Origin of the sequence: Duganella aceris, from assembly GCF_011090165.1 — a bacterium.
In the GTDB taxonomy this organism is placed as follows: Bacteria; Pseudomonadota; Gammaproteobacteria; order Burkholderiales; family Burkholderiaceae_D; genus Rugamonas; species Rugamonas aceris.
Genome location: NZ_JAADJT010000007.1, coordinates 229876 through 286886, shown reverse-complemented (window position 1 = coordinate 286886; position 57011 = coordinate 229876). Strand labels below are relative to the sequence as shown.

General features: G+C 64.4%; 53 protein-coding genes, 1 tRNA gene and 2 pseudogenes (2 of these 56 only partly in view). 26 read left to right on the top strand and 30 right to left on the bottom strand.

The window, feature by feature from the left end; all coding sequences use genetic code 11:
* Both GW587_RS17195 and GW587_RS17190 read left to right on the top strand, forming a co-directional pair.
* Positions 1-1584 carry the 3' portion of a TonB-dependent receptor gene (locus tag GW587_RS17195; RefSeq protein WP_166105465.1) on the top strand. The gene continues 1179 nt to the left of window position 1, outside the view, so only the last 1584 of its 2763 coding nucleotides appear in the window; its start codon lies off the left edge, out of view; the stop codon is at positions 1582-1584.
* A gap of 331 nt (positions 1585-1915) precedes the next feature.
* Complete coding sequence (locus tag GW587_RS17190; RefSeq protein WP_166105464.1) at positions 1916-4612, top strand: TonB-dependent receptor; 2697 nt, start codon at positions 1916-1918, stop codon at positions 4610-4612.
* Positions 4613-4645: 33 nt separating this feature from the next.
* On the opposite strand, the gene GW587_RS17185 is transcribed toward GW587_RS17190, so the two are convergent.
* Positions 4646-5614, bottom strand: a complete 969-nt coding sequence (locus GW587_RS17185) for a magnesium and cobalt transport protein CorA (RefSeq protein WP_166105463.1) — start codon at positions 5612-5614, stop codon at positions 4646-4648.
* Between the two features lie 71 nt (positions 5615-5685).
* Positions 5686-6471, bottom strand: a complete 786-nt coding sequence (locus tag GW587_RS17180; RefSeq protein ID WP_166105462.1) for an SDR family NAD(P)-dependent oxidoreductase — start codon at positions 6469-6471, stop codon at positions 5686-5688.
* A gap of 91 nt (positions 6472-6562) precedes the next feature.
* Between GW587_RS17180 and GW587_RS17175 the strand changes: the two genes are divergently transcribed.
* Positions 6563-7507, top strand: a complete 945-nt coding sequence (locus GW587_RS17175) for a GlxA family transcriptional regulator (RefSeq protein WP_166105461.1) — start codon at positions 6563-6565, stop codon at positions 7505-7507.
* Here GW587_RS17175 and ntrC read toward each other — a convergent pair.
* The 4 genes from ntrC to glnA all read right to left on the bottom strand — a co-directional run bounded on the left by ntrC (position 7504) and on the right by glnA (position 12223).
* Positions 7504-9015: a nitrogen regulation protein NR(I) gene (gene ntrC / locus GW587_RS17170; RefSeq protein ID WP_166105460.1), complete on the bottom strand. Its 1512-nt coding sequence runs from the start codon at positions 9013-9015 to the stop codon at positions 7504-7506. The genes GW587_RS17175 and ntrC overlap by 4 nt on opposite strands.
* Positions 9016-9085: 70 nt before the next feature.
* Entirely contained in the window at positions 9086-10198 is a 1113-nt protein-coding gene (gene glnL / locus GW587_RS17165) for a nitrogen regulation protein NR(II) (protein WP_166105459.1), read from the bottom strand.
* Complete coding sequence (locus tag GW587_RS17160; protein ID WP_166105458.1) at positions 10195-10689, bottom strand: DUF4124 domain-containing protein; 495 nt, start codon at positions 10687-10689, stop codon at positions 10195-10197. Before GW587_RS17160 ends, glnL begins: the two co-directional genes overlap by 4 nt.
* 118 nt (positions 10690-10807) lie before the next feature.
* The gene (gene glnA / locus GW587_RS17155; RefSeq protein WP_166105457.1) at positions 10808-12223 is read right to left on the bottom strand and encodes a type I glutamate--ammonia ligase; all 1416 of its coding nucleotides are present in this window, start codon (positions 12221-12223) and stop codon (positions 10808-10810) included.
* Positions 12224-12535: 312 nt separating this feature from the next.
* Here glnA and GW587_RS17150 point away from each other — a divergent pair, with 312 nt between their 5' ends.
* Complete coding sequence (locus GW587_RS17150) at positions 12536-12994, top strand: rhodanese-like domain-containing protein (protein ID WP_166105456.1); 459 nt, start codon at positions 12536-12538, stop codon at positions 12992-12994.
* A gap of 7 nt (positions 12995-13001) precedes the next feature.
* On the opposite strand, the gene GW587_RS17145 is transcribed toward GW587_RS17150, so the two are convergent.
* From GW587_RS17145 to GW587_RS17115, 7 genes are all read right to left on the bottom strand, one after another.
* On the bottom strand, positions 13002-14360 hold the full coding sequence (locus GW587_RS17145; protein ID WP_166105455.1) for a TAXI family TRAP transporter solute-binding subunit: 1359 nt from the start codon (positions 14358-14360) through the stop codon (positions 13002-13004).
* Between the two features lie 97 nt (positions 14361-14457).
* Complete coding sequence (locus GW587_RS17140) at positions 14458-17571, bottom strand: transglycosylase domain-containing protein (protein WP_166105602.1); 3114 nt, start codon at positions 17569-17571, stop codon at positions 14458-14460.
* Positions 17572-17922: 351 nt separating this feature from the next.
* On the bottom strand, positions 17923-18711 hold the full coding sequence (locus tag GW587_RS17135) for a competence/damage-inducible protein A (protein ID WP_166105454.1): 789 nt from the start codon (positions 18709-18711) through the stop codon (positions 17923-17925).
* Positions 18712-18727: 16 nt separating this feature from the next.
* Positions 18728-19561, bottom strand: a complete 834-nt coding sequence (locus GW587_RS17130; protein WP_166105453.1) for an EI24 domain-containing protein — start codon at positions 19559-19561, stop codon at positions 18728-18730.
* Entirely contained in the window at positions 19561-20556 is a 996-nt protein-coding gene (locus GW587_RS17125) for a sterol desaturase family protein (RefSeq protein ID WP_166105452.1), read from the bottom strand. The genes GW587_RS17130 and GW587_RS17125 overlap by 1 nt, the downstream gene beginning before the upstream one ends.
* Positions 20553-21338, bottom strand: a complete 786-nt coding sequence (locus GW587_RS17120) for a polysaccharide deacetylase family protein (protein ID WP_166105451.1) — start codon at positions 21336-21338, stop codon at positions 20553-20555. The genes GW587_RS17125 and GW587_RS17120 overlap by 4 nt, the downstream gene beginning before the upstream one ends.
* Positions 21338-22303: a YVTN family beta-propeller repeat protein gene (locus tag GW587_RS17115; RefSeq protein ID WP_166105450.1), complete on the bottom strand. Its 966-nt coding sequence runs from the start codon at positions 22301-22303 to the stop codon at positions 21338-21340. Before GW587_RS17115 ends, GW587_RS17120 begins: the two co-directional genes overlap by 1 nt.
* Before the next feature lie 142 nt (positions 22304-22445).
* On the opposite strand from GW587_RS17115, the gene GW587_RS17110 reads away from it, so the two are divergent.
* Positions 22446-22802, top strand: coding sequence for an FKBP-type peptidyl-prolyl cis-trans isomerase (locus GW587_RS17110; protein ID WP_166105448.1), 357 nt, complete (start codon positions 22446-22448; stop codon positions 22800-22802).
* A 12-nt stretch (positions 22803-22814) separates the two neighbouring features.
* Here GW587_RS17110 and GW587_RS17105 read toward each other — a convergent pair whose 3' ends face one another.
* A complete protein-coding gene (locus GW587_RS17105; RefSeq protein WP_229259493.1) occupies positions 22815-23561 on the bottom strand; it encodes a hypothetical protein in 747 nt (248 codons plus the stop codon).
* Positions 23562-23770: 209 nt separating this feature from the next.
* On the opposite strand from GW587_RS17105, the gene GW587_RS17100 reads away from it, so the two are divergent.
* Both GW587_RS17100 and GW587_RS17095 read left to right on the top strand, forming a co-directional pair.
* On the top strand, positions 23771-24076 hold the full coding sequence (locus GW587_RS17100; protein ID WP_503826764.1) for an HU family DNA-binding protein: 306 nt from the start codon (positions 23771-23773) through the stop codon (positions 24074-24076).
* Positions 24077-24257: 181 nt separating this feature from the next.
* Complete coding sequence (locus tag GW587_RS17095; protein ID WP_166105442.1) at positions 24258-24509, top strand: acyl-CoA-binding protein; 252 nt, start codon at positions 24258-24260, stop codon at positions 24507-24509.
* Between the two features lie 43 nt (positions 24510-24552).
* Here GW587_RS17095 and GW587_RS31365 read toward each other — a convergent pair whose 3' ends face one another.
* Positions 24553-25323, bottom strand: a complete 771-nt coding sequence (locus GW587_RS31365) for a PEPxxWA-CTERM sorting domain-containing protein (RefSeq protein ID WP_229259491.1) — start codon at positions 25321-25323, stop codon at positions 24553-24555.
* A 117-nt stretch (positions 25324-25440) separates the two neighbouring features.
* Entirely contained in the window at positions 25441-25719 is a 279-nt protein-coding gene (locus GW587_RS17085; protein WP_166105441.1) for a polyhydroxyalkanoic acid system family protein, read from the bottom strand.
* Positions 25720-25963: 244 nt separating this feature from the next.
* Here GW587_RS17085 and fdxA point away from each other — a divergent pair, with 244 nt between their 5' ends.
* The 9 genes and pseudogenes from fdxA (at position 25964) to ampC (ending at position 33860) form a co-directional block, all read left to right on the top strand.
* On the top strand, positions 25964-26287 hold the full coding sequence (gene fdxA, locus GW587_RS17080; protein ID WP_166105439.1) for a ferredoxin FdxA: 324 nt from the start codon (positions 25964-25966) through the stop codon (positions 26285-26287).
* An 82-nt stretch (positions 26288-26369) separates the two neighbouring features.
* On the top strand, positions 26370-27437 hold the full coding sequence (locus tag GW587_RS17075) for an NAD(P)/FAD-dependent oxidoreductase (RefSeq protein WP_166105437.1): 1068 nt from the start codon (positions 26370-26372) through the stop codon (positions 27435-27437).
* Between the two features lie 220 nt (positions 27438-27657).
* A complete protein-coding gene (locus tag GW587_RS17070) occupies positions 27658-28893 on the top strand; it encodes a polyhydroxyalkanoate depolymerase (protein ID WP_166105435.1) in 1236 nt (411 codons plus the stop codon).
* Positions 28894-29025: 132 nt separating this feature from the next.
* Positions 29026-29730 (top strand): electron transport complex subunit RsxB, encoded by a 705-nt coding sequence (gene rsxB / locus GW587_RS17065; RefSeq protein WP_166105433.1) that lies wholly within the window; start codon positions 29026-29028, stop codon positions 29728-29730.
* Entirely contained in the window at positions 29730-30377 is a 648-nt protein-coding gene (nth, locus tag GW587_RS17060) for an endonuclease III (protein WP_166105431.1), read from the top strand. The genes rsxB and nth overlap by 1 nt, the downstream gene beginning before the upstream one ends.
* A gap of 62 nt (positions 30378-30439) precedes the next feature.
* The gene (locus tag GW587_RS17055) at positions 30440-30823 is read left to right on the top strand and encodes a BlaI/MecI/CopY family transcriptional regulator (protein ID WP_166105429.1); all 384 of its coding nucleotides are present in this window, start codon (positions 30440-30442) and stop codon (positions 30821-30823) included.
* A pseudogene (locus GW587_RS31855) lies at positions 30820-31722 on the top strand (M56 family metallopeptidase); the annotation flags it as partial. The gene GW587_RS17055 and the pseudogene GW587_RS31855, both read left to right, overlap by 4 nt.
* A 216-nt stretch (positions 31723-31938) precedes the next feature.
* On the top strand, positions 31939-32673 hold the full coding sequence (blaOXA, locus tag GW587_RS31850; protein WP_371875611.1) for a class D beta-lactamase: 735 nt from the start codon (positions 31939-31941) through the stop codon (positions 32671-32673).
* A 56-nt stretch (positions 32674-32729) separates the two neighbouring features.
* A complete protein-coding gene (ampC, locus tag GW587_RS17045; RefSeq protein ID WP_166105598.1) occupies positions 32730-33860 on the top strand; it encodes a class C beta-lactamase in 1131 nt (376 codons plus the stop codon).
* Here the strand turns inward: ampC and proB are convergent.
* From proB to rplU, 4 genes are all read right to left on the bottom strand, one after another.
* A complete protein-coding gene (gene proB / locus GW587_RS17040; RefSeq protein ID WP_166105426.1) occupies positions 33857-34975 on the bottom strand; it encodes a glutamate 5-kinase in 1119 nt (372 codons plus the stop codon). The genes ampC and proB overlap by 4 nt on opposite strands.
* Before the next feature lie 183 nt (positions 34976-35158).
* Positions 35159-36268: a GTPase ObgE gene (gene obgE, locus GW587_RS17035; protein WP_166105425.1), complete on the bottom strand. Its 1110-nt coding sequence runs from the start codon at positions 36266-36268 to the stop codon at positions 35159-35161.
* Between the two features lie 116 nt (positions 36269-36384).
* Positions 36385-36642 carry a 50S ribosomal protein L27 gene (rpmA, locus tag GW587_RS17030; RefSeq protein WP_008445659.1) on the bottom strand — a complete coding sequence of 86 codons (258 nt, stop codon included), beginning with the start codon at positions 36640-36642 and terminating at the stop codon, positions 36385-36387.
* A gap of 39 nt (positions 36643-36681) precedes the next feature.
* A complete protein-coding gene (gene rplU, locus GW587_RS17025; protein WP_008445658.1) occupies positions 36682-36993 on the bottom strand; it encodes a 50S ribosomal protein L21 in 312 nt (103 codons plus the stop codon).
* Positions 36994-37265: 272 nt separating this feature from the next.
* Here rplU and ispB point away from each other — a divergent pair, with 272 nt between their 5' ends.
* Together ispB and GW587_RS17015 are read left to right on the top strand one after the other, a co-directional pair.
* Positions 37266-38255 (top strand): octaprenyl diphosphate synthase, encoded by a 990-nt coding sequence (gene ispB / locus GW587_RS17020; protein ID WP_166105423.1) that lies wholly within the window; start codon positions 37266-37268, stop codon positions 38253-38255.
* 201 nt (positions 38256-38456) lie between these two features.
* Positions 38457-39383 (top strand): TIGR03571 family LLM class oxidoreductase, encoded by a 927-nt coding sequence (locus GW587_RS17015; RefSeq protein WP_166105421.1) that lies wholly within the window; start codon positions 38457-38459, stop codon positions 39381-39383.
* A gap of 92 nt (positions 39384-39475) precedes the next feature.
* Here the strand turns inward: GW587_RS17015 and GW587_RS17010 are convergent, their stop codons facing one another.
* The 4 genes from GW587_RS17010 to GW587_RS16995 form a co-directional block, all read right to left on the bottom strand.
* A complete protein-coding gene (locus GW587_RS17010) occupies positions 39476-40171 on the bottom strand; it encodes a DUF6445 family protein (protein WP_166105419.1) in 696 nt (231 codons plus the stop codon).
* Positions 40171-40518, bottom strand: coding sequence for an arsenate reductase (glutaredoxin) (gene arsC / locus GW587_RS17005; RefSeq protein WP_166105417.1), 348 nt, complete (start codon positions 40516-40518; stop codon positions 40171-40173). Before arsC ends, GW587_RS17010 begins: the two co-directional genes overlap by 1 nt.
* Positions 40519-40558: 40 nt before the next feature.
* A complete protein-coding gene (locus tag GW587_RS17000; RefSeq protein ID WP_229259489.1) occupies positions 40559-42877 on the bottom strand; it encodes a TonB-dependent receptor in 2319 nt (772 codons plus the stop codon).
* Between the two features lie 158 nt (positions 42878-43035).
* The gene (locus tag GW587_RS16995) at positions 43036-43773 is read right to left on the bottom strand and encodes a Fic family protein (protein ID WP_166105413.1); all 738 of its coding nucleotides are present in this window, start codon (positions 43771-43773) and stop codon (positions 43036-43038) included.
* 96 nt (positions 43774-43869) lie between these two features.
* On the opposite strand from GW587_RS16995, the gene GW587_RS16990 reads away from it, so the two are divergent.
* Entirely contained in the window at positions 43870-46116 is a 2247-nt protein-coding gene (locus tag GW587_RS16990) for a heme-degrading domain-containing protein (protein ID WP_371875606.1), read from the top strand.
* Between the two features lie 69 nt (positions 46117-46185).
* A tRNA-Pro gene (locus tag GW587_RS16985) sits at positions 46186-46262 on the top strand.
* Between the two features lie 24 nt (positions 46263-46286).
* On the opposite strand, the gene GW587_RS16980 is transcribed toward GW587_RS16985, so the two are convergent.
* Positions 46287-47204 (bottom strand): LysR family transcriptional regulator, encoded by a 918-nt coding sequence (locus GW587_RS16980; protein ID WP_166105411.1) that lies wholly within the window; start codon positions 47202-47204, stop codon positions 46287-46289.
* A 114-nt stretch (positions 47205-47318) separates the two neighbouring features.
* Between GW587_RS16980 and GW587_RS31360 the strand changes: the two are divergent.
* Positions 47319-47708, top strand: a pseudogene (locus GW587_RS31360) (RidA family protein); the annotation flags it as partial.
* Between the two features lie 42 nt (positions 47709-47750).
* Positions 47751-48110 (top strand): RidA family protein, encoded by a 360-nt coding sequence (locus GW587_RS31355; RefSeq protein ID WP_229259512.1) that lies wholly within the window; start codon positions 47751-47753, stop codon positions 48108-48110.
* 156 nt (positions 48111-48266) lie between these two features.
* Here the strand turns inward: GW587_RS31355 and GW587_RS16970 are convergent, their stop codons facing one another.
* Positions 48267-49673 (bottom strand): MFS transporter, encoded by a 1407-nt coding sequence (locus GW587_RS16970; protein WP_166105408.1) that lies wholly within the window; start codon positions 49671-49673, stop codon positions 48267-48269.
* A gap of 16 nt (positions 49674-49689) precedes the next feature.
* Entirely contained in the window at positions 49690-50439 is a 750-nt protein-coding gene (locus GW587_RS16965) for a glucose 1-dehydrogenase (protein WP_166105406.1), read from the bottom strand.
* A gap of 153 nt (positions 50440-50592) precedes the next feature.
* Here GW587_RS16965 and GW587_RS16960 point away from each other — a divergent pair, with 153 nt between their 5' ends.
* Both GW587_RS16960 and GW587_RS16955 read left to right on the top strand, forming a co-directional pair.
* A complete protein-coding gene (locus tag GW587_RS16960) occupies positions 50593-51477 on the top strand; it encodes an AraC family transcriptional regulator (RefSeq protein ID WP_166105404.1) in 885 nt (294 codons plus the stop codon).
* Between the two features lie 85 nt (positions 51478-51562).
* Complete coding sequence (locus GW587_RS16955) at positions 51563-52546, top strand: saccharopine dehydrogenase family protein (RefSeq protein WP_166105403.1); 984 nt, start codon at positions 51563-51565, stop codon at positions 52544-52546.
* 30 nt (positions 52547-52576) lie between these two features.
* Here the strand turns inward: GW587_RS16955 and GW587_RS16950 are convergent, their stop codons facing one another.
* Together GW587_RS16950 and GW587_RS16945 are read right to left on the bottom strand one after the other, a co-directional pair.
* A complete protein-coding gene (locus tag GW587_RS16950; protein WP_166105401.1) occupies positions 52577-53605 on the bottom strand; it encodes a glycoside hydrolase family 53 protein in 1029 nt (342 codons plus the stop codon).
* A gap of 51 nt (positions 53606-53656) precedes the next feature.
* Entirely contained in the window at positions 53657-54409 is a 753-nt protein-coding gene (locus GW587_RS16945) for an SDR family oxidoreductase (RefSeq protein WP_166105399.1), read from the bottom strand.
* Positions 54410-54560: 151 nt separating this feature from the next.
* Here GW587_RS16945 and GW587_RS16940 point away from each other — a divergent pair, with 151 nt between their 5' ends.
* Positions 54561-55472, top strand: a complete 912-nt coding sequence (locus GW587_RS16940; protein ID WP_166105397.1) for a LysR family transcriptional regulator — start codon at positions 54561-54563, stop codon at positions 55470-55472.
* A 7-nt stretch (positions 55473-55479) separates the two neighbouring features.
* Here the strand turns inward: GW587_RS16940 and GW587_RS16935 are convergent, their stop codons facing one another.
* Positions 55480-56475 (bottom strand): 2-hydroxyacid dehydrogenase, encoded by a 996-nt coding sequence (locus tag GW587_RS16935; protein ID WP_166105395.1) that lies wholly within the window; start codon positions 56473-56475, stop codon positions 55480-55482.
* A gap of 68 nt (positions 56476-56543) precedes the next feature.
* On the opposite strand from GW587_RS16935, the gene GW587_RS16930 reads away from it, so the two are divergent.
* Positions 56544-57011: the 5' end (the start) of an aspartate-alanine antiporter-like transporter gene (locus GW587_RS16930; RefSeq protein WP_166105393.1), read on the top strand. It continues 1122 nt past the right edge of the window; the window shows 468 of its 1590 coding nt (coding positions 1-468); it begins with the start codon at positions 56544-56546; the stop codon falls past the right edge of the window.

Sequence of the window (57011 nt, the reverse complement as noted above, 5' to 3'; positions counted from 1 at the left end):
AGCATGGGCTACACCTCGCTGATCGGCAAGCCGCTGTCGATCACCTCGCGCGTGTTCGACTACGGTCCGCGCCAGAACGTCGACACCGCCAAGCAGGGCCGCATCGTGGTCGGCGCCAAGGGCACCGTCGGCGCGGTCGACTACGAAGTGGCGCTGAGCCACAACGAATCCAAGCTGACCAGCGCGGTCACTACCGGCTACTTCTCGCAAGTGGCCTACGCCAAGATCATCAACAACAGCAACTGGAATCCGTGGGCCGCCGGCGGCGTGCAAACCGGCGCGCTGGCCGAACAGCTGAAAGGCGCGGCCTTCTCCGGCGACTTCCTGGACGCCAAGTCGACCAGCGATGCGCTGGACGCCAAGATCACCGGCGACTTCTGGACCCTGGGCGGCATCACCCCGCAATACGCGGTGGGCGTGCAGTCACGCAAGGAAAAGTACTCGACCTCGCCGAGCGCGGCCTACGAGTCCGGCGACATCTCCGGCCTCGGCGGCTCGGTGGTGCCGATCGACCGCGACCGCACCGTCAACTCGGCCTTCGGCGAACTGAGCATTCCGCTGATGAAGACCGTCGAAGTCAACCTGGCGGCGCGCGACGACCACTACGACGACGTCGGCAATTCGGCCAACTGGAAAGGCAACGTCCGCTGGCAGCCGACCAAGTCCTTCCTGCTGCGCGCCTCCTACGGCACCGGCTTCCGCGCGCCGTCGCTGGTCGACCTGTGGACCCCGCAGACGCTGGGCACGTCGGAACAGTTCAACGACACCGCGACCCACCAGACCGGCATCCAGGTCAACGCGCTGACCGGCGGCAACCCGAACCTGAAGCCTGAAAAGTCCAAGCAGTATTCGTTCGGCACCGTCTGGCAGCCGGTGTCGACCGCCAGCATCGGCGTCGACTTCTTCCGCATCAACATCCGCGACCTGCTGGCGACCCCGTCGGCGCAGGAAGTGGTGTCGCGCTTCCGCGCCGGCGATCCGGCCTACGCCGGCCTGGTGACGCTGAACGGCAACGACATCGTCAGCATCCGCCAGACGCTGTCGAACACCGGCGACGCCGTGGTGCGCGGCGTCGACCTGTTCGCCAACTGGAAGGACAACTTCAGCTTCGGCAAACTGGAAGCCAACCTGAACGGTACCTACATGGATACCTTCGACCAGACCAGCCCGGGCGGCGACATCTCGCACAAGGTCGGCACCATCGTCGACGGCGACGGCAACCCGGTGATCGGCGCGCAGAACGGCGGCGTGGTGCTGCGTTGGAAACACCAGCTGGCCGGCACCTGGAGCAAGGGTCCATGGTCGACCACGCTGATCCAGAACTACCGCAGCGGCTACCAGGTGGGCCACGACCTGAACGACAACAAAGTGTTCATTTCGGCCGACGCCACCTACGACGCCAACGTCACCTTCCGCGGCATCAAGAACCTGACCCTGGCGCTGGGCGTGAAAAACCTGTTCGACAAGCAGCCCGACCCGATCGGCACCGCGGTGACCAATCAGTTCCAGTCCGGCTACGACATCAACCAGTACGATCCTCGCGGCCGTCTGGTGTATGTGACGGCCGGCTACAAGTTCAAGTAATCCGCCGCACGTAAGCCAGCCCGCACCGCCGAAAGGCCGTGCGGGCTTTATTTTGTTTTGCAAAAAAGTATGAACGCTGTTTCACGTAAGTGAAACGCTTAGCACATCCTGCGGAACGCACGATTGGAATTTTGTATATACATGTAAAAATTGCGCTATTTCACGAAAAAACCGTCATAAATGTTGTTTATGTCAAACTTGTTACAGTGTGCCAATTGACCCTGTTGAGCTCGGATGTTTTCATAGCGGCACTGATTCGATCTATTAAAGATTGTTCATAGTGTAAGCCAAATCAAAAACATCGCTACGAAACACCCAAGGAGTTTGATCAATGATGATGGAAACTGTTATCTCGCGTTCGCTGCGCGTGATGTTCGCGGGCAGCGCCGCACTGATGCTGGCACAACCGGCATTCGCTCAAGACGCGCCTATCCAGCGCGTGGAAATTACCGGCTCGGCCATCAAGCGTATCGACGCTGAAACCGCCGTTCCGGTGACCGTGGTCCGCATGGCGGACCTGAAGAAAGAAGGCATCACCACCATCGAACAGGTGTTGTCCAACCTGAGCGTCTCGCAAGCCAGCCAGGGCACCAGCCAGGTGGTCGGTCTGGGTACCGGCGGCGCCTCGTTCGCCGACCTGCGCGGCGTCGGCGCCAACAAGACGCTGATCCTGCTGAACGGCCGCCGCCTGGCGAACAATGCCTTCGACAGCTCGGCGCCCGATCTGAACATGATTCCATTCGCCGCGCTGGAGCGCGTCGAAGTGCTGCGCGACGGCGCCTCGTCGTTGTACGGCTCCGACGCGGTCGGCGGCGTGATCAACTTCATCACCAAAAAAGACTGGCAAGGCGGCACCGTCACCATCGGCGGCGACACCCCGCAGCATCGCGGCGGCTTCTCCAAGAACGCCAACATCGGCTACGGCTGGGGCGATCTGGACACCAACGGTTTCAACATCTTTGCGATGGTCGACCATCAGTCGCAGAACCGCATCGGCGGTCTGGACCGTGACTTCAACACCCGTTACGCCGGCGGCCTGTCGCCATCGACCAGCCCGGCCAACTACTTCCAGGGCGGTAACAGCGCCAACCCGGCCGGTCCGGATTGCACCAGCAGCCCGAACCTGATCCCGGGCGCGACCGGCTCGTGCCAGATGACCACCTCGTCGTTCGTCGACTACGTTCCGAAGAGCGAGCGCACCACCGGCCTGGTCAAGGGTACCTTCAAGATCAGCAACGACCATGAACTGGGCGTCGAACTGCTGTCGACCCGCAGCAAGGTCGAGAGCGCGATCGCACCGGTGCCGTACGGCGGCCTGTACGTCAACCGCCTGCGTCCGGACGGTTCGCTCAATCCTTACTACCCGGGCAACGCCGGCGTGCCGAACGCACTGGCGCTGGACCCGACCTATATGGATCTGGGCGGCTCGATCACCCCGGGCGTCCAGCCAGGTTTCGTGCACGCGCGCTGGCGCGATCTGCCGAACGGCTCGCGCGCCGATGAAAACATCAACAAGCAGCGCCGCCTGGTGGTATCGCTGAAGGGCACCGTGGTCGGCTGGGATTACGAGACCGCCCTGTCCTACAACGAAAACAAGGTGCAGGAATTCCTGCACGGCTATAGCGATGGCGGCATCATCTCCAAAGGCGTACTGAACGGCGTGATCAACGTCTTCGGCGCGCAGGACGCCGCCGGCACCGCGCTGCTGAACAGCGCCGCGCTGGATGGCAACATCATGAACGCCAAGGGCACCAACAAAACCGCCGACATCAAGCTGAGCCGCGAAGTCGGCGACTGGCTCAACACCGGCCACCAGGCTGGCCTGGCGGTCGGCGCCCAGTACGAACACCAGGAATTCCGCAGCGCGGCCAATCCTGATTTCGCGGAAAAAGTGATCGCCTCCACCGGTATCGATCCGAACACGCTGAACGAAGGCAAGCGCAACGTGTCCGCCTTCTTCTCGGAACTGAACGTGCCGCTGCTGAAGAACCTGGACGTGACCGGCGCCTTCCGTTATGACCGTTACAGCGACTTCGGCCACACCACCAATCCGAAGTTCTCGTTCACCTACCGTCCGACCGACACCGTGCTGCTGCGCGGTTCGTACTCGAAGGGTTTCCGCGCGCCGTCGCTGTATGAAATCAACGCCGCGAACACCTACACCAACGCCGGCGACACCATGGACGATCCGATCAACTGCCCGGGCGGTACGCCGATCCCAGGCAAGTCGGCGGCGGCCAACTGCGGCCAGCAGTTCCAGGTGCTGAACGGTGGTAACACCAGCCTGAGCCCTGAGCGTTCGAAAAACGGCACCGTCGGTATCGTGCTGGAGCCGGCCAAGGATCTGTCGATCACGGCCGACTACTGGTCGATCCGTCTGACGCAACAGATCAGCAACCTGGGTTCGTTCGACGTGCTGAGCGATCCGGTCACCTTCGCGCCTTACTACCATCGCAATCCGTCGGGCGACCTGGCGGTGGACGGTTCGCAATGTCCTAACCCGATCACCTGCGGCTACCTCGATCTGCGCACGCAGAATCTGGGCGACATGAACACCAACGGTGTCGACCTGTCGGCCAGCTACAAGCTGCGCACCAAGGGTTACGGCCAGTTCAACTTCGCGTACAACGGCACCTGGGTGCACAAGTACGAGTACCAGAACTTCGTCGGCGACGAGATGCACCAGAACGTGGGCGTCTACTCCGGCACCGGTCCGATCTTCCGCTGGCAGAACACGCTCAACATGAACTGGAGCCAGAACAAGCTCAGCGCCGGCGTGACCGGTCACTTCAAGTCGGGCTACCTGGACCAGGATCCGGAAAACCATGTCGCTTCGTACACCACCTGGGATACGTATGCGTCGTGGGAAGCGCTCAAGGGCCTGAACCTGACCTTCGGCGTGCGCAATTTGTTCGACCGCGAACCGCCGCTGTCGTACCAGACCACGACCTTCCAGGCCGGCTACGATCCACGCTACACGGATCCGGCGGGACGCACGATGTACCTGCGCGCGACCTACAACTTCTAAGCAGCAACGAAAACCCGGCTCCGCCGGGTTTTTTTATAGCCAGCCGGCTTTCTTGAAGCGCCGGTGCAGGTACAGGCAGACGCCGACCATGATGGCGACCGCCATCGGATAGCCGTACTTCCAGTCCAGCTCCGGCATGTACTTGAAATTCATGCCCCATAGTCCGGCGAACGCGGTGACGATGGCGAAGATCGCCGCCCACGCCGCCAGCCGCTTGTTCACCTCGCTCTCATCGATCGCCACCATCGACAGGTTGACCTGGATCGCGGTGGCGATGGTGTCGCGGATGCCGTCCAGCGAGGCGGCGATGCGGTGCAGGTGATCGTGCACGTCGCGGAAATATTCCTGGGTCTCCATGCACATCGACGGCACACGGCCGCCGTGCAAGCGCCCCACCGCCTCCATCAGCGGCGCCACCACGTGGCGCACCAGCGTCACCTTGCCCTTCAGCTCGTACAGGCGCTGGATGTTGTCGCGCTGCCGGCCCTGGGTGAAGATCAGCTCCTCGATTTTTTCCAGCTCGGTCTCCAGCATGTCCAGCACCGGGAAGTAGCGGTCGACCACCGCGTCCATCAGCGCGTACAGCACGAAGGCCGGGCCCAGGCGCAGCATGTGCGGCTCCTTTTCGGCGCGGGTGCGCACATCCTGGAAGCCCTGCTTGCTGTTGCCGTCGCGCGCGGACAGGATGTAGTCGCGGCCGACGAAGATGTCCACTTCGCCGATCGCCACCTCGTGGTCGCGGCACTCGATGGTCTTGACCACCACGAACAGCGAATCGCCGTACTCCTCGATCTTCGGCCGTTGATGGCCGCGGCTGGCATCCTCCACCGCCAGTTCGTGCAGACCGAATTCCTCCTGCATCACCGCCAGCTCCTCCGGCTGGGCGTCGCGCAGCGCGACCCAGACGAAGGTGTCCGGCCGGGCGACATACTCGCTGATTTCCTCGACCGGGATGTCGTCCAGTTTTTGCCCGTCCTGATAGGCCACACAATTAATCAGCATACGCAATCCATAAAAAAAAAGCCCCTGGCTTCGTCAGCCAAGAGCTTACCTCAAACCGGCGTTGCCGCAGCTTACGCAGCGGTTAGATAGCGCGCGGCGGGCTTGGTATGCGACAGGTTCGGACCGAGCGCCTTGCGCGCCTCGTCCATGCGGGTGAACTCGGCCACGTCCGGCAGCGACGGCAGCGTCACCAGTTCGCGCTGGTCGAAGCCGGCCAGCGCCGCGTCGACCAGGTCTTCCGGCGTCATCACGATGGCGGCCGGCAGCTGGTCGATCGGTACGCCGAAACGGTCCCAGAACGGGGTGCCGATCGCGCCCGGCAGCACCGCCTGCACCTGCACGCCCTTGTCGGCCAGTTCGTGGTGCAGCGACTGGGTCAGCGCCAGTACGAAGGCCTTGCTGCCGCCGTAGGTGCCGTTCAGCAGCTCCGGCGCCAGCGCGACGATGGAGGCGATGTTGATGATGGCGCCGCCGCCGCGCGCGACCAGCCCGGGCGCCACGGCGCGGGTCAGGCGGGTCAAGGCGGTGACGTTCACGGCGATCATGTAGTCCAGTTCTTCCGGCGTCGAATCGACCAGCGTCTTGACCGCGCCCAGGCCGGCATTGTTGACCAGCAGGCTGATGCTGGCGTCGGTCGCCAGGCGCTGTTCGACCGCGCGCAGGTCGGCGGTCACGCTGAGGTCGGCGCGCAGCGTGTCGACCTTGCGCCCGGTCGATGCCTGCAACCGGGCCGCCAGCGCGGACAGCTTGGCGGCGTCGCGCGCCACCAGGATCAGGTCGTAGCCGCGACCGGCCAGACGCTCGGCGTAGACGGCGCCGATGCCGGTGGATGCGCCAGTGATCAATGCGGTTTTCATGGTGTGGTCCTTTAAAAGTTGAGTTGACAGGACCCAGTGTAGGGGCGCAGACTGAGGCCCATGTGACGTAGATACCTCATTTTGGGACATCATGAAAAAATCCATCGGCTTGCTGCTGTTTCCCGGTTTCCAGATCGTCGACATGGTGGCGGTCACCGTGTTCGAGGTCGCCAACCTGATGCCGGGCGGTCCGTTCTACAGCATGACCATGCTGTCGGAGCACGGCGGCCCGGTGACCAGTTCGGCCGGGGTGCCGGTCGTCACCGAGCGCTTCGACGCGCCCGGCCACGACACCATCATGGTGGCCGGCACGCTGGAGCCGGCGGCCGCGTCGTCGCCGGCGCTGATCGCCTTCCTGCGCGCGGCCAGCAAGGCGTCGCGCCGCACCGCCAGCATTTGCACCGGCGCCTTCATCCTCGGCGAAGCGGGATTGCTGGAGGGCCGGCGCGTGACCACGCACTGGGCCGGCGCGCGCGAGCTGCAGCGGCGCTATCCCAGGTCGAAGGTGGAGGAAGACCGCATCTTCATTGAACACGACAACGTCTGGAGTTCGGCCGGCATGACCGCCTGCATCGACCTGGCGCTGGCGCTGGTGGAGCAGGATCTGGGGGTGGAGGTGGCGCGCGCGGTGGCGAAGAAGATGGTGGTGTATCACCGCCGCAGCGGCGGCCAGTCGCAGTTCTCGGCGCTGCTGGAACTGGAGCCGAAGTCGGACCGGATCCAGACCGCGCTGACCTACGCCAAGCGCAATCTGCGCAAGCCGCTGTCGGTGGACGAGCTGGCCGACGCGGCCAACCTGAGCCGGCGCCAGTTCAGCCGCGCGTTCCGGCTGGAGACCGGGCAGTCGCCGGCCAAGGCGGTGGAGACTTTAAGGGTGGAGGCGGCGCGCGCGATGATCGAGGATGGCAACCACGCCATCGACGTGGTGGCGCGCGAGAGCGGCTTCGACGATCCGGAACGGATGCGGCGGGCGTTCATCCGCGCCTACGGCATCCCGCCGCAAGCCGTCAAACGCGCCGCGCGCGCGGCAGCTTAATCGTCCTTGGCGCCGTCGATCCCCAACTCGGCGATCTTGCGGGTGATGGTGTTGCGGCCGATCCCCAGCCGCACCGCCGCGTCGTTCTTGCGGCCGTGCGTATGCTTGAGCGCGGTCTTGATCAGCGCCGACTCGAACTGCCGCCCCAGCACCGCCATCACCTCCTGCTGCCCGCCGCTCAACATGCTGGCGGCCTGCATCTCCAGCAAGCTCAGCCACGCATCCGGCGAACCGGCCACGCCGGCGGCGTCGGCCACCGGCACCGCCGTCACCGTGCCGTGATGCTGCGGCGCGCCGAAGCCCTCGGTGGCCGAGGTCGACATCGCCGACGGCGCGGCGCCGCCGCCACCGCCCTGCTCCTGGGTCAGCTCCAGCGGCAGATCCTTGACCTCGACGGTCTGGCCCGGCGCCATCACCGTGATCCAGTTGCACAGGTTTTCCAGCTGGCGCACATTGCCCGGCAAATCCAGGCCGCTGAGGAACTGCACGGTGGCGTCGCTCATGCGCTTGGCTTCGACGCCGAGCTGCTTGGCGCTCTGCACCAGGAAGTGACGCACCAAAATAGGGATATCTTCGCGCCGCTCCCTTAAACTGGGCAGGCGCAGGCGGATCACGTTGAGGCGGTGATACAAGTCTTCGCGGAACAAGCCTTCGCGCACGCGCTGCTCCAGATTCTGGTGCGTCGCCGTGATCACCCGCACATTCGCCTTCAGCGGCTGATGGCCGCCGACGCGATAGAAGTGGCCGTCCGACAGCACGCGCAGCAGGCGGGTCTGCAGATCGAACGGCATGTCGCCGATTTCATCGAGGAACAGCGTGCCGTTCTCGGCCTGCTCGAAGCGGCCGCGGCGCGTGGTCTGCGCGCCGGTGAAGGCGCCGCGCTCGTGGCCGAACAATTCCGACTCCAGCAGATCCTTGGGGATCGCCGCCGTGTTCAGCGCGATGAAGGGCTGCGCCGCGCGCGGGCTGTGCTTGTGCAGCGCGCGCGCCACCAGCTCCTTGCCCGAGCCCGATTCGCCGGTGATCAGCACCGTCACGTTCGACTGCGACAGGCGGCCGATGGCGCGGAACACTTCCTGCATCGCCGGCGCCTGGCCGAGGATTTCCGGCGTCTCCGACGGCCCCGATTCGACGCTGGTCTCGCGCAGGCTTTCGTCCAGCGCGCGGCGGATCAGCTCGACGGCCTTGTCGATGTCGAACGGCTTGGCCAGGTACTCGAAGGCGCCGCCCTGGAACGCCGCCACGGCGGAGTCCAGGTCGGAGAAGGCGGTGATGATGATAACCGGCAGGCCGGGGTGACGCGACTTCACCAGCTGCAACAGGTCGAGGCCGGAGTCGCCCGGCATGCGGATGTCGGACACCAGCACTTGCGGCGTCTCGAACTCCAGTGCCGCGATGGCGTCGCGCGCATTGGCAAAACTCTTGGTGGCCAGGTTTTCCCGCGCCAGCGCTTTTTCCAGTACCCAGCGGATCGATTCGTCGTCGTCTACTATCCAGATTGGCTTCATGTGTGTGTATGTATCCCGCAATATGGATCGTCAATCAAGGGACTCGGTACCGGCTCCTGCCTGCCTCGGCTTATGGCAACGGCAGCAGAATACGGAAATCCGTAAATCCAGGCCGGCTCTCGCACTCGATCACGCCCATGTGCTGTTGCACGAAGGTTTGCGCGAGGGTCAAGCCCAGGCCGCTGCCGCCCTCCCGCCCCGACACCAGCGGGTAGAAAATTCGGTCGCGGATCTGGGGTGCGATTCCCGGTCCATTGTCGATGATATGCAAGTCTAATGCCAGCCCGTAGCGAACCTTGGCCAAGGTCACCTGGCGCGCCACCCGGGTCTTGAAAACGATCTGCGCGTCGCCCTCGTCGATGCGCGCGGCCAGCGCCTGCGCCGCGTTGTGCGCGATGTTGAGCACGGTCTGGATCAGCTGTTCCTTGTCGCCCCGGAACTCGGGAATCGAGGCGTCGTAGTCGCGCGCGATGGTCAGCCCGGACGGGAACTCGGCCAGCATCAGGCTGCGCACCCGCTCCAGCACTTCGTGGATGTTGACGTCGCCGACGATGTGCGGCCGGCGGTGCGGCGCCAGCAGGCGGTCGACCAGCGTCTGCAGGCGGTCGGCCTCCTTGATGATGACCTGGGTGTATTCGCGCAGCTGGCCGGCGTGCAGCGCCGGCAACTCCATCTCCAGCAGCTGCGCCGCGCCGCGGATGCCGCCCAGCGGATTCTTGATCTCGTGCGCCAGGTTGCGGATCAGCTCTTTGTTGACCTGGCTCTGGTCGAGGATGCGCTCCTCGCGGTCCAGCTTGAGGTGCTGCAGGTGCTCGCGCAGCTCGATCAGCACGTGGCCGGCCGGCTCGTCCAGCGCCGAAACGATGCTGTGCACATGCAAGGGATCGCGCCCGGCCCGCTCCAGCGCCAGGTCCTGGCGCAGGTCGGAGAATTTGTGCTCGCGCGCCTGGGCGCAGATGTGGTCCAGCTCGTCGGGATTGAGGAACTGCGCGCTGAGCCGCTGGCGCGACATCGCTTTGAGCGAGCTCTCCAGCAGATTCTCGGCGGCGGCGTTGGCGTAGGCGATCTTGCCCTCGGCATCGAGCAGCACCACGGCCGAGGCCAGCAGTTCCAGGCCCGCCAGCGCCGGCGGGCGGTTGATCGCGGCCGCCGCGCGGGCGGCGATATTACTTACTAGGCTCATCGGATATTCGCAATCTCACGTTTCAATGCATCGACATTTTTTTCCGAGCGGCTGATGCTGTCGCGCATGGCGGCCACCCGTTCCTGGTATTTGGCGTAGTTGCGTTCGTCGCCGCGCCGTTCCGGCTCGCCGCCGTTGAACTCTTTGCGCAGCTCGGTCAACTTCTGGCTTTCGGTCTTCAGCTCGTCTTCCAGGATGGCGCGGCGGTCGGCGTCGCGCGAACGCTGCTCGGCGCTGTCGACGCGCGGGAAAGCGCCCGGCGCGGTCGCCGGCGCGGCGGTCGCGGCGCGCGGCGAGGGAGCCTGCCGTTTCGGCGGCGCCGGCACCACGATGCCCGGCAAATCCATCGACTTGCAATAGCTGCCCCGATAAACGTCGGTGTACTCGGTACTGCCGTTGGGCGGCGTGCACTTGTAGATCACGCCCTGGCCATGGACCGCGCCGCAGGCCAACAGCGCCAACCAAAAACTTCGTTGCAAACTAGTTGTCATTCGTAATCCGTGGGTGGAACATTCCCTCCAGAATACAACATCCAAAGTAAAACGCGGGGAAAGCTTTCGCTTTCCCCGCGTCCTTGACGACAAGCGCCGGACCGGCCGGCGCCTTGTATTACAGCGAGTAGTACATGTCGAACTCGGCAGGGTGAGTCGTCATGCGCATGCGCTGGACGTCCTGCATTTTCAGTTCGATGTAAGCGTCGATCATGGAATCGCTGAACACGCCGCCACGGGTCAGGAACTCGCGGTCTTTGTTCAGTGCGTCCAGCGCTTCTTCCAGCGAGGCGCACACGGTCGGGATCAGCGCGTCTTCTTCCGGCGGCAGGTGGTACAGATCTTTCGATGCGGCTTCGCCCGGGTGGATCTTGTTGGCGATACCGTCCAGACCGGCCATCAGCAGCGCCGAGAAGCACAGGTACACGTTCGCCAATGGATCCGGGAAGCGGGTTTCGATACGACGGCCTTTTGGATTGGCCACGTGTGGAATACGGATCGACGCCGAACGGTTCTTGGCCGAGTACGCCAGTTTCACCGGCGCTTCAAAGCCTGGAACCAGACGCTTGTACGAGTTGGTGCCCGGGTTGGTGATCGCGTTCAGCGCCTTGGCGTGCTTGATGATGCCGCCGATGTAGTACAGCGCGGTGTCGGACAGGCCGGCATAGCCGTCGCCGGCGAACAGGTTGACGCCGTCTTTCCAGATCGACTGGTGCACGTGCATGCCCGAACCGTTGTCGCCAACGATAGGTTTCGGCATGAAGGTGGCGGTTTTGCCATAGCTGTGGGCGACGTTCCAGACCACGTATTTCAGGTTCTGGGTCCAGTCGGCGCGCTCGACCAGGGTCGAGAACTTGGTGCCGATTTCGTTCTGGCCGGCGCCGGCCACTTCGTGGTGGTGCACTTCGACCGGGATGCCCAGCGATTCCAGGATCAGGCACATTTCCGAACGCATGTCCTGGAAGCTGTCGACCGGTGGCACCGGGAAGTAGCCGCCCTTGACGGTCGGACGGTGGCCGGTGTTGCCGCCTTCCAGCTTCTCGCCGGTGGTCCACGACGCTTCTTCGGAATCGATCTTGACGAAGCAGCCCGACATGTCGATCTTCCAGCGCACGCTGTCGAAGATGAAGAATTCCGGCTCAGGGCCGAAGTAGGCGGTGTCGCCCATGCCCGACGATTTCAGGTAGGCTTCAGCGCGCTTGGCGATGGAGCGTGGGTCGCGGTCGTAACCCTTGCCGTCGGCTGGTTCGATGACGTCGCACTGCATGAACAGCGTGGTCTCTTCCATGAACGGGTCGATGTTCGCGGTGTTTGGATCCGGCAGCAGAATCATGTCCGATGCTTCAATACCCTTCCAGCCGGCGATCGAGGAACCGTCGAATGCGTGACCCGATTCGAACTTGTCGATATCGAAAGCGGAAACCGGCACGGTGACGTGCTGTTCTTTACCACGGGTGTCGGCGAAACGGAAATCAACGAATTTCACTTCGTTTTCCTGGACCATTTTCAGAACTTCTGCGGCTGTCATTGCCATGCGTATCTCCTAAAGGAATGTTTGGAACTCGTGAGGCCTACTAAGCAGTATCTATGCCAGCCTAAAAATCATATTCATATGTCGGTAGCGTCTTTGAATTTGCAGCCAATTGAATCTAAAATTGGCCGGGCCACCACATTGCCACTTTTTACAGCAGATCAATACTGCACCAACGATGTGCACATCCGTCATTTTGCACTTTATAGGTGCATTTTGCGATATTTCTTGAAAAAGGCACGCTTTTGGTGCGCCACAGACTCCGGCTTGCACAGGAGGCCTATAATAAACTCAAACTTATTCTTGGAACATGCCATGAGCAAAATAGACGAGATTCTGGCCGTTGCGCGCAGCCGCAGCAAGGATTGGCCCTATGCCGGCGCGGTGACGCCGCAGGAGGCGCACGAGCTGCTGGGCGCCGACAACGCGGTCAAGCTGATCGACGTGCGCACCAACGCCGAGCGCGACTGGGTCGGCCGGGTGGCGATACCGGAAGCCCAACATGGTGCGGTCCAGTGGAGCATCTATCCGGGCGGCATCGCCAACCATGCATTCATCGAGCAGTTGAACTCGATCGCGCGCAAGGACCAGGTGTTGTTGTTCCTGTGCCGTTCCGGCGTGCGCTCGCGCGGCGCGGCCAAGCTGGCCACCGAGCACGGCTACCAGCACTGCTACGACATCCTGGAAGGTTTCGAGGGCGAAAAGGACGAGCACAGTCACCGCAAGAACATCGGCGGCTGGTGCAAGGCCGGCCTGCCGTGGACCGGCGCGTAGCGGCCGCCTAAACCGGCACCGCCTCCGACGGCGCCGCCTCGGCCGTCAGGAACTGGATCCGCTTGCGCACGAACTGGATGTGGCTGCGCAAGCCGTACAAGCCGTCGGCGAACGACAGCGGGATCGACACCTGGTTGACCAGCTCCTCGATCTGGTTGAGCCGGGTCAGCTGCTCCTCGTACACCTGCATGCGGGTGGCCTCGGGTGCCTCCTCCACCCGCTGCTCGACCGCGCGCAGCTGGCCGTACCAGCGGTACACGCGCGAACGGATACGCCACACGTACAGCGGCGGCACCACCTTGGACAACGGCAGGATCAGCGCGCCCAGCGCCACCACCACCACCCACATGCGGTCGAAGAAATTGGCCAGCCAGAAGGTCATGTAACGCTGCAGGAACGGTGGACCGTTCTTGTAGAACTTGGCCGCGTCCTCGTCGACCGGAATCTCGGTGTACTTGGCCGACGGGAACTGGCCCTGCTGCTGGAACCAGCCGGCGCCGCTGTGGATGGCGCTGGCCGACTGCACGAACAAATCCATCAGCGCCGGATGCAGGTTGTCGCGCGCCACCAGCGTCGCGGTCGGCGCGATCAGGTTGTAGTTTTCGGCCGGGATGTTGCGGCCCAGGTCGACGATCCCCTGCGGCAGCACCACATGGGTCAGGAACGGCAGCTTGCGCGCGTAGGCCTCGGCCTGGCTGAAGTTGAACAGCTTGATGCCGGGCGTTTGCAGCAGCATCTGGATCAGCGGCGCCTCCGGCGCCGAGGTGAACACCAGGCCGTCGATGCGGCCCTCCAGCAGCTCGACCGTGGCCGGGGTGTTGGCCAGCGAGAAGCGCTCGACTTCGCCCTTCTCCACGCCGTTCAGTTCCAGCACCTGGCGGAACAGGCGCGGCGCGCCGGCGCCCCGGGGGCCGTAATTGATTTTCTTGCCGCGCAATTGCGTCAGTTGGGTGATCGGCGGCTGGCCCTTGGTCTCGCGCAGGAACAGCCACAGCGGTTCGACGAACAGGCTGCCCAGCGAGCTCAGGCCCTCGCGCTCGGCCGCCTCCTCGTTGGTGGAGCCGCTTTGCACGAAGGCGATATCGGCCTTGCCGTCCTTCAGCAGCCGCAGGTTGTCGCCGGAGCCGGCGGACGGAATCAGCTCGACCTTGATGCCGTGCTTGGCCAGCGCGGTGGCGTACTTCTTGCCGAACTCTTCATAAGCGCTGTTTTCCTGGCCGGTGGCCAGGCGCACGGTGCGCGGCGGCGCCGGGTCGACCAGCCAGTAGGCCAGCAGGCAGGCGCCGACGATCAGCAGGATGGTGGGCGCGGCGGTGACGATCAAGTCCCGCACCGAGAATTGCGTGAACTTGAGGATTTTGGACATGTGATGGCGCATAGGTTTCATGGGCAGCTACATTGCCAACAAATGAGCAACTATGCAAGGGAAACACGACACCGGGGGACGGCGCCCCCGGCTGTGCTCAGCCGCCGCAGGCCTGAAGCTGCGGCTTCGGCGCGGCCGCGCCCGCCTGCGCCACCACCGGCGGCGTCGCGCCGGGCTTGGCGACCGGGTGCGGCTCGATCAGCGGCATCAGGCTCGGCGCCAGCACCACCAGCAATTGCACCGGCAGCGCGCTGGTGAAGTCGTAGTTCTTCGATTCCGGTCCGTGCACATACGCCGTCATCGATCCGAAGAAACGCTCGCCGATATTGAACACGAACGTCGCCGAGCGGTTCACATAACGCGACTCGATCAAGCGTCCGCCGCCGCCATACACGTCGAAGCGCTGGTCGCCGGTACCGGTCTTGCCGCCGACCGGAATCACCGTGCCGTCCGATTGCACGAACGCCGTGCGTGCCCGCTTGGCCGTGCCGTCCGACACCACGCCCCGGATCGCATCGGCCACCACGCGCGCCACTTCCGGCGACAACACCTGTTCGTTGGTGGTCGGATTGGCCTTGGTCACCAGGGTTTCATACGGCGTGTCCTTGGCGAAGTGCAGCGAACTGATGCGCTGGCTGCTCTTGCGTATGCCGCCGTTGACGATGATCCCCATCAGCTCCGCCAGCGCCGCCGGACGGTCCGCCGACGCGCCCAAGGTGGTCGCATACGACGGCACCAGCGATTCGAACGGATAGCCCATCTTCTTCCACTGCTTGTGGATCTCCATGAAGCCCTCCACCTCCAGCAGCCCGGCGATACGGCGGTCCTGCGCGTGCTTGCGGTGGGTCTTGAACAGCCATTGATACACTTCCTGCCGCTCGTCTTCGCTGGCCGCCGTCATCTCCGACAGGGTCGCGCCCGGATGCAGGCGCAGATAGGCCGCCATCCACAGCTCCAGCGGGTGCACGCTGGCCAGGTAGCCGCGATCGGCCAGCGACCAGTTGCCGATCGCGTACTGATCGTACAGCTTGGCGACGCGCTCTTCCGGCACTTCGTTCTGCGACGACAGGTTGGCCTTCAGGAACGCGGCGAACTGGTCCTGCGTCGCCAGCGGATACACGGTGCGGTAAATCACCGCCAGGCGCACCGGCGTGCTGCGGATGTTGGCCAGCAGGATCTTGTCCAGCTCGTCCTGCGGCTTGCCCTTGTACTTGGCATAGAAGCGGCCCAGGAATTCCTTGCCCTCCTTGTCGGCGAAGCGCGCCAGGTAGTCGGCGCGGCGCGGGTCGTCGGCGTCGGCCAGCAGCGAGGCCGACGAGCCGGGCGTCTGGAACATGTAGAACTTGGCGACGTCGCGCATCAGCCGCACGAACACCAGATTGGTGGAGTGGCGCAGCGCCTCGGTCACGGTCAGGATCTTCGAATTGTCTTCCTTCGAGAAATTGCCGAAGTGATGCAGGCCGCCGCCGGTGAAGAAGCCTTCACCCGGATTGCCGGAGTACTTGCGCTCCATCGCCGCCTTCAGCATCGGCGTCAGTTCGCGCCCACCCTTCTCGATCGGCAGCGCCTTGAAGTATTCCACGCCCCACGCCGACAGCTTGTCCTGCGGATCGACCACCACCTTGCCCAGCGCCGCCGCGTCCATGCCGCCCAGCTTCTTGTGCAGCTGGTCGACGATGTCCAGATAGGTCACCAGCGTGCGCAGCTTGGCGGTCGAGCCGAGGTCCAGCTTGGCGCCTTCGTTGATGTCCAGCGGCTGGTCGAAGTTGTCGGTCTGCAGTCGCAGCAGGTTGTTCTGCTCGCCCTTTTCCAGCAAGGTGAAGCTGTACACCACGTTGGCCGGATCGCCGTTGCCCAGCATGCCCTTGCCGGTCAGGCCGGCGGCCTTGGCCTTCTCCGGATCGCGCAGGTCGCGCAGCACCTGCGTCACCGCCGTCTGCGCCTGCGCGTCCAGCGTGCTGACCACGCTCAGGTCGAGCCGGTCGAGGTTGTACATGCGGTTGTCGCCCAGCAGATTCGCCAGATGGTTGCGGATCGCGTTCGAGGCCTTGCGGGTGACGAAGGTCATCGCCGGCGCCGACTGCACGCCGTTGCCGGTGGCCGGATGCAGCTTCTGCTGCAAGGCCATGTCGCGCATCGCCGGCGTGATGGCGCCGTCCTGCACCAAGATGCGCAGGTGGCTGTTGGCCAGCACTTCCAGGTCGGCGGCGCCGTCGCCGAGGTAGTAACTCGGACGGCGCTGCGCGATCATCAGGCTCAGCGCTTCCTTGAACACCAGCGCGGTGTCGGCGCTCGGCTTGTCCAGCGGACCGGCCAGCAGGCGGTTGACCTCGGCGAAGTCGCGGCCGTACCAGACCCACATGCCGTCGCCGATGCCGTTCACTTCGCCGTAGCCGGGCTTGGCCGACAGCGGCACCGTGTTCAGGTAATCGATGACGATGCGGCGCCGCGCCTTGGTGGTGTCCGGCCCGTCCTGGTAGGAGCGCAGGCTGGCCGAGACCATCTGTTGCAGCTTGTCGGTCATCGAGCTGGTGCGGCCTTCCGGCGAGTGGCGGTATTTTTCAATCTGCGTCGCCAGCGTGCTGCCGCCCGCCGCGCGATGACCGCCGGCGACCGAGGCCACGCCCTTCTCCAGCACCGCCTTGGCCAGGCGGTCCCATTCGACGGCCGGATTCCGCTTCGGATATTTATTGTCCAGCAGCTCGCGGTTCTCGATGAACAGCAGGCTGTTGATCAGCGCCATCGGCGCCTGCTCGAACCTGGTGTAGATCCGCTCCGGATAGCTGGCGGCGAACAGTTCCTGCGCGCGGCAGTCGACGATCGACAAGCCGGTCTTGGTCTTTTCCGGATAGGTGGCGAAGATGCCCATGTCGGCCAGTTCCGCCATCTTCGGCGAGATGCGCGCCTGCGCCGCGACCTGGTAGTCGCGCGTGCGCAGCTTGGCCAGGTAGTCCGGCAGGCCGGCGTAGCCGAGCCGCTCGTCGTACGGGCTGTCGTGCGGGAAGCGGATCAACTTGCTCGGCCCCTTTTCCATCCGATAGCTCATCTTGTCCGCCAGGCCGCTGAAGAAGCGCGCCTGCATGCTGGAGGTACGGGTCTCCTGGACGCCCCAGTAGACGGCGAACGAGACCCCGATCAGCACCACCAGCAAAAAGGCGTTGCGCGAACGCTTGCTTTTTTTCGGCGTGTCCGTCGGCGGTGGCGGATCCATTTGCGCGTGCGCCAGATGCGCCTCGCTTTCTTCGATGGGGGATGGCGGCACCACATGCAGGTGGCGCTTGCGGCGGAAGCCAAGTGCGGCGAAGGCGCCACGCATTTTGCGTGCTGCGCGCACAACGATACGGGGCCGGCGGAAACGACGATTGCTTAACATATGATTCAAACCGGTCAGCTGTTCAGTGAAACTTACTAGGTACCATTGCACCACAACACGGCCGTGCCCATCGGCGCGAACGTGGAATAATTTTACCGCGCCGTTTATTTTTCGCATAAAAACAACGGCGTTCTCCCATAGGGATGAACGCCGTCTACGCCGTTAATGCCGGCATGCATTAACAGTTGCTTAAGCTATCTTGTCGAACTCTACATTGAGGCGCTTCAGCTCGGCGCACAGTTGGATGAAGGCGGTCGAGGTCTGCACCGGTTCGCCCTTGACGCCCAGCTCGATATGCCGGCGCGTGTTGGCGTCGCCGACGCTCGGCAGGCTGAACACTTTGACGCGAGGGAATTGCGCCTCGATCGCCACCATTAGCGGCGTCAGCGCCGATTCGGCCGCTTCGTACACCAGCACCGATTGCTCCATGCGCGGCTCGCGGTTGAACAGGTCGGCGTAATGATGGTCCAGCACCCACTCGATCATCGGCCACGCCATCACCGGGAAGCCCGGCACGAAGTAGTGCTTGTGCAGCGAGAAGCCGGCGATGTTGTTGTACGGGTTCGGGATCAGCGCCGCGCCCTGGGCGAACTCGGCCATCTTGAGGCGGTGCTGGTTCTCGGCCGACGCCAGGTCGGCCGGCTGGCCGGCGTCGATGCCCATCTGGACGATGCGCGCCTGGATGTTGAGCTTGCCCTGCGGGTGCATCACCAGCGGCAGGCCGAGCGCGTCGGCGGCCGCCTGGCGCGTGTGGTCGTCCGGGGTGGCGCCGATGCCGCCGCAGCAGAACACGATGTCGTCGCTGGCCAGCGTGCGCTTCAGCGTGGCCGTGATGCGGGCCGGATCGTCGGCCAGCACCTCGGCCCAGCTCAGTTGCAGCCCGCGCGCCGCCAGCAGCTGCACGACCTTGGGGAAATGCTGGTCGACGCGCCTGCCGGACAGGATTTCGTCGCCAATGATGATGAGTCCGATCGCCATGATTGCCTGCTTTCTTTCAGAGTGTGATTTCCTGCGGTGCCAGCGCCATCGCCGACGCGTCGGCGCGCAAGCGCGCCAGCGCATCCAGGCAATAATACGCAAACCACAAGCCGGTGAAGATAAATATCAGCACATACAGCCAGATCGACGCCGCCGCCAGGAACGGGAAGAACACCACCGCCATCACGCCGCCCAGCCAGATCGCGCCCGGCAAGGCGCCGGCCGCGCCGGACACCACGCCGATCACCAGCAAGCGCCAGCGGTGCTCGGCCAGGATCTGGCGCCGCTCGTCGGCGCTGGCGTAGTCGGCCAGCGCGTCGTAGACCATGACGCGGGTGGTCAGCCAGCCCCACAGCAGCGCCTGCACCAGCACCGCCAGCGGCGGGAACACGTACAGCGGCAGCGTCAGGATCCAGCAGGCGATGAACACCGCCATGCCGCCCAGCGCCACGCCCGCGCTGCCCAGGATGGTGCCGCCCTTGCGCTGCTCCAGTTGCGGATAGTGGCGCAGGCCGACATGGCGGCCGATCATCGGCATCGCCACCACGCCGATGAAGATCAGCGCGGTCAGGATCATCAGCGGCAGCAGCGCCAGCATCGCGATCAGCGGCGGCACCACCGCCGTCAGCGTGCCGAGGCCCACCTGGCGCAGCCAGCTGGTGCTGGTCGGGAACAGGTTGTGTTCGGTGAACAGCGCGTGCAGGTAGTCGATCAGCGGCTGCAGGCCGAAATACAGCAGCACCGCCCAGACGCCCAGCGCCAGCAGGAACGGCACCACGCTCATCATCAGCATCTTGCCGTGCCATTGCGACAGGAAGGCGCGGCCCCAGGCGCGCAGCACGGCGCCCATCAGACCACGTCCTTGCGCGCGTACTCGACCATGCGCTTCAGCGCCAGCCAGTGCTGCGACCAGAAGCCGCGGCCGTATTCGCGGCCCGGCGTGACGGCGCCGTCGGCGCCGGTCCGCGGCAGCTGGTCGCGGATGCCGGTGGCGACGAATTGCGGCGTGAAGTTGGCGGTGCGGAAGATGATGTCCCATACCGGCAGCAACACGGCGAAGTTGCAGCCGCCCAGCGTGCCCTGGCCGTGCGATTCATGGCCGACGCCGATCGCATGGTGCATGCGGTGATAGCGCGGCGACACCAGCAGCCGCTCGCCGATGCGGCCGAAGTGGATGCGCACGTTGGCGTGCTGCAGGCTTTGCAGGATGCGCGACACCGACACCAGCATCACGTATTGCGACGGCTCGACGCCGATGCACAGCGCGATCACGCCCATGTAGACGTCGCGCAGCAGGTCGTCCAGCACGTGGTTGCGGTTGTCGCTCCACAGGTTCATGTTCTGCTGGCTGTGGTGCAGGCCGTGCAGCGCCCACCACCAGTTGAACTGGTGCGAGGCGCGGTGGTACCAGTAATCGAAGAAGTCGAGCACGACGAAGTAGACCAGGAAGCTGCCGAGCGGACTAATCCCCGGCAGCAGCGACTCCAGGTTCAGCGGCTGGAAGCTTTCGAAGCGCAGCCAGCCCGCCACCGTGTCCATCAGCGGATCGAGCGTGAAGAAGATCAGCACCGAGAACAGGCCGATGCGGTGCAATACCGTATAAATGAAATCGTTCCAGCGCGCGCGCGGATCGTTGAACTTGTGCACCGGGATCAGCGCCTCCAGCGGACGCAGCACCAGGAACAGCAGCAGCAACTCCAGGCCGCCGATCAGCAGCCATTCGGTGCCCTCGAAGGCTTCCTCGATGAATTCGCCGAAGCCGAGCTGGAACACCAACGGCTGGATCACCGTCTCGAACAACCAGCCTTGGGCCACGCCCAGCCAGTCAGAAAATAATTGGATCATCGTTTAAACAAAGAAGTGTAGTCGGGATGTTCGCGCAGCGTGGCGAAGCAAAAGCCCTTTTGCTCCAGCCCGCCGATCAGCGGCTCCAGGTTGGCCGGCGCCCACGCGTCCTTGCGCGACCAGATGCCCATGTGGGCCACGAAGATATCGCCGTCCCGCAGCGCGCGCAGCGACTTTTGCAACAATACCGCATTCGGGTAGGCCGCGCTCGACAGCTCGTCGCCGGAGAAGCCGGCCGGCGTGGCCCAGCCGACGTGGCTGTAGCCGCAGGCCTTGGCGGCCGCCAGCGCGCGCGGCGAGGTGCGGCCGGCCGGGGCGCGCCAGATCGGATCGAGGTGGCTGCCGGTCAGCTCGACGAAGCGCTGGTCGACGCGCCGGATCTGGTCGCAATACTGCGCGGCGCTGAGGCTCTGGATGTTGCCGGCCTGCGGGCCGAAGCCGGGCTTGACCTTGAGCCCGCCGTTGGCGCCGTCGCCGGCCAGCACGATGTGGTCGAAGGTGTGGGAACCGATCGCATGGCCCTCGGCCACGCGCGCCTTCCAGTAGCCCGACCACGACGGGTCGAGCGAATAGTCGCCGCGCACGGTCTTTTCGTTGGCCAGGAAGAAGGTGGCCTTGATGCGGTGGCGTTTTAGCGTCTCGGCGATCAGCTCGGCCTGCGATTGACTGCCGGTGTCGAAGGTGAGGTAGATGGTGCCCTTGCAGGTCGCGGCCGGCGCGGCCGCCAGGACCGCCGGCGACACCGCCAGCGCCAACAAGGTCAGGGCGGCGGCGGCCTGCATCAGCGCTGCGCGGAGTTAAAGAAGAACACGCCGTGCGGCGAGCGCCCCACCGGAATCATCTTGGTGATCTTGCGCGTGGCCAGGTCGATCACGGCGACCTTCTTGATCCAGCGCAGCGTGACCCACATGGTCTTGCCGTCGGCGGTGATCTCCATGCAGTCCGGGCCGCCGGGCACGTTGATCATGCCGACGTTTTCCAGCGTCTTCAGGTCGATGATGTTGATCGAGTTCGAGACGCGGTTGGAGACGTAGGTGTAGCGGCCGTCGCCTGCCGAGCGGAAGTTGTGCGCGCCCTGCCCGGCCTTGATGCGCTTGACGGTCTTCTGGGTCTTCCAGTCGATCACCTCGACGTAGTCGCTGCCCATGATGCCGACCAGCAGATACTTGTCGTCCGGCGTCATGGCGATCCCGGCCGGCAGCTTGCCGACCGACATGGTCCATTTCAGCGTCTGCGTGGTCAGGTCGATGCCGCTGACCTGGTCGCTGCCCTGCTGGGTGATGAACACCATGTTGCTGGCGGCGTTGAACGCCATGTGGCTCGGCAGCTTGGCCAGCGGGATGCGCTTGGCCAGCGTCATATTGGCGCCGTCGTACTTGTACAGGTCGACGCGGTCCAGCCGCAGCGAGTTCGAGACGAACCACTTCTGGTCCGGCGAGAAGCCGATCTGGTACGGATCGAGGATGTCCTTGACGGTGCGCTGCACCTGGCCCGACTTCGGATCCAGGAAGATCAGCTCGTTGCCGACCGAGCTGGCGACGATCAGCGACTTGTTGTCCGGCGTCGACATCAGGTGGTGCGGCTCCTTCCCGACCGGGAACGTGGCCAGGTCCTTGTAGGTGGCCTGGTCCAGCAATTGCACGGTGGCGTCACGCGAGTTGAGCACGACCACGACATTGGCCTGGGCGCCGATGGCGGTCATGGCGCAGACACTGGAGAAAACGATACGGCGGAAACTGCGGAGCATGAAGAAATCGCTTGAAAGAGCAAAACGTTTATTTTACGTGCAAACAGCGCGGGGACGAGACAAATGCCCAGAATTATTCATGCCGTGGAACGCCCTGCTACAATTCGGTGCTGTGTTTAATAACGAATGATGAAGGAATACCATGACCACCATTACCACCGACTCCGGCCTGCAATACATTGAACTGACCGTGGGCGAAGGCGAAGAAGCCAAAGCCGGCCAGAACGTCACCGTGCACTACACCGGCTGGCTGCGCAACGACGACGGCACCAAGGGCGCCAAATTCGATTCGAGCAAAGACCGCAACGATCCATTCGAGTTCGCGCTGGGCGCGGGCATGGTCATTCGCGGCTGGGACGAAGGCGTGCAGGGCATGAAGATCGGCGGCGTGCGCCAGCTGATCATCCCGGCCGAACTGGGCTACGGCTCGCGCGGCGCCGGCGGCGTGATTCCACCGAACGCGACGCTGATCTTCGACGTCGAACTGCTGGGCGTTTAAAGCAAACCGGCCTTAGCGCTGCCAGTTGCGGCGCAAGGCTTCCACTTCCGCTCGCGTGTCGAGCATGCCGCCGACGATGCGCTGGTCGATCGCTTCCAGCACCGCCGTCGGCATTTCCGTGCCGGCCATCCGGTACGCGCCCATCGCCGGCTGCGGCCGCGCGCTCTGCACCAGCACCGGCACGCGCCATTCCTCGCCGGCGCGGCAAGCCAGCCCCACCAGATCCTGATCCGCGCCGACCAGCGTGAAGCTGCGGCAGTAACCACCCTCTTTCGACAGGAAGCTCAAGCCGACCCGCACATTGCCCTCGGACGGCGCGGCGCCGCCCAGCTGTTGGTTCAGAATCGCCTCCAGCTTGCCCTGCGCGAGCAGCATGCCGTCGCGGCTGGCGACTTCGCTCGGCACCGTGGCCGGCGCGCCGAGCCAGCGCGGCTGCCAATGCGCCAAGCCGAATTTGCCGGCGGCCAAGCCCAGCACCATCACCAGCGCCAGCGCGCTCCATTCGCGCCAGCCCCAGCGGCGCCTGACCGCCTTGCGCGCGGCCTGCTGCGTCGCCACGCGCTGCGCCCGCACCGACGCCAGCTGCACCACCTTGGCGGCCTGGCGCGAGCGCCCGCCGGACGGACCCTGATCGGCGTACACCTCGTCGCGCGCGGCGCGCAGCCGCGCGACGCGGCGGGCGATGCTGCTGTCGCGATGCATCGCGGCCTCGACCGCGAGCCGGGTCGCCTCGTCCAGCTCGCCGTCGGCGTATGCCATCAGTGTCTCGTCTGAAAAGCTCATAGTCCTGTCCTTGTGCATTCCATCATAAACCTTTTTTCGCCGCCATGCGGCGACGGCGATCCCGTGTAGCGCCTGTAAACACGGGGGTTTTATTGCGCCGCAGCGTGGCGCGGCAGCTACTGTAAGGGTTACTTCGTACAGAAACCATTACATTTGACAATATTTATGCTAATCTGCGCGCTCTAATAACCAAGGAGGTAGTAATGAAAAAAGGCGAATTGATTGCAGAATTTGCGAAACGCACTGAAGTGTCCGCTGCTGCCGCCAACGGTGCAGTGAATACTCTGATCGCCATCATCACCGAGCGTCTGAAAAAGGGCGACACGGTAGGCATCACCGGCTTCGGCACCTTCTCCGTCGCTAAGCGCGCCGCTCGCAAGGGCCGCAATCCTGCAACCGGCGAAGCGATCAAGATCGCCGCGTCGAAGACCCCGAAATTCTCGGCTGGCGCTACCCTGAAGGCAGCGGTCAACCCGACCAAGAAGAAGTAATTCGCAGGTTCGGCCCCGCCCGGAAGGGCGGCGGAAACGGCGGCGCATGCCGGATCAACGATCCGGTGGCGCCGCCGTTCTGCTTTTGAGGATGTCCTTTTGAGGATGTCCTCTAGCGGCTTTGGCGACGGCTGCGGTTATGATGGCGCGTAGCCACCCCATCACAACCAGGAGATGCAGCATGAGTTTGCAAGAACAATTTGACCAGGCCCAGGCCGATTCGAAGAACCTGCCCGAGCGTCCGGACAACATGACGCTGCTGAAGATTTACGCGCTGTTCAAGCAGGCCTCCAGCGGCGACGCCAGCGGCGACCGTCCCGGCATGACCGACTTCGTCGGCCGCGCCAAGTTCGACGCCTGGGATGCGCTGAAAGGCACCAGCCAGGACGAGGCGAAGCAGCAGTACATCGATCTGATCGAAGAGCTGAAATAAAAAAAGGCCCGCAAGGGCCTTTTTCTTTGATCGCGCGATGCGCTTACGCTGCTTTGCGGCGGCGCACGGCGAAGCCCACCAGGCCCAGACCGGCCATCAGCATGGCGTAGGTTTCCGGTTCCGGCACGGCCGAGACCGAGAAGCCGGTGATGCGCTGGTCGGCGTCCGCGCCGCCGGTGGCGCCGGTGAAGCCGACATACATGGTGCTGCCGAACTTGGCGCTGAGGTCGACCGTGTCGCTGTCGCTGACGTTGAGGGTGTGGCCGAGGGCGTCGCTGAACGAACCGGTCATGCTCAGCACGTGGGTGGTCGCGTTGTAGGTGATGGTCTGGGTGCCGGTCACGTCGTTCAGCGCGCCGAAATTCCAGCTCGCCTTGTTCAGGCCCTGCACCACACCGTCGGTGCTGATGCCGTATTCGTTGTTGTCCCAGCTGCGGATCACCGAACCGACGGCGGCCGAACCGGAGTGACCGCCCAGGTTCCAGTAGCCGACATCGCCGCCGGCGTTGCCGGTGACGTTGCTGCCGATGTTCTGGAACACCAGCGCGATACCGTCGGCCATCTTGCCGCTGTCGTCGCCCTTCAGCGAGAATGAGAACGAGGTGCTGAACGACGTGGTGGTCGAAATACCTTGCGCCAGCCAGGCCGCGCCGGACTGGTAGTTCGGGCCATTGAAATTGGTCAGCTGCACGCCATTGCCGACTTGCGCGGCGGTGCCGGCCAGCGTCAACGACGACAGATCGATGGTTGCGGCGGAAGCGGAAACACTGAAAGCGGCGGCGGCGATGGCGGTGATGGCGAACAAGGTGCGCATGGCGGGTATCCTGAAGATGGCTGAAGTTGAATTAAAGAAATTGCATCGAATGGACGAATTATACCAATCCGATGGTTATTTGCAATTTAATTTTTCATAAAACAACTATTGTTTCCATTATGGAACGAAAACCTGGCGCATCTTGGCCGCCACCTTGGCTTCGATCTGCGCCGAGAAGGCGCTGAACAGGAAGCCCAGCGCGATCTGCAGCTGGGCCTGGTTCGGACGCAAGGTCAGCGAACCGTTGACGCCGCTGCGCTCGAAGCGCAACACATCGCCGTCCCAGCGGCAGTCCAGTTCGAATTGTTCGGCCAGCTTGTCGGCCACTTGTTGCGCCGCCTCGCGGGCCTGTTGCGGCGCCAGCTTATGCTCTTGAATCAGGTTGATGTCGGCCATGCCGCTTCCTCTGCAATATCACAAAGGCGACATGATGCCAGTTGCGCCACGGACGCGCCAGCCCATCGGCGCAGACCGCCACGGGGCGTGTCGCGTGTCTCAACCGTATTTGCTTATATGTATTGTATATAAGCGCAGTTTGTGAGAAATAGCGAATTACCTTAAAATACAGTGCTTTGCTGAGGTTAGCCGGGCCATCCCACCGCCGCCGACGCTGCAGCACACCAACATTGATAGGACTGTTATGACCCACGTTGTCACCGAATCTTGCATCAGCTGCCGTTATACGGACTGCGTCGATGTTTGCCCGGTAGATTGTTTCCGCCAAGGCCCGAATTTCCTCACCATCGATCCGGACGAGTGCATCGACTGCGCCGTCTGCGTGGCCGAATGCCCGGTCAACGCGATCTTCGCCGAGGAAGATGTGCCGGGCGACCAGCAGCAATTCATCAAGATCAACGTCGATCTCGCCCGCCACTGGCCTTCGATCACCAAGACCGTCGCTCCGCTGCCGGAAGCCGACCAGTTCAAGGACGTCAAGGAAAAACTGCACCTGCTGGTGCGCTGAGACGGACCCGTCTGGCCAGGCCGCATGGGGCCGCGCAGCTCCGTGCCGCCCAACCACACTCTGAAATAACAGGAATCCAAGTATGAATAGCACTGTCACTCCTCCAGGCGTCATCGAAGCCGATGCCGTCATCATCGGCGCCGGCCCGGTAGGCCTGTTCCAGGTCTTCGAACTCGGCCTGCTGGAAATCAAGGCGCACGTGATCGATTCGCTGGGCGCCGTGGGCGGACAGTGCGTCGAACTGTATCCCGACAAGCCGATCTACGACATCCCGGCCGTGCCGTCGTGCACCGGCCAGGAATTGACCGACGCGCTGCTCAAGCAGATCGAGCCGTTCGAGCCGACCTTCCACCTGGGCCAGGAAGTGACCAAGGTCGCGCGCCGCGACGACGGCCGTTTCGACGTCGCCACCACCGCCGGCACCGAGTTCATCACCAAGACCATCTTCATCGCGGCCGGCGTCGGCTCGTTCCAGGCGCGCACCATCAAGGTCGACGGCATCGATGTGTTCGAAGGTTCGCAGCTGCACTACAAGGTCAAGGATCCGGCGCAATTCGAAGGCAAGAACCTGGTCATCTGCGGCGGCGGCGACTCCGCGCTGGACTGGGCGCTGAACTTCGTCGGCAAGGCCGAATCGGTGGTTTTGCTGCACCGCCGCGAAGACTTCCGCGCCGCGCCGGCATCGGTCTCCAAGATGAAAGCGCTGTGCGACGAATACGAGATGCAACTGATCATCGGCCAGGCCACCGGCTATGAAGCCGACGCCGACGGCAAGCTGGCGCACCTGAAGGTCACCGGCGCCGACGGCGTCACCCGCCGCGTGCCGCTGGACATGCTGCTGGTGTTCTTCGGCCTGTCGCCGAAGCTGGGCCCGATCGCCGAATGGGGCCTGGACATCGAACGCCGCCAGCTGAAGGTGCAGAACACCGAGAAGTTCGAGACCAACGTTCCGGGCATCTTCGCGGTGGGCGACATCAACACCTATCCGGGCAAGAAAAAGCTGATCCTGTCGGGTTTCCACGAAGCCGCGCTGGCCGCCTTCGGCGCCGCGCCGTACATCTTCCCGGACAAGAAGATCCACATGCAGTACACCACCACCTCGCCGAAACTGCACAAGGTGCTCGGCGTGGAGACCCCGGTCTTCGATTAAACAACAGTAAGTTGTTGTCCTACACAGAAGCAGCGGAAACGCTGCTTTTTTTACGTCCGGAGCAGTATTATGATGCTGGTAAGCGTTTACTGTGGATACTACGTACGCTTGCCCCGAGGTACTTTGAAATGCTTTACGTCACAAACCATTGATCTATAATTTGGCATATGATGTGAAGTATTGGTGCACCGCACCAACGCCTTTTGACACAGGAAGACCTATGCTCTACCAACTCCACGAAATGCAGCGTTCGCTGTTGACGCCCCTGATGCAATGGGCCGACGCCTCCTCCAAACTGTTCACCAATCCGGTCTCGCCGCTGGCCCATACGCCGTTCTCGCAACGGATCGCCGCCGGTTACGAGCTGATGTACCGATTGGGCAAGGATTACGAAAAGCCGGCGTTTGAAATCGACAGCACCCTGGTCAAGGGCGAAACGGTGGGCATCATCGAACACGTGGTGGTCAACAAACCGTTCTGCCGCCTGATCCACTTCAAGAAGGACCTGGACGACAAGAAGATCAAGGCGCTGAAACAGCCGACCGTGCTGCTGGTCGCGCCGCTGTCCGGCCACCACTCGACGCTGCTGCGCGACACCGTGCGCGGGCTGCTGGTCGACCACGACGTCTTCATCACCGACTGGACCGACGCCCGCATGGTGCCGCTGTCGGAAGGCGCGTTCCACCTGGACGATTACATTTTCTACGTGCAGGACTTCATCCGCCTGCTCGGCCCGGAGCTGCACGTGATCTCGGTGTGCCAGCCGACCGTGCCGGTGCTGGCCGCGATCTCGCTGATGGCGACGGAAAAAGATCCGAAGCTGCCGAAGACCATGACCATGATGGGCGGCCCGATCGACCCGCGCCGCTCGCCGACGCAGGTCAACAACCTGGCCACCGAAAAGAAATTCTCGTGGTTCGAGAACACCGTGATCTACGCGGTGCCGCCGAACTATCCTGGCTTCGGCCGCAAGGTGTATCCGGGCTTCCTGCAGCACGCCGGCTTCATCGCCATGAACCCGGGCCGCCACGCGCAGAGCCACCGCGAGTTCTACGCCCATCTGGTCGAAGGCGACGACGAGCCGGCGGAAAGCCACCGCAAGTTCTACGACGAATACAATGCCGTGCTGGACATGCCGGCCGAGTACTACCTCGACACCATCAAGACCGTGTTCCAGGACTTCTCGCTGCCGAAGGGCGAATGGATCGTCGGCGGCAAGCTGGTGCGTCCGCAGGACATCACCACGGTGGCCTTGTTCACCGTCGAGGGCGAGCTGGACGACATCTCCGGCGCCGGCCAGACCCAGGCCGCGCACGACCTGTGCAGCGGCATCCCGGCCGACATGCAGCAGGACTTCGTCGCCCAGGGCGCCGGCCACTACGGCATCTTCTCCGGCCGCCGCTGGCGCGAAGTGGTGTGCCCGAAGATCACCGAGTTCATCAAGCAGCACGGTTAAAACCCGGGGTCAAGTCTGACATTCGTACACGGGCTCTGCCGTAGCGCACGCTACGGCAGAGCCCGTGTACGAATGTCAGACTTGACCCCGGGTTTTATCGGATAATGGCGTTTTACCGCTTTTAGCCACGCCGTGCCCACCAATCAATCCCTCGCCGACCGCATCGAAGACGTACTGCCGCAAACGCAATGCACCAAGTGCGGCTTTGACGGCTGCCGGCCGTATGCCGAGGCGATCGCCGCCGGCGCGGCCGACATCAACCAATGTCCGCCGGGCGGCGCTGAAGGCATCTCCCGCTTGTCGTCGGTCACCGGCCGCAAGGTCATTCCACTGAATCCCGTCAACGGCCTCGAGCGGCCGCGCGCGGTGGCCTACATCGACGAATCGCTGTGCATCGGTTGCACGCTGTGCATCCAGGCCTGCCCGGTCGATGCCATTGTCGGCGCCGCCAAGCTGATGCACACCATCGTGCCCGACCTGTGCACCGGCTGCGACCTGTGCGTCGCCCCCTGCCCGGTTGACTGCATCGTCATGTACCCTATCACCGAGACCACCGGCTGGGATGCGTGGCGGCAGGCCGACGCCGACGCCGCGCGTGCGCGGCACGACTTCCGCGCCGTCCGCCTCAAGCGCGAAAAAGACGAGAACGACGCCCGCCTGGCCGCCAAGGCCGAAGCCAAGATGGCCGCCGTGCAGGCGCTCGATCCGGCCGACGCCGCCGGCGAAGCGGAGAAGGAACGCAAGCGCGCCATCATCGCCGCCGCGATGGAGCGGGCGCGCCTGAAGAAGGAGGAAGCGGCGCGGGCAGCTTCCGACGCCAACCCTGATGGAAACTAATGAATCCAGCCAAACGCTACGAAATGTTCGTGCGCTTCCGCGCCGCCAATCCCAAGCCGGAAACCGAACTTGAATACACCTCACCGTTTGAACTGCTGATCGCGGTGCTGCTGTCGGCGCAGGCCACCGACGTCGGCGTCAACAAGGCCACGCGCAAGCTGTATCCCGTGGCGAATACGCCGCAGGCGATCCTCGACCTGGGCGAAGAGGAACTGAAGGGCTACATCCAGACCATCGGCCTGTACAAGACCAAGGCCAAGAATGTGATCTCGACCTGCCGCATGCTGGTCGAGCTGCACGGCGGCGAAGTACCGCGCGACCGCGCATCGCTGGAAGCCCTGCCCGGCGTCGGCCGCAAGACCGCCAACGTGGTGATGAACACCGCGTTCGGCGAACCGGCCATGGCGGTCGATACGCACATCTTCCGCGTCTCCAACCGCACCGGCCTGGCGCCGGGCAAGAACGTCGACATTGTCGAGCAAAAGCTGATCAAGTTCGTGCCGAAGGAATTCCTGCACGACGCCCACCACTGGCTGATCCTGCACGGCCGCTACACCTGCAAGGCGCGCAAGCCCGAATGCTGGAACTGCATGCAAATCGACCTGTGCGACTACCGCGCCAAGACGCCCGCGCCGCCCGACCTTTAGCGCTTGACGGCCATGCGACACTTGTCACATAATGGTGGCAATCGTCACATACGGAGCATCGCATGGCCATTCCCTCTATCACCGAACTCACCGTGCTGAAGGCGCTGTGGCGGCAACAGCCGCTCAGCGCGCGCGAAATCCATCAACAGGTCGAAGGCGAACTCGGCTGGTCGTATTCGTCGACCCGCAAGACGCTGGAGCGCATGCTGGACAAGGGCTCGGTGCGCCAATCCAGCGTCCACGGCGTGCAGGTGTACGAGGCCGCGCTGGAAAAGGTCGACACCCTGGCCGCGTTCGCGCACGACTTTGGCAAGCGCGTGATGGAAATCGACAGCCCGTTGCCGGTCAATATGTTCACCGGCAGTAAGCTGGTCGATGACGCCGAACTGGCGCAGCTGGAACAGCTGCTGCAAGACTGGCCCGAAGACGACGGCGAAGCAAAATGAGTCCCACCGATCTGCTGCTGTTGCGCTTCCTGCTAGCCTGCGTCGGCTGCGTGGCCGCCGGCCTTGGCGTGTGGTCGGTGATGCTGCTGTGCCGCCGCTGTCTGCCTGGCGTCTGCTCGCAGCGCACGCCGTGGCTGCTGGCGCAATGCACGATCGTCGCCGCCTTCCTGCTGATCCTGCTGCCGCACAGCGAGCGGCTGCGCCTGCTACCGCCGATCGAAATGGACGGCGGCGTATCAACGCACGCTGTCGCGCCCGGCCAGACCGCCGCGCCGGCGGCCGTCGCCACGGCGACGGACGCGCCGGCCAAGGCCACGGCCGCGCGCCCCTGGCTGGCGGTCGGCGCGCAAGCCTGGCTGATCGTCTACCTGCTCGGCCTCGGCCATTCGAGTCTCAAGCTGATGCTGGCGCGCCGCGTGCTGCGCGGCCTGGCCGCCGCCGGCGGGCGTCTGTCGGCGCAGGACCGCCATCCGGGTTTCGCCGATGCGCCGGCGCCGGACGCGGAGGTGATTGAAGTCGATGCGCCGATTTCGCCGATGCTGTTCGGCCTGCTCCACCCCCGGCTGCTACTGCCCGCCCACCTGCGCGGCTTCGACATCGCACAACAGCAAATGATCGTCGCGCACGAACTGACGCACCTACGCCGCCACGACCTGCACTGGGCCGGCGCCGGCGTGCTGCTGCAAACGCTGTTCTGGTTCAACCCCATCATGCGGCTGCTGCGCGCCAGGCTGTCGTGGGCGCAGGAGCTGGGCTGCGACCGCGAGGTGCTCAGCGGCCGTCCTGCGGCGCAACGCAAAGCCTACGCGGCGGCGCTGGTCGCACAGCTCAGATTGCGGCCTTGTCCGGACCTCGGCGCGCTCGCCTTCGGCGGCGCCAGCGCCAGCACGCTGGCCGGCAGGATCTCGCTGATCCGCGAACCCGGCGCCACAGCGCGCGGGCCGTGGACCCGGCTGGCCGCGATCGGCGCGTTGGCCGGCGTACTTGGCGCCAGCCTGGCCTTGCAACCGGCGCTGGCCTGGCGCGCGGACCAGATACCGGCGACCCAGCCCGCGACGCAGCCGACCGCGCAGGTCGACCATGCGGCCGCGCACGCCGCGCCAAGCGCGCAGGCGATGGCCAGCTGCACCACGATGAGCGACGCCGCCAGCGGCAAGCGCCTGGTCCATGACGGCCAGTGCGACGACCGCGTCACGCCGGCATCGACCTTCAACCTCGCCGTCAGCCTGATGGGCTATGACAGCGGCATCCTGCAGGACGAGCATGCGCCACTGCTGCCGTTCCAGGCCGGCTATATCGATTGGAATCCAGAATGGCGGGCGGCCACCGACCCCAGCAGCTGGCTCAAATACTCGGTGGTCTGGTACGCGCAGCAGGTGACCGCCAAGCTGGGCGCGGCACGTTTCCAGGATTACATCCAGCGCTTCGGCTACGGCAACCGCGACGTGTCCGGCGATCCGGGCAAGGACAACGGCCTGTCGATGTCGTGGATCAGTTCGTCGTTGAAGATATCGCCGGCCGAGCAGGTGACCTTCCTGCGCGGCGTGGTGAACCGGCAGCTCGGCTTGTCGCCGCGAGCCTACGACATGACCATCCGCATCATGCCGACGGAAACCCTGGCCAACGGCTGGCGCGTACACGGCAAGACCGGCACCGCCGCGCCGGTCCTGGCCGATGGCCACGACGACCCGCAGCACCAGTACGGCTGGTACGTCGGCTGGGCCAGCAAGGGTCAACGCACGATCGTGTTCGCCCGCATGGTTCTGGACCGCCGGCAAGAAGGATTCGCCGGCGGCCGCGTCAAGGAGGCCTTCCTGCTCGACCTGACCGCACGTCTCGACTCGCTGTAAAACCCCCAACAAAAAAGGAAATCGTCTTGCGCCTCCTGCCTCAACTCAGCAAGGGCATGGCCCTTGCCATGCTCTCGTGCGGCCTAGCGCCGCTTGCCGCCCACGCCGCCGACGACGCCAAGCTGCGCGCCATCGTCGACCAGGCGATCCGCCCTGTCATGGCCGAGTACAACGTACCCGGGATCGCCGTCGCGGTGACGGTCGACGGCAAGGCCAGCTTCTTCAACTACGGCCTGGCGTCGAAAGAGGACAACACGCCGGTCAGCGAAACCACGCTGTTCGAACTGGGTTCCGTGACCAAAACCTTCGTCGCCACGCTGGTCTCGTATGCGCAGGTGCAAGGCAAGCTGTCGCTGGACGATCATCCCGGCAAATATGTGCCGCAGCTGAAAGGCAGCGCCATCGACAAGGCCACGCTGCTCAATCTCGGCACCTACACCGCCGGCGGCTTGCCGCTGCAATTTCCGGACGACGTCTCGGACGACAAGGCGATCGACTATTTCAAGCAATGGAAGCCGGACGCCGCGCCGGGCGCACAGCGGCGCTACTCGAACCCCAGCCTCGGGCTGTTCGGCCATGTCGCCGGCCTGGCGCTGCACAGCCGCTTCAGTGACTCGATGGACAACAAGATCTTCCCCGGCCTGGGCATGCGTCACAGCTACGTGCACGTGCCGCCAGGCGCGATGGCCAGTTATGCGATGGGATACGACGAGAAGAACCAGCCGGGCCGCATGAGCCCGGACGTCTTCGCCGACGAAACGTACGGTATCAAATCATCGAGCGCCGACATGATCCGCTACGTGCAGGCAAACATCGATCCGACCCGGCTGGAGCCGACGCTGCGGCGCGCGGTCGACGGCACCCACGTCGGCTACTTCAGGATAGGCGGCATGGTGCAGGGGCTGGGCTGGGAGCAGTATCCGTATCCGGTGTCGCTGCAACAGCTTCAGGCCGGCAATTCCAGGGCGATGATCTGGGAAGCCAATGCGGCGCAGCAGCTGACGCCGCCGCAGACGCCGTCGGCGCCGACCTGGTTCAACAAGACCGGCTCGACCAACCGCTTCGGCGCCTACGTCGCCTTCGTGCCGGCGCAGAAGATCGGCATCGTGATCCTGGCAAATAAAAACTACCCGATCCCGGACCGCATCAAAGCCGCGCACGCGATCTTGCAACAGCTCGCGCCTTAGACCAGCACCAGATTGTCGCGGTGAATCAACTCGCGGCCTTCGACGAAACCGAGGATGGACTCGATCTCGCTCGACGGCTTGCGCATGATGCGCCGCGTCTCGGCGCTGGTGTAGTTCGACAGCCCGCGCGCGACCGGCACACCGTCCTGGCCGACGCAGGTGATCACCGCGCCGCGCCCGAACTCCCCCTTCACCTCCACCACGCCGATCGGCAGCAGCGACTTGCCCTCGCCGGTCAGCTTCTGCACCGCGCCCGCGTCCAGCACCACCTGCCCCGCCGTGTGCAGATGATCGGCCATCCACTGCTTGCGCGCGGTCAGGTGGCCGGTCTGCGCCACCAGCTCGGTGCCGATCGCCTCGCCGTTGGCCAGGCGCGCCAGCACGTCGCTGTCGCGGCCCCAGGCGATGATGGTGTGCGCGCCCGACTTGGCCGCGCGCTTCGCCGCCAGGATCTTGGTCAGCATGCCGCCGCGCCCGATGCTGGTGCCGGCGCCGCCGGCCATCGCCTCCAGCGCCGGATCGCCGGCGCGGCCCTGCGCGATCAGCACCGCCGCCGGATCCTTGCGCGGATCGGCGCTGTACAGGCCGTGCTGGTCGGTCAGGATGATCAGCGCATCGGCCTCGATCAGGTTGGCCACCAGCGCGCCCAAGGTGTCGTTGTCGCCGAACTTGATCTCGTCGGTGACCACGGTGTCGTTCTCGTTGATGATCGGCACCACGCCCAGCCGCAGCAAGGTGGTCAGCGTCGAGCGCGCGTTCAGGTAGCGTTCGCGGTCGGCCAGGTCGGCGTGCGTCAGCAGCACTTGCGCCGTGCCCAGTTGGTGGGCGCGGAAGCTGGTTTCGTAGATCTGCGCCAGGCCCATCTGGCCGACCGCCGCGCAGGCCTGCAACTCATGGATGTCGGTGGGACGCTGTTCGAAGCCCAGCCGCAGCATGCCCTCGGCGATCGCGCCGGACGACACCAGCACCACTTCCTTGCCCAGCGCCCGCAGGCCGGCGATCTGCGCCGCCCAGCGCGCGATGGCGGCGTGGTCGAGGCCGCGTCCGTCGTTGGTGACCAGCGACGAGCCGACCTTGATGATGATGCGGGTGGATTTTTGAATGACGGAATTCATGGGTGCGACACTACTCCAAACAAGCGTATGAAAGTGGGTTCAGTGCTGTGATTTGGCGGGCGGTTCGCCCTGCTTGCCGCTAACAGTCGCCGGCCCTGCGATGGCAGGACGGGCGCCGAGATGGAAAGGCATAATCAGCTGATCAGTGATTATGCCGGTGATGCCTGGGGTTAGTCGAGGATTTTAGTCCAGGATTTTGAAACGCGGATCGTCCGGATCGATCGACGAAATGCCGCGCGCTTCTTCGGTCATCTGCGTTTCTTCCGAGCGCTGCTCGTTGTGGCGTTTCTCTTCCAGGTGCATCTGGATCGCGTTGACCAGCTCCTGCGTGCCGTCGTGGCTCAGCGCGGAGATCTCGAACACCGGACCCTTCCAGCCGAATTTCTTGATGAAGTCCTTGACCGTTTTCTTGCGGTCCGCTTCCGGCACCATGTCCAGCTTGTTGAGCACCAGCCAGCGCGGCTTGTCGATCAGCGCCTCGTCGTACTTCTTCAGCTCGTTGACCAGGGCCTTGGCTTCCTTGACCGGATCGACGTTGGTTTCGAACGGCGCCAGGTCGACGATGTGCAGCAGCAGACCGGTGCGCTGCAGGTGACGCAGGAACTGATGGCCCAGGCCGGCGCCTTCGGAAGCGCCTTCGATCAAGCCGGGAATATCGGCGATCACAAAGCTCTTCTCGTGCGAGACGCGGACCACGCCCAGGTTCGGGTGCAGCGTGGTGAACGGGTAGTCGGCGATCTTCGGGCGCGCGTTCGACACGGCCGAAATAAAGGTCGACTTGCCGGCGTTCGGCATGCCCAGCAGACCGACGTCGGCCAGCACCTTCAGTTCCAGTCGCAGTTCGCGGCGTTCGCCTTCCTTGCCTTCGGTCTTTTGACGCGGGGCGCGGTTGGTCGAGGTCTTGAAGTGGATGTTGCCCCAGCCGCCTTCGCCGCCCTTGGCCAGCATTTCCATCTGGCCGTGTTCGGTCAGATCGGCCAGGATTTCGCCGGAGGCGTCGTCGATGATCAGCGTGCCGACCGGCATGCGCAGGTGGATGTCATCCGCGCCCTTGCCGTAGCAATCGGCGCCACGGCCGGACTCGCCGTCTTTACCGCGGTGCATCTTGGAGAAGCGGAAATCGACCAAGGTGTTGATGTTACGGTCCGCTACGGCCCAGATCGAGCCACCCTTGCCGCCGTCGCCGCCGTCAGGGCCGCCGAACGGGCGGAATTTTTCACGGCAAAACGAGGCGCAACCATTGCCGCCGTCACCACCGATCACTTCAATTTTTGCTTCGTCGATAAACTTCATGATGTACCGCCATAAAACTAAAAAGGCTCTACCGTGGGCAGAGCCTTTCGATTGAAGGCTTGCGCCTTACAAAGAGAACGGCCCGCGCGGCAGGCGCGCTGGGCCGTGAGCGTGATTTACGCTGGAACTACGGTGACGAACTGCTTCGAGCCTTCGCCCTTGACTACGAACTTGACCTTGCCGTCCACCAGAGCGAACAGGGTGTGGTCTTTGCCCATGCCAACACCTTCGCCGGCGCGCACTGGCGTGCCGCGTTGACGAATGATGATGCCACCAGCATTGATCGATTGACCGCCGTAAACCTTAACGCCGAGGCGCTTTGATTCTGAGTCACGACCATTTCGCGTTGTGCCGCCGCCTTTTTTGTGTGCCATTTAAGACTCCTTGGATACTAATTCTCGGGCAAACGGCGATTAGCCGTTGATCGATACGATTTGGATTTCGGTGTAATTTTGGCGATGGCCTTGATGCTTCTGGTAGTGCTTACGACGACGCATCTTGAAAATCTTCACTTTATCGTGACGACCGTGTGCCACAACAGTAACCAGTACCTTTGCACCTTCAACCAGAGGAGCGCCAAACTTGATGCTCTCGCCTTCGCCAACGGCGAGGACCTGATCGATGGTGAGTTCGGAACCAATGTCTGCCGGTATCTGTTCTACTTTAAGTTTTTCGCCAGCGACAACTTTGTATTGTTTGCCACCGGTTTTTATGACCGCGTACATGATTTGAAACCTCATCAAATGTTAAGAAAAGTCCTGCCGGCGTCCGCAAAACAGCTGCATGGAAACCGGGGAACCGCTGATTATACATGGGAAGGGTTTTCGCGTCAAAAACTATTCACAAACGGCCGGCGGCGTGGTATGTCGACAATCTTTCGGCGTTGGCAGGCTTGATCAATGGTCAATTCAGTTGCCCCAAACCGGGGGGCGACGCCCCTACGGACGGGGCCATGGCGTATAATCTCGGCACCAATAGTCTACCGCACAGGTTCGTCTTGTCTGCCGCTACCCACACCGCTACACAGAACAACATCGCCCACACGATCGCCGCCGACATGGACGCGGTCAACACGGTGATCCGCCAGAAACTGCATTCCGAGGTCAGCCTCGTCAATCAGATCGCTGAATATATCATCAGCGCCGGCGGCAAACGCATCCGCCCGGTCCTGGTGCTGCTGGTGGCCAACGCCTATTCCTACAAAGGAACAGCGCACCATGAATTGGCGGCGGTGGTCGAATTCATCCACACCGCCACCTTGCTGCACGACGACGTGGTCGACGAATCGTCGCTGCGCCGCGGCCGCGCCACCGCCAACGCGCTGTTCGGCAACGCCGCCTCGGTGCTGGTGGGCGACTTCCTGTATTCGCGCTCGTTCCAGATGATGGTCGGCCTGAACAATATGCGCGTGATGCAGATCCTGTCGGACGCCACCAACATCATCGCCGAAGGCGAAGTGCTGCAGCTGCTGAATATGCACGACCCGGACGTCAGCCAGGAGCGTTACCTGCAAGTGATCCGCTCCAAGACCGCCAAGCTGTTCGAAGCGGCGGCCGAGCTGGGCGCGCTGATTTCCGGCTGCGACGATACGCAGATCGAAGCGGCGGGCGAATACGGCCGCTCGCTGGGCACCGCGTTCCAGCTGATCGACGACGTGCTGGACTACGCCGGCGACGCCAATGAAATCGGCAAGAACGTCGGCGACGACCTACGCGAAGGCAAGCCGACGCTGCCGCTGATCTACCTGATGGAAAATGGCACGCCGGAGCAGCGCGAGCTGGTGCGCTCGTGCATCGAGCAAGGCGACGAACAGCACTTCGACGCCATCCTGGCCGCGATCACCAGCAGCGGCGCGCTGGAATACACACGACAGCAAGCGGTGACGGCCGCCAAGCGCGCCGCCGACGCCATCGCCGACCTGCCCGACAGCATCTACAAAGAATCGCTGCTGCAGCTGGCCGACTTCTCGGTCAACCGCACGCACTGACCCAAAACTCCGGGGTCAGAGCTAAAAACTGGACACGAGCTCTACCGTAGCGAACGCTACGGTAGAGCTCGTGTCCAGTTTTTAGCTCTGACCCCGGATTTGCATTGCTGCGCCCACATCAAGATTGATTTGTGATGGCACGGATTTTTCTTTGCCGCGACACCGCCTAGACTGCGGTCTTCGATGGATCAAGGAAGAATCATGCAATCAGCATTGGAACAACTAAAGCGCGGCGGTTTCTCGATCGGCCTGGAGCTGCCGCTGGATAACGACTGGTCGCCGTCCGGCGAACGCGCCCGCCGCGAAGCGGGCCGTCTGCCCGGCGAGCCGGACCTGCAACACCACGCCCGACTCGCGACCCTGGCTGACCGCCTCGGCTTCCGCGCGCTGTGGATGCGCGACGTGCCGCTGTACGACCCATCGTTCGGCGACGCCGCGCAGGTGTTCGAAGTGTTCAGCTATCTGGGCTACCTGGCCGGCGCGACGCAACACATCCTGCTCGGCACCGCCGCCGTGGTGCTGCCGCTGCGGGAACCGGTGCTGACGATGAAATCTGCCGCCACCGTCGACCGCCTGAGCAACGGCCGCCTGCTGCTGGGCACCGCCAGCGGCGACCGGCCGCGCGAATACCCGATCTTCGGCCGCGACTTCGACACACGCGGCGCCGCCTTCCGCGACCAGATCGCCATGCTGCGCGCGGGGCGCGATCCCGCGTGGCCGGACGGCATCCAGCTGCAGCCGCGACCGGCGCAGCCGATACCGCTGCTGGTGGCGGGTCTGGCGCAGCAGTCGCCGCAATGGGTGGGGCAACACATGGACGGCTGGCTGGCCTATCCCGGCACGCCGGAAGACCATGCACAGCGCTCGGCGCTGTGGCGCGAGGTGGCAGGCGCCGGCAAGCCCTACATCAGCTTCATCCATCTGGACCTGGCCGAAGACCCGGACGCCCCGCTGCGCCGCCACCGCTTCGGCGCCACGGTCGGCCGCCACGGACTGATCGCCGAGCTGCATGCGATGAAAGCGGCCGGCGTGCACCACATAGGCCTGCACTTCCGCCGCAACCAGCGGCCGGTGGCCGAAGCGATGGAGGAAATCGCCGAGCACGTGCTGCCGGTCTTCCATGGCTAAACTCCGGGGTCAGAGCTAAAAACTGGACACGACCTCTACCGTAGAGGACGCTACGGTAGAGACCGTGTCCAGTTTTTAGCTCTGACCCCGGATTATCTGTAGCGAATGAAGGCGTTCATCGTCAGCCGGCCGCGCGCCGGGTCGGTGTCGAGCAGTTCGGGGGCGTCGATCTGGCCGCTGTGGAAGGTGGTGGCGTCGTAGAAGATCGCGCGGTTCCACGCCGCCGGCACGGTGCAGATTTTTTCGAAGTAGCGCCCGTCGCCGTTGTAGTACGCCGGCGCGGCGCCGATCACTTTGCTGAACGCATCGTTGTCCATCAAGCGCGCCTGGTGCAGCAGGAAGTCGATCTCCTCCGGATGCCGCAACGGCCGGTAGAAACTGGTGCCTCCCATCCGCGCATCCTCGAACAGATACAGCACCGACGCCGCCGCGCCCTCGCCCGGCGGGCATTCGCGCGCGTCGCGGTGGCAGATGCGCTGCTGCGGCATCAGCTGCTCCGGCTTCAAGGTGACCATCGACATCCGCGTCGCCATGCCCAACGTCTGCGTCGCGCCGAACGCCGGCAGCAGATGCCGCGTGAAGAACGCTGCCAGCTGGGTATTGAACTCCGCCGGCATTGCCTGCTCCATGCCCGGATAGCAGTTGACCGGCGCCGCCGCGAACAGCGCCCGCCGCGCCACCGCTTCCGCCGCCATCTTGCGCGGCTCCAGCAACAGATCATCGACCACGATGCAATAGCGGCCGTCGCCGATGTCGGCGCGCCGTATCAACGCGTCCGGATTGAACATCAGAGCAGTTCCTGGACCAGTTCGGACGGGCGGCACAGGCGCACGCCCTTCGGCGTCACCACGAACGGGCGATTGATCAGGATCGGATGCGCCATCATCGCGTCCAGCAGCGCGTCGTCCGTCAGCGAGACGTCGGCCAGCCCCAGCTCCACATACAGGTCGCCCTTGTCGCGCATCGCGGCGCGCGTGCTCAGGCCGGCCTTGGCGATCATCGATGCCAACACCGCCCGCGTCGGCGGGTTCTTGACGTAGTCGACGATCTCCGGCTCGACGCCGCTGGCGCGGATCGCCTCCAGCGTTTTGCGCGACGTGCCGCAGGCGTTGTTGTGATAAATCGTGATGGTCATGACGCTGCCTTTGAAGGATATCCAAAGGCAGCATTATCGCCTAAAACCTGGTCGCCAGAGTCAGGCCGATGCTGCGCGGCGCCAGTCGGTAACCCTGCACGATCGACGCCACCTGCGGATGCTGGATCACCGTGTCGGTGTCGAAGGCGTTCTTCATGAACACGCTGACGTTGTAGCGGTCGAACGACATGCCGGCGCTGAAGTCGGTGGTGTGATAGCCGGGTCGGTCATGGTCGGTCTGCTCCGGATCCAGCGAGCCCTTGCTCGATCCCACCCACTGCATGCCGGCCATGACGAAGGCGCTCTTGTCGCCGAAGGCGGCGAAGTTGTAGACCGCGTTGATGGCGGCGTTATATTTCGGCACGCCCTGGATCCGCGCCCCGGCCACCGCGCCGACCACGCCGTTCTCGATGCCGACGTCGTTGGACAGCTCGGCCTTGACGTAGCCGCCCGACGCGCTCAGCGTCAGCCCCGGTATCGGCTTGGCCTTGATGTCGAACTCGAAGCCCTTGCTGGTGGCGTCGCCGGCGTTGGCGTTGTAGGTGTAGGCGCAGGTCGGCAGATACACGCCCTGCTGGATGTTCTTCCACTTCACGTAGAACACGTCGGCGTTGATCGACAGCCGGTTGTTGAGGAAGCGCGATTTGCTGCCCACCTCATAGCTCCACAGGCTGTCCGGCTGGTAGTCGGGCGGGCCGGCTTCGAGTCCCTGCGCTTCCAGATCCGGGCCGCAGGTGGTTGGCGGTACGAAGATGTTGTTGCCGCCCAGGCGGAAGCCTTTGGCGATGCTGGTGTAGACGGTGTTGGTCGGGCTGACCTCCCACGTCAGCGCGTACTTCGGCGTGAACGCGTGCGACGAGGTGGCGGCGTTGCTGTTGTTGCCGGCGCCGGCCAGGTAGTTGCCGTTGCGTTGCTCCAGCGTGGTGTCGGCCTTGAGGTAGCGCGCGCCGACCGTGGCGTGCAGCGCCGGCGAGAAGTAGTAATTGACCTCGCCGAACACCGACGCCTGTTTCTCGCGGTAGTGGAAGGCACCGGCGAACGAGTTATCGTTCGGGAACTGGCCGGGCCGCGCGTCCGGCAGCAGCTCGGGATCGGCGATGTCGAAGCCGAATTGATTGAACAAGGCGGTGACGCCGAAGATCGGATCGTTCTCGACCACATTGGTGTGCTGGCGCGAGAAGTAGGTGCCGGCCAGCCAGGTCCACGGCGACACCGCCGCGTCGTACGGGCGCGAGGCGAGGCGGAATTCCTGCGACACCTGGCGTACCTGGTTGTTCAGGTAGACCGCCGACGGCAGGCCGGCGATCGCTTCGATCAGTTCCGGCGGCGCCTTGCCGCCGTCCTCGGTCGAGGTCAGGAAGGTCGACAGCGAATAGCTGTTGTAGGCCGAGCCGTTCTGCGTGCGGTCGAACTTGCGCTCGAAGTAGCTGGTGGCCGAGGTCAGGTCGGCGCCGCCCAGGTCCCAGTTGATGGTGACGCTCGGCGACAGCAGCGTGTCCGTCGAAGGTTCGCGGATCTGCTTCTGCGCCTGGTAGTTCGGCAGCTCCAGGTTGAAGGCGGCGATGTCCTTGGCGTCGATGCGCTGGTAGTAGACCGACGGGGTGATGGTCAGCCCGCGCGTCGGCTTCCATTTCAGCGCGGCGCGCAGTTCCTGGTCGTTGATCTTGTTGATGTTATTGGCCAGCACCGCGCCGTTGCCGTCGACCTGATCGATATAGCCGCCGGTGTGCTGCGCCTGCACGCCGATGCGCAGCGCCAGTTCGTCGGGGATCAGCGGCAGGTTGGCGACCACGTTGGCGGCGTAGTTGGCGCTGCCGCCCTTGGTGTTGGAGGCCTCGGTGTAGGTGGTGAACTCGCGCTCCTTCAGATCCGGCTCGTTCGGCACGAACTTGATGGTGCCGCCCATCGAGCTGGCGCCGTACAGCGTCGCCTGCGGGCCGCGCAGCACTTCGACCCGGTCGATGTCGAAGAACTTGGGCTCGATGTTGCCCATCGTGTAGACGTTGCCGACCGTGACCGGCGTATCGCCCAGGTACACGCCGACCGTGGCCGCGCCGGCGGTGGAGCTGATGCCGCGAATCTCGATGTTCGACGTGCCGGGACCTGCGCCGCCGTTGCCGCTGGCGGCGGTGAAGGAGATATTGGGCACCACCCGCGTCAGGTCGGTGATGTCGCGGATGTGCTCGGCCTGGAGCTGGGCGCCGGTGACGGCGCTGATGCTCATCGCCACCTTGGCCGGATCTTCCTTGCGCTTTTGCGCCGTCACGGTGACCACCTCCAGTTCGTCGGAGGGCTTGAACTGCTGCGCGCCAGCCGGCGTCGCCAACACCGCCAATGCGGCGGCGACGGAAGTGCACATTATTTTTCGAGTGTTGTTCATGCCTGATCTTCTCCGGTCAGTGAGGGTCGCCGCCCTAAAATGATGCAATTTTATTTATTCGACATCTTATTCTTTTTGCAAAGCAAGAAACCTGCCAATTTTCAAAGGCGTTGGAATCCGGCCACAAAAAGGAGATGTCAGGCGAGGCCCAGCACGTACCAGTAGCGCGCAAACGCCTCACGCAGGCATTCGGCGACGAGGTCAAGGAAAGGGGCGATGTCGCCCTCCACATGGGCGGCATCGAGCGCCTCGTAATACGCCAAGCGGCGCTGCACGGGCAGCACGACGGCCGGGTAGCCGGCCTTGATGAGTTCCAGGTTCAACAGCAGCCGCGCGGTGCGCCCGTTGCCGTCGACGAAAGGATGGATCCCGACGAAATCCACGTGCAGCCGCACCGCCCGCATGATCGGATGCAACGGCGCGGAGCCCTCGCCGTACCAGCGCATCAACGCGGCCATCCGTTCAGGCACATGCAGCGTATCCGGCGGCACATGCCGCGCGCCGGCGATGATGACATTAGTCTTGCGGTAGACGCCGGCATTGGCGTCGTCGATATGTTTGAGCACCAGGCGGTGCAGGCTGCGGATCTGCCATTCGCTGAGCGGCTCCTCCTTGTGCACCACGTCTTCCATGTAGTGGATGGCATCGCGGTGGTTGACCGCCTCCACATGCTCGCGCAACAGCTTGCCGCCGACCGTGATCCCCTCCAGCACTACCTTGGTTTCAAGCAGCGTCAGCGTGTTGCCCTCGATCGCATTGGAATGATAGGTCCAGTTCAGCACCAGCTCTTCGCGCAGGTTGCGCACGGCCTCGGGCGGCAGTGGGCGCAAGCCATCCAGCCGCTGCTTGAGCGCATCGATTTCGTGCAAGGTCATGTCGCCTCCTTGTGCCGATATTACACCCGGCTAGCGTCGGGCCGCATGCCGGATCCTGTATCATGAAAACGCTTTCATTATAAAAACGGAGACCATGTGAAGAATTCTGCACTGCGGGAGAACGCCGGCATCGACGCCGCCACGGCGACCGCATCCCAGCCTCGTGTTAGCGCTATCAAGCGCATCGTTCCCTTGCTCGGCCTGCTGATCGGCGTCCAGGCGACGGCGGCGACGGCGATCCACGTCAACCAGCTCGGCTTCGCGCCGCAGGCTGACAAGCTGGCCGTGGTGACCGACAGCACCGCCACCAGCTTCGAAGTGCTGCGCGCCGACAACGGCCAGAGCGTATATCGCGGCGAACTCGGCGCCGCCGCCGCGTGGAAGGCCTCGGCGGAAACGGTCAAGCTGGCCGACTTCTCGACGCTGACCGCGCCCGGCGAATACCGCATCAAGGTGGACGGCGCGGCGCCATCCGACCGCTTCGTCATCGGCGCCGACACCTACCGCAAGCTGAACGCCGCCGCGCTCAAGGCCTACTACATGAACCGCGCCGGCATCGCGCTGGAAACCCGCTACGCCGGGGTCTACGCCCGCCCCGCCGGACACATGGACGACAAGGTGCTGGTGCACGCCTCGGCCGCGTCGAAGGACCGCCCGGAAGGCAGCACCATCACCAGCGCCAAAGGCTGGTACGACGCCGGCGACTACAACGAATACGTGGTCAACTCCGGCATCTCGACCTACACGCTGCTGGCCGCGTTCGAGCACTTCCCCGCCTACTATGCCAAGCAAAACCTCAACCTCCCCGAATCCGGCAACGGCCTGCCCGACATCCTCAACGAAGCGCTGTGGAACCTCGACTGGATGCTGACCATGCAAGACCCGCACGACGGCGGCGTCTACCACAAGCTGACCAACAAAACCTTCGACGCCATGGTAATGCCGGACCAGGCGATGAAAGCGCCGCGTTACGTGGTGCAGAAAAGCACCGCCGCCGCGCTCGACTTCGCCGCCACCATGGCCGCCGCCAGCCGCGTGTTCAAGGCCTACGAGCAGCAACGCCCCGGCCTGTCGGCGCGCATGCTGGCGGCGGCCGAAGCGGCCTGGACATGGGCCGCCGCCCACCCGACGGCCACCTTCCGCAATCCGCCCGACGTGCGCACCGGCGAATACGGCGACCAGCACCTCGACGACGAATTCGCCTGGGCCGCCGCCGAGCTGTATATCAGCACCCGCAACGACGACTACTACCGCGCCATGAAGGCCGAGCAAACACCGGCCACGGTTCCGAACTGGGGCGACGTCAACGGCCTGGCCTGGATGTCGCTGGCGCATCACCGCGCGCGCCTGACGCCGCTGGCCGACCGCAAGCTGATCGCCAGCCGCATCGACGGCCTGGCGGCCGCGCTGGCGTCGACGTGGAAAAGCTCGCCCTACCGCGTCGCGATGAAAGACAAGGACTTCGTGTGGGGCAGCAACGCCGTGGTGCTGAATCAATCGATGATGCTGCTGCAAGGCTACCGCCTGAACGGCAAGGTCGAGTACCTGGACGCGGCGCAGTCCGGCCTCGACTACGTCTTGGGCCGCAACGCCACCACGTACTCGTTCGTCACCGGCTTCGGCGCAAGGCCCCCGCTGCACCCGCACCACCGCCCATCGCAAGCCGACAAGATTGACGCCCCCGTGCCCGGCTTCCTGGTCGGCGGCCCGCAGGCCGGCCAGCAAGACCAGGCCGACTGCCCGCCCTACCCGGCCAAGCTGCCCGCCACCTCCTATCTCGATAACGTGTGCAGCTACGCCAGCAACGAAGTGGCGATCAACTGGAACGCGCCGCTGGTCTACGTCTCGGGCGCGCTGGACGAGCTGAGCAAACAGAAAGTCGACCTCGCCGTGCTGCTGCGCCAGGAGCAGCTGCTGCAATTCGACAGCTTCGACAACGAGACCGCGCTGGCGCTGGGCCTGAAGGCGGTCGAACTGGCGCGCGCCGCCGGCCAGAAGGTCGCGGTCAACGTTACGCGCGACGGCCTGGTGCAGTTCTACCACGGCATGCAGGGCATGACGGCCGACCACGACAACTGGATCCGCCGCAAGAGCAACCTGGTCAACCGCACCGGCCACAGCTCGTTCTACATCCACAATGAGGTGAAGAACGCTGGCGGCGACATCGACGCGCTGCCGGGACTGGACGCGCGCGACTTCGCCGCGCAGGGCGGCTCGTTCCCGCTGGTAGTCAAAGGCAAGGGACGCATCGGCACCATCACCGTCACCGGCTTGCCGGGGTCGGACGATCACGCGCTGGTGGTGGCGACGCTCAAGGCCTATCTGAAGATCGCCGACCTGTAAAACCGCCCGCGCGCTGGTTGAAACGCGCGCGGAATTCTGCTGTAATGAATGCCGCCACAGCACCACCGTCGGGGTGTGGCTCAGCCCGGTAGAGCGCTGCGTTCGGGACGCAGAGGCCGGAGGTTCGAATCCTCTCACCCCGACCAAAACCATTTCGGTTTGACGTCAAATCAATGCCTGTCGATGGGCGCATGTTCCTCCATCAGCTCGGCGATCCAATCGATGAACACCCGCAGCCTGCTGCTGACGTAGCGGTTCTGCGGATACGCCACATGCAGCGGCATTGGATCGAGATGCCAGTCCTGCAGCAGTGGCAACAGTTCCCCGTCGGCCACATGCTGCCTGGCCATGTATTGCGGCAGCCACAGCACCCCCATGCCGGCCAGGCCGGCCGCCAGATAGGCGTTGCCGTCGTCGACTGCGATCACGTAGCGACCCTGTATCGTCATGGCCGCGCCGTCGCGCCGCAGCACCGCCGGATAGGTCTTTCCCGTCCTTCCCCATAAAAAGCCGACGATGCGGTGCGCGCTGTTTTCCAGCTCGGCCGGATGGGTCGGCGCCGGCATGCGTGCCAGGTACGCCGGCGCCGCGTACAGCCCGAGCTGCAGGTCGCCCACGTGGCGCGCCCGCAGCGATTGGTCGGTGAGTTCGCCGCCGCGCACCACGCAATCGACGCTTTCCCCGATGAGGTCGATAGTGCGGTCGCTGACGCCCATGTCGATCTGCAGCTCGGGATACCTGGCGTGGAAGGCCGGCAGCGCCGGCATCAGGATGATGCGCGCCAGCGGACTGGGCACGTCGACCTTGAGCTTGCCCTTGGGCTGCGCCGACGCCTGGGACAGGCCCGACTCGGTATCATCGAGGTCGGCCAGCAGGCGCACCACGCGCTCGTAGTAGGCCGCGCCGTCCGCCGTCACGTTGACCTTGCGCGTGGTACGGTTGAGCAGCTTGACGCGCAGGCGCGCCTCCAGCTGTTGCACCAGCTGCGTGGCGCTGGTGCGGCTGATCTGGAGCGTCTCCGCCGCCTTGGTGAAGCTGCCAGTCTCGACCACCCGCGCGAACGCCGTCATTGCCTCAAACCGGTCCATCTCGTCTCCCTTTTTATTGTTTGGCTAGCACAAACAGTGATGATCTATTTTACGCGTTTATCTTAATTTTTAATGCAAGTAGACTGACTTCATCTAATCTACAAGGAGTTAAACATGACAATTCGTGACGTGGTTTTCGCGCCCGGCCGCCAGGCGCTGAATGAAATGCATCGTTATTCGCCAGCGGTACGCTCCAACGGCATGCTGTTCGTGTCGGGTCAGGTGGGCAGCCGTGAGGATGGCTCGCCGGAGCCGGAACTGAAGGCGCAGGTGCGGAAGGCGTTCCAGAACCTGAACGCTGTGCTGGCCGCCGCCGACTGCACCTTTGATGACGTGGTCGACGTCACCATCTTCATGGTGAATCCGGCCGAGACCTTCGACACGATCTGGAACGAGGTGGCGCCGGAGTACTGGGGCCAGGCGCCGTACCCCAATGTGACCGGGGTCGGCGTCACCTGGCTTGCCGGCTTCGACTTCGAGATCAAGGTAACCGCGCGCATTCCATCAACGTCGGTGAGCCGCTACAACCCTCCGACAATTTGGGACATGGGATCGCTCGGGTACTCGCAGATCAGCGTCGCGGAACCCGGCCGCATCGCGTTTTTGTCCGGCCAGGTGGCCTGGCTGCCCAACGGAGGGGAAGCGCCCAAAGACCTTGCTGGCCAGGCAAAGGTTGTGGCTGTCAACCTCGCTTCCGCGCTGAAAGAACTTAACGCATCGGGGAAAGATATTGTCATGCTGCGCGTCTACGTCGTGGATGCGACTACGGAAAAGTTCCAGCAGGTCCAGACCTTCCTGGACGAACTGAAAGGGGACGGAATGCCCAGCATCACGACGATTGGCGTTCAGGCGCTTTATTCGCCGGATATCCTGGTCGAGATTGAAATGGTGGTGCGGGTTCCCTAAACGCCTTTCTGCTGGACGACAGCCGCGTGCCGGAGCAGCTGGTACATCAACGCGGCTGTACATGTCGATCAGCGACGATATGCTGCTCAAGCCTTTCCGCTGCTGCCTGCGCCGACGCTGATGGACCGCAGGCGCGCGCGACTGCCGCCTGACGCGTCAGTCCGCCGCGCATGTCGACCTCTTAGAAACAATTCCCCTTGCAGCGATCAACGCAGCGACCAGCGCGATCACGGCGGCGCCGATGAAGGCCGCCGGCAAGCCGGACGCATAGTGCGCATGGTCGGCGTTGAGCGCGTAGATGGAAGTGATCATCGCGATGCCCAGCGCGCCGCCGATCTGCTGATCCATCTGTAGCAGTCCCGAGGCGGCGCCGGCGTGCTCCTCCGGAACGCCGTCCATGATCGCCACTGTGCCCGGCGCGAACACCAGCGCGATGCCCACCGCGTGCACCAGCAACGGCACCAGCACCGCCGGCAAGTAAGCATCATGCTCACCCAGCAGCGCGAAGCCCACCAGACTGAAGGCGACCAGCAAACTCCCGGCGGCAAGCAGAATGCGGGCGCCGAAGCGGACGATCAAGCGCGGCACGAAATGGCTGATCGCGAACACCGTGGCGGTCAGCGGCAGGTACGCGATCCCGGCCACCAGCGGCGTGTAGCCCATCACGCGCTGCAGGTATTGCACCAGCATGAACAGCAACGAGAAGTGCATTCCCACGATCAGTGCCATCACCACCAGCCCCGCCACGCGCGAGCGGTCGTGCAGCAGCCGCAGGTCGAGCAGCGGCTCGCGGTGCCGCCGCTCGGTCCGGACGAAGACAACGAACATCGGCAGCACCAGCGCGAACGACAGCAAGGTCCCGGGCGCGCGCCAGCCATCATCGGCGGCGCTGATGAAACCATACACCAGCGCGACCGAGCCGAGCGTCGCGGTCAGCGCGCCGACCACGTCGAGCCGCGCCGGTTTCGGATGGGTCTCGGCCACCAGACGTCCGATCGCCAGCAACACCAGCACGCCGACCGGAACGTTGATCAGCAACGCCCAGCGCCACGACAGATATTCGGTAAGCACGCCACCCAGGATCAATCCCGCCGACGCGCCCACCGACGACACCGCGATGAACAGCGACATGCCGCGCGCCTGTTCGGCGGCGTCGCGCGCCATCACCATCACCAGCGCCAGCAGGCTCGGACCGGCCAACGCCGCGCCCATCCCTTGCAGCACGCGGGCGCCCACCAGCAGCCCCGGCGTCTGCGCCAGGCCGCCCAGCAGCGACCCCAGTACGAATACGGCCAGCCCGACGCGGAAGGCGCGCACCTGCCCCACCATGTCGCCGAGCCGCCCGCCCAATAACAGCAGGCCGCCGAACGCCAGCCCGAAGGCGTTGAGCACCCACGTCAGCGAAGCCGGGTTGAAGCCCAGATCCTGCTGGATGCGCGGCAGTGCGACCACCACGATCAGCAAGTCCATGGCGAACATGCATTGGGCGGTGAGAACGGTCGCCAACGCGAGCGCGCGACGCCCCGGTGTGGAAGCGACGCTTCCGAGAGTCAGGCTAGCCATATTCAATCCGCGCCGCTTAGTAGCCGACGCCGCGCACGCCACCCGATGCGCGCAGCGATTCGCCGGTCACCCAGTGCGCGTCGTCCGACGCCAGGAACACCGCGACCGGCGCGATATCTTCCGGCTCGCCGAAGCGGCCGAGCGGTGTGCCGGCAATCAGCTTCTCGCCGAATTCGCCGGCGAAGTTGCCGTCGGTGGCGGGGGTGTTGGTATGGCCCGGCAGGATCGAGTTGACACGGATCCGGCGCGGTCCGAGCTCGCGCGCGAGTGCGAAGGTCATCGTGTCGACCGCGCCCTTGGTGGCCGCGTAGACGCTGGATGCCAGATACGGATCGGTGCTAAGGATCGAGCTGATGTTGATGATGCTGCCGCCGCTCTCGCCGAAATGCTTGACCGCTTCGCGGATCGCCAGGAAGTAGCCCAGCACGTTGACGTTGAACTGCTTGTGGAAGGCTTCCTCGGTCAGGTCGGCGACCATCTCGAAGATGGCGAAGCCGGCATTGTTGACCAGTACGTCCAGCTGGCCGAAGGGCTTCACCGCGTCGAACAAGCGGGCCACGTCGGCAGCCTTGCTCATGTCCGCCTGCACCGCGAGCGCCGCGCCGCCGGCTTGCTTGATCGCCGAGACCACAGCGTCGGCGCCGCTCTTGCTAGTGGCGTAGTTGACGATGACGGTGGCGCCCGCGGCGCCCAGCGCCTTGGCGATGCCGGCGCCGATGCCGCTCGATGCGCCGGTGACGATGGCGACTTTTCCTTGTAATTTCATTTGATATCCTCTTGATGGACAAAGCCGGTTGGCTTCGTCGACCTGAATGATGTTAGGGCACTGGTCGGCGAATCACATGCCGGTTCCTCGCGTATCCTTGCCCATTCTTCTCAATGGCGTTTCGCGCCCGCAAACGCTGCTATATTGGACGGCATGAACACTGCGATGAACGAATTGCGCGCCATCGTCATGCGCGCCGAAGACAAATGGACCGCGACCGGTCTGCCCCGGGTGGCGATGGTGCGCGCCGAGGCCTGCTCCGACCAAGTGTACGAGCCGACGCTGCACCTGGTCCTGCAAGGGAACAAGATCCTGTCGATCGGCGACCGCATCATGCGCTTCGAGCCCGCGACCTACTTCCTGATCCCGGTCGAGATACCGGTGCTCGGCCAAGTGTGCTCCGAGGGACTGGACATCGCCGATTGCCCATACCTCGCGCTCAGCCTGACGCTGGACCCTGCCGTCATCGCCTCGCTGCTGGCCGATCTCGGCGATACGCGCCAGGCGCAGGGCGACGCGGATTTTTCCGTCACCGCCGCCGCGCCGGAATTGATCGACGCCTGGCTGCGCATGATGCGCCTGATCGACCGCCCGGACGAGGCGCCGCTGCTGGCGCCAATGATCGAGCGCGAGATCCTGTTCCGTGCGCTGCAGGGACCGCACGGCGATACGCTGCGGCAGATCGCGCGCGCCGACAGCCGCCTGTCGCAGGTGCGGCGCGCGATCGACTGGATCCGCGCGCATTTCACCGAACCGTTCCGCGTCGAGCCGCTGGCGTCGATGGCGGGCATGAGCGTCGCCGCCTTCTATCGCCACTTCAAGGCGGTGACCGCGATGACGCCGATCCAGTATCAGAAACGCCTGCGGCTGCTGAAGGCGCGCCGTCAGCTGCTGTTCGAACCGCATGACGCGGCGTCGGTGGCCTTCTCGGTCGGCTATGAGAGCGCATCGCATTTCAGCCGCGAATATGCGCGCATGTTCGGCATGCCGCCGATGCGCGACGTGGCGCGCTTCAAGGTGGCATCGGAGCAGGAATAGGCAAGAATGGGAGAAGATCGGGGAGGCGCGGAACAGGCATCGCCGGCATACTCGACGCACTCCCAATCCCAACGAAAGCTCCACCATGACAAAGATTCTGATTTACGGCGCGGCCGGCTACACCGGCAAACTTATCAGCGAACGCGCGCGCGAAGCCGGCCTGGATTTCGAGATCGCCGGACGCAATGAAGCCAAGGTCGCGGCGCTGGCGCGCGAGCTTGGCGTTCCATACCGCGTGTTCGGCGTCGAAGACGCCTCGGCGCTGCGCGCCGGCCTCGAAGGCATGACGGCTGTGCTCAATTGCGCCGGCCCTTTCGCCCGCACCGCGCGGCCGATGATGGAGGCCTGCATCGCTGTCGGCGCGCACTATCTGGACATCACCGCCGAATTCAAAGTCTATGAGCTGGCCGAGGAATGGTCGCAGCGCGCGGCCGATGCCGGCGTGATGCTGCTGCCCGGCGTCGGCTGGGACGTGGTGCCGAGCGATTGCCTGGCCATGTATGTCGCCGCCAAAGTCGACCAGCCGCAGCGCCTGCGCATGGCCTTGCAGGTGGCGGGATCGGTGTCGCGCGGCTCGGCCACCAGCGTTGCCGAAATCCTCGGCGTCGGCCTGCTGGTCCGCGCGGACGGCGCGATCCTGGCGACGCCTGACGCGCAAGCCGCGCGCTTCGATTTCGGCGACGGCGATGTGGATTGCTTCCCCTTGTCGTTCGGCGATTTGATCACCGCATGGAAGTCGACCCGGATTCCGAATATCGAGATGTTCGTGCACGTGAAGGGCGACGGCTTCCCGGCCGGCGACCTGGCGGCGATGCCGGACGGCCCGTCGGCGGCCGAGCGCGACGCGCATCGGGCCAGCGTGGTGGCCGAGGTCACCGGCGCCGACGGCGCGATCTTCCGCGCCCGCATCGACACCGTCAACGGCTATTCGTACACGCCGCTGTCGGCGGTCGAAGCGGCGCGGCGCGTGCTGGCGGGCGAGCACCGCGCCGGCTTCCAGACGCCGGCCACGCTGTTCGGCGCGGCCTTCGCCGAAAGCATCGCCGATACCGCCATCAGCGATCTGTAAGCACACGGCGCATGGTATGCCGGGCGCTGACTAATCCGCGAGGAAGGCCTCCATCGCTTTCGTCGCCCGGCCGTCGTCACCCCAGGCGCTCAACGCATATTTGCTCCAGCTGCGGGCGCCCTGTGGTTCCCAATACACGACGCCTAGCCCCTTGTGGCCCGGCACGGCTTTCACCTTGCGCTGCACCGCGACCAGCATGTCGAAGGTATTTCGCGGCTTGTCATCCTCGCCGCCTACTTCCACCACCATCACCTCCTTGCCGTGGCGCGCTGCCATGTCATTGAGGTTGTTTCCCAGGTCGTCGATCGACGCGATGTAGTCGGGGCGGCCGTCGAGCCAATAGGGGTAATAGGACATGCCGATGACGTCGTAGCGGGCGCCGTGCGCCGCCGCCTGGTCGAACCAGTTGCGGAACAATTGATTGTCGTTGCCCCGGTCCACATGCAGGATCACCTTCGAGCCGGGACTGATGGCCTTGACCGCGTCGTAACCCTGATTGATCAGCTGCGCCAGTTGCGGCCAGTTGTCGGTATGCCCTTCCGGATAGATCATGCCGGTCCGTATCTCGTTCCCCACCTGCACCCACTCCGGCGTCACGCCCGCCTGCTTCAACGCGCGCATGACATCGTAGGTATAGCTGTAGACGTCCCGCCGCAATTCATCGAAGGAATGGCCGACCCAGGCCGCCGGCTTGCGCTGCTGCTGCGGATCGGCCCAGCTGTCGCTGTAATGGAAGTCGATCATGATCCGCATGCCCTGCCGCTGCGCCCGCACCGCCATCGCGACGGTTTCATCGCGGCTGTTATGGCCGCTGGCGCGGTCGTCGGAGGGATGCACCCAGGTGCGCAGCCGGATGGTATTGACGCCATACTGCTTCAGGATCTTCAGGCAGTCGTCCGGCCGGCCCTGCCGGTCGTAGAACTTGTACCCGGTGGCTTCCATCTGCGCCAGCCAGCCGACGTCGGCGCCCTTGGCGAACGGCGCCGTCTCCGGCGCTGGCGCGGCGGCGGCGCCTCCGCACAGCAGCAATGCGATCCACCACATCTGTAGTTTTTTCATGCCCTCTCCGCTGACGTTCAGGTCAGCGGGGATTATAACGGCACAAGGCTGTCAGCTATTCTGGCCGCCGTCGATGTTCAACGTGGCGCCGGTGATGTAGGCGGCGTCGGGGCCGGCCAGGAACGCCACCGCGCCGGCGATTTCTTCCGGTTGGCCGTAGCGGCCCAGCGCCGTCATCTGCTTGACCATCGTCGCGACATCGCTGGTTTCGGGATTCATCTCGGTGTTGATCGGACCGGGTTGGATGGTGTTGACGGTGATGCCGCGCGCTCCCAGGTCGCGTGCCCAGGCGCGCGAGTAGGCGGCGACCGCCGCCTTGCTGGCGGCGTAGTCGCCGATGCCGGGAAACGGCACGCGGCTGGCGAACATGGTGCCGATCGAGACGATGCGGCCGCCATCCGACAGCAGCGGCACGGCGGCCCGCACCGCCGCGACCACGCCACCGACGTTGATCGCCTGCTGGCGCGCCAGCGCGTCGAGATCGGCCTGCGGATCACCGATCATGCCGGTGGCGAAGACCCCGGCGCTGTTGACCAGAATGTCGAGCCGGCCGAAGTGGGCGTGGACGGTGTTGACCATCGCCGCCACGGCGACGGGATCGGCCTGGTCGGCGACGATCGCCAGCGCACGCACGCCGGAGGCTTCGATAGCGCCGACCACGGCCTCGGCGCGCTGCGGCGAGTTGGCGTAGCTGAATGCCACGTCGGCGCCTTCGGCGGCCAGACGTTGCGCGATGGCGGCGCCGATACCGCGCGATGCGCCGGTGACCAATGCGACCTTACCTTTGAGGGAGAGTGTGTTCATGATGTTCCTTGGTGATGAGTGGAGGTGGCTCGTTACTTAACGAGTGCAGCCATGCTAATCTCACCAAATCAACCGATAAACAGCGAAGATCGTGATCGAGTATCCCTGAATTCGTTACAATGACTCTTCTTCAAGCCAAGCGTGCGACTCCATGGATTACTTCCTCGCCGTACAAGCGTTCAACCGGATCGTTGAAACCGGCAGCTTCGTCAAGGCGGCCGCCCAGCTGAACCTGCATCCCAACGTGGTCACGAAACTGGTGCAGACGCTGGAGTCGCACCTGCGCGTCAAACTGTTGAACCGGACCACGCGCCGCGTCACGCTGACCAGCGAAGGCGGCGTCTACCACGAGCGCATGAGCCGCGTGATGGATCAGTGGCTGGAGGTCGAATCGGAGATCGCCGTGTCACACGCCGCGCCGCGCGGCAAGGTGCGGGTCGACATGGGCACCACCATCGCCACGCATCTGGTGATTCCGGCGCTGCCGGATTTCCATGCGCGCTATCCGCACGTGAAGATCGACATCGGCGCCAGCGACCGCACGGCGGACCTGGCCACCGAAGGCATCGATTGCGTGATCCGTGGCGGCACATTGCAGGACTCCGCGCTGATCGCGCGCCGGCTGGGCAGCCTGGAGTTCGTCACCTGCGCGGCGCCGGCTTACCTGAGCGCGCACGAGGAACTGACGCATCCGGCGCAGATCGAGCAAGGCCATACGCTGGTGCGCTACTTCTTCACCAGCTCCGGCAAGCCCAGCACCATCGCCTTCTCCAGGGACGGCGAACGGGTGACGGTCGAGGGAGATTACGTGGTCGCGGTCAACGACAGCAACGCGTTTCTCGCCGCCGGCATCGCCGGGCTGGGACTGATCCACACGCTGCGCTTCATGGCGCAGCCGCACATCGACGCCGGCCTGCTGGTGCCGGTGCTGGAGGACTGGTCGGCCGACGCCAACACCATCTCGGTGGTCTACATGCCCAACCGCCACCTGAGCGTGCGCGTCCGCGCCTTCGTCGATTGGCTGGTGGAGCTGTTCAAGAATCATCCGCAGGTGCTGCCGTAAGCTTGCCTCAAGCCGGCGGGATGCGGTTCACCAACGCCTCGCCGCGCTCGAAGGCGCTGATGCTGTCGATGGTGGTTTGCATGATCTGGCCGATGGCCTCTTCCGTGAAGAAGGCCTGATGCCCGGTGACGATCACATTCGGAAACGACACCAGCCGCTGGATCACGTCGTCGCAAATGATGGTCGACGAAAGGTCCTGGAAAAACAGCGCAGCCTCCTGCTCGTAGACATCGATCGCCAGGCCGCCCAACTGCCCGGTCTTGAGCGCCTCGGTGGCCGCCTCGGTGTCGACCAGCCCGCCCCGGCTGGTGTTGACCAGGACGCTGCCGCGCTTGGAGCGCGCCAGCGAGCCGGCGTTGACGATATGGCGGGTCTCGTCGGTCAGCGGACAGTGCAGCGACACCACGTCGCTGCGCGCCAGCAGCTCGTCGACCGGGACGTAGCGGCCGCCGAGCGCTTCGAAGGCGGTCGAGGGATAGCGGTCGTAGCCCAGCACGGTGCAGCCGAAGCCGGTCATGATGCGGGCGAAGATGGTGCCGATCTTGCCGGTGCCGATCACGCCCACCGTCTTGCCGTGCAGGTCGAAGCCCATCAAGCCATCCAGGTCGAAATTGCCCTCGCGCGTGCGGACGCTGGCGCGGGCGATCTTGCGGTTGACCGCCAGCAGCAGGCCGACCGCGAACTCTGCCACCGAATACGGCGAATAGTCGGTGACCCGCACCACGGCGATGCCCAGCCGCTCGGCGGCGGCGGCGTCGATCTGGTTGTAGCCGGTGGAGCGGGTCGCCACCAGACGCGTACCCTGGGCCGCCAGCGTCGCCAGCACCGCCGCGTCGACCGTGTCGTTGACGAACACGCACACCGCTTCGCAGCCGGCCGCCAGCGCCGCGCTGGCCGGCGTCAGGCGGTCTTCGAGGAATAACAGTTCATGGCCGGCCGTCGCGTTGGCCCGCGTCAGCATGGTTTTGTCGTATCGGCGCGCACTGAATACCGCTGTCTTCATTTTTCCCGCCTTTGGTCGACAATCAACTAATATCGTGTAAATAATACTTTACTCGAAAGCGTGAAAACATGACCGCACTCGGCGCATTCCTCAGCGGTCAGCCGATGTTGGCCCTGTTTCTCACCATCGCGCTCGGCTATCTGCTGGGCGCGGTCGCCATCAAGGGACTATCGCTGGGCTCCGGCGCGGTGCTGTTCGTCGGGCTGGCGGTGGGCGCGGCGGCGCCGAAGCTGGCGCTGCCGGCGATGCTGGGCAACCTCGGCCTGCTGCTGTTCCTGTACGGCGTCGGGATCGCCTACGGCGCGCAATTCTTTCGCGGCCTCAGCACCGCCGAGGGCGTCAAGGCCAATCTGGCCGCGCTGATCGCGGTCGGCGCCGCGCTGGCCGTGACGCTGGCCGCCGCCCGCTGGCTGCCGGCGATCGACCTGCCGCACGCGCTGGGCGCCTTCGCCGGCGCCGGCACCAGCACGGCGGCGTTGCAGGCGGCGCTGGCGGTGTTCGGCGGCGCGCCCGCCACCGGCTATTCGATGGCCTAC

Excerpts from the sequence above, each read along its gene's own strand:
- GW587_RS17120 (WP_166105451.1), bottom strand. The coding sequence starts at position 21,338 with ATGCAGGCCGCCGCCGCCCTGACCTTGTTGGCGCTGGCGGTGTCGCCG.
- GW587_RS17180 (WP_166105462.1), bottom strand. The coding sequence starts at position 6,471 with ATGAAAACCGCATTGATCACTGGCGCATCCACCGGCATCGGCGCCGTC.
- GW587_RS17130 (WP_166105453.1), bottom strand. The coding sequence starts at position 19,561 with ATGGGCGCCGTGCTGCGCGCCTGGGGCCGCGCCTTCCTGTCGCAATGG.
- GW587_RS17055 (WP_166105429.1), top strand. The coding sequence starts at position 30,440 with ATGGCCATTCCCTCTATCACCGAACTCACCGTGCTGAAGGCGCTGTGG.
- GW587_RS17185 (WP_166105463.1), bottom strand. The coding sequence starts at position 5,614 with ATGCTGATTAATTGTGTGGCCTATCAGGACGGGCAAAAACTGGACGAC.
- glnL (WP_166105459.1), bottom strand. The coding sequence starts at position 10,198 with ATGAGCCTAGTAAGTAATATCGCCGCCCGCGCGGCGGCCGCGATCAAC.
- GW587_RS17135 (WP_166105454.1), bottom strand. The coding sequence starts at position 18,711 with ATGGCGATCGGACTCATCATCATTGGCGACGAAATCCTGTCCGGCAGG.
- GW587_RS17070 (WP_166105435.1), top strand. The coding sequence starts at position 27,658 with ATGCTCTACCAACTCCACGAAATGCAGCGTTCGCTGTTGACGCCCCTG.
- fdxA (WP_166105439.1), top strand. The coding sequence starts at position 25,964 with ATGACCCACGTTGTCACCGAATCTTGCATCAGCTGCCGTTATACGGAC.
- GW587_RS16980 (WP_166105411.1), bottom strand. The coding sequence starts at position 47,204 with ATGGACCGGTTTGAGGCAATGACGGCGTTCGCGCGGGTGGTCGAGACT.
- GW587_RS31355 (WP_229259512.1), top strand. The coding sequence starts at position 47,751 with ATGGGATCGCTCGGGTACTCGCAGATCAGCGTCGCGGAACCCGGCCGC.
- ampC (WP_166105598.1), top strand. The coding sequence starts at position 32,730 with ATGGCCCTTGCCATGCTCTCGTGCGGCCTAGCGCCGCTTGCCGCCCAC.
- GW587_RS17105 (WP_229259493.1), bottom strand. The coding sequence starts at position 23,561 with ATGGCATACGCCGACGGCGAGCTGGACGAGGCGACCCGGCTCGCGGTC.
- GW587_RS17125 (WP_166105452.1), bottom strand. The coding sequence starts at position 20,556 with ATGATCCAATTATTTTCTGACTGGCTGGGCGTGGCCCAAGGCTGGTTG.
- GW587_RS17010 (WP_166105419.1), bottom strand. The coding sequence starts at position 40,171 with ATGTTCAATCCGGACGCGTTGATACGGCGCGCCGACATCGGCGACGGC.
- GW587_RS16935 (WP_166105395.1), bottom strand. The coding sequence starts at position 56,475 with ATGAAGACAGCGGTATTCAGTGCGCGCCGATACGACAAAACCATGCTG.
- GW587_RS17190 (WP_166105464.1), top strand. The coding sequence starts at position 1,916 with ATGATGATGGAAACTGTTATCTCGCGTTCGCTGCGCGTGATGTTCGCG.
- proB (WP_166105426.1), bottom strand. The coding sequence starts at position 34,975 with ATGAATTCCGTCATTCAAAAATCCACCCGCATCATCATCAAGGTCGGC.
- GW587_RS17150 (WP_166105456.1), top strand. The coding sequence starts at position 12,536 with ATGAGCAAAATAGACGAGATTCTGGCCGTTGCGCGCAGCCGCAGCAAG.
- GW587_RS31365 (WP_229259491.1), bottom strand. The coding sequence starts at position 25,323 with ATGCGCACCTTGTTCGCCATCACCGCCATCGCCGCCGCCGCTTTCAGT.
- ntrC (WP_166105460.1), bottom strand. The coding sequence starts at position 9,015 with ATGAAGCCAATCTGGATAGTAGACGACGACGAATCGATCCGCTGGGTA.
- GW587_RS17175 (WP_166105461.1), top strand. The coding sequence starts at position 6,563 with ATGAAAAAATCCATCGGCTTGCTGCTGTTTCCCGGTTTCCAGATCGTC.
- obgE (WP_166105425.1), bottom strand. The coding sequence starts at position 36,268 with ATGAAGTTTATCGACGAAGCAAAAATTGAAGTGATCGGTGGTGACGGC.
- GW587_RS17000 (WP_229259489.1), bottom strand. The coding sequence starts at position 42,877 with ATGTGCACTTCCGTCGCCGCCGCATTGGCGGTGTTGGCGACGCCGGCT.
- GW587_RS16995 (WP_166105413.1), bottom strand. The coding sequence starts at position 43,773 with ATGACCTTGCACGAAATCGATGCGCTCAAGCAGCGGCTGGATGGCTTG.
- GW587_RS16955 (WP_166105403.1), top strand. The coding sequence starts at position 51,563 with ATGACAAAGATTCTGATTTACGGCGCGGCCGGCTACACCGGCAAACTT.
- nth (WP_166105431.1), top strand. The coding sequence starts at position 29,730 with ATGAATCCAGCCAAACGCTACGAAATGTTCGTGCGCTTCCGCGCCGCC.
- glnA (WP_166105457.1), bottom strand. The coding sequence starts at position 12,223 with ATGGCAATGACAGCCGCAGAAGTTCTGAAAATGGTCCAGGAAAACGAA.
- GW587_RS16945 (WP_166105399.1), bottom strand. The coding sequence starts at position 54,409 with ATGAACACACTCTCCCTCAAAGGTAAGGTCGCATTGGTCACCGGCGCA.
- GW587_RS17075 (WP_166105437.1), top strand. The coding sequence starts at position 26,370 with ATGAATAGCACTGTCACTCCTCCAGGCGTCATCGAAGCCGATGCCGTC.
- GW587_RS17160 (WP_166105458.1), bottom strand. The coding sequence starts at position 10,689 with ATGACAACTAGTTTGCAACGAAGTTTTTGGTTGGCGCTGTTGGCCTGC.
- GW587_RS17095 (WP_166105442.1), top strand. The coding sequence starts at position 24,258 with ATGAGTTTGCAAGAACAATTTGACCAGGCCCAGGCCGATTCGAAGAAC.
- arsC (WP_166105417.1), bottom strand. The coding sequence starts at position 40,518 with ATGACCATCACGATTTATCACAACAACGCCTGCGGCACGTCGCGCAAA.
- GW587_RS17115 (WP_166105450.1), bottom strand. The coding sequence starts at position 22,303 with ATGCTCCGCAGTTTCCGCCGTATCGTTTTCTCCAGTGTCTGCGCCATG.
- GW587_RS16970 (WP_166105408.1), bottom strand. The coding sequence starts at position 49,673 with ATGGCTAGCCTGACTCTCGGAAGCGTCGCTTCCACACCGGGGCGTCGC.
- GW587_RS16960 (WP_166105404.1), top strand. The coding sequence starts at position 50,593 with ATGAACACTGCGATGAACGAATTGCGCGCCATCGTCATGCGCGCCGAA.
- rplU (WP_008445658.1), bottom strand. The coding sequence starts at position 36,993 with ATGTACGCGGTCATAAAAACCGGTGGCAAACAATACAAAGTTGTCGCT.
- GW587_RS17015 (WP_166105421.1), top strand. The coding sequence starts at position 38,457 with ATGCAATCAGCATTGGAACAACTAAAGCGCGGCGGTTTCTCGATCGGC.
- GW587_RS16940 (WP_166105397.1), top strand. The coding sequence starts at position 54,561 with ATGGATTACTTCCTCGCCGTACAAGCGTTCAACCGGATCGTTGAAACC.
- GW587_RS17145 (WP_166105455.1), bottom strand. The coding sequence starts at position 14,360 with ATGTCCAAAATCCTCAAGTTCACGCAATTCTCGGTGCGGGACTTGATC.
- GW587_RS16965 (WP_166105406.1), bottom strand. The coding sequence starts at position 50,439 with ATGAAATTACAAGGAAAAGTCGCCATCGTCACCGGCGCATCGAGCGGC.
- blaOXA (WP_371875611.1), top strand. The coding sequence starts at position 31,939 with ATGGCCAGCTGCACCACGATGAGCGACGCCGCCAGCGGCAAGCGCCTG.
- GW587_RS17140 (WP_166105602.1), bottom strand. The coding sequence starts at position 17,571 with ATGGATCCGCCACCGCCGACGGACACGCCGAAAAAAAGCAAGCGTTCG.
- GW587_RS17110 (WP_166105448.1), top strand. The coding sequence starts at position 22,446 with ATGACCACCATTACCACCGACTCCGGCCTGCAATACATTGAACTGACC.
- GW587_RS16950 (WP_166105401.1), bottom strand. The coding sequence starts at position 53,605 with ATGAAAAAACTACAGATGTGGTGGATCGCATTGCTGCTGTGCGGAGGC.
- GW587_RS17085 (WP_166105441.1), bottom strand. The coding sequence starts at position 25,719 with ATGGCCGACATCAACCTGATTCAAGAGCATAAGCTGGCGCCGCAACAG.
- rpmA (WP_008445659.1), bottom strand. The coding sequence starts at position 36,642 with ATGGCACACAAAAAAGGCGGCGGCACAACGCGAAATGGTCGTGACTCA.